Genomic DNA, 54,548 nt, shown 5'->3' on the forward strand with positions numbered 1-54,548 from the left:
AGGTGTAAAGCTGCCGGTGACGCGGGCGGCGAAGGCTTCGGCGCAGCCGGTCGACGCGATAGCGGCGGGCGACGGGTGGCGCGTCATCACCTCGCGCGACCTGTACACGGCGCTCGACGCGGCGGCCCTCCGGCACCCGGAGGCGGAGAAGCTGCACCGCTACGACCGCATCCAGGTGAGCGAGGAGGACGCGCGGGCGCTCGGCATCGCGACGGGCGACCCGGTGCGCGTCAGCGGCAACGGCGCGAGCATCGAGGCGCCGGCGTGGGTGACGGAGCGCGTGCCGCAGGGCCACGTCTACATTTCGAGCCTGCTGCAGGGCGGGGCGGTGACCGGGCTGTTCGGGCGCGACGGCATCGCGACGGTTCGCGTGGAGGCGCGGGTGCCGGCAGCGGCCGGCTGACGCCGCAGGCGGCGATTCTTCCAGGGGGCAACAACCAGCGAACCCGCCGGGCCAAACGGCGGGTTCGCTGCAGGTGGCGCGCAACTGGAGAGGCAGGAGTTTCGACGCCAGGATTCGGGTTGGGGTTGTTGGGCAGGCGCCCGCCCCGGGGAAAGGCGGGCGCCTGTGAGGACGGACCCGCGGGCTGGACCCGCGGGGGGCTTGCCGAGGGAGGAGGCTCGCCGGAACCGTTCACGGACCTTGCGGCCCGTTCGCGGAGAAGGTGGGGGAGAGCGTGCGAACCTCCGTACCCTTCGAGCGATACGGTAGCGGGGCCGTGTCAAACCGGTCCGGGGTGTTCGTAAACGGCCCGCAAAATGTGCGGACGGGCCGGAGAACGTTCAGTTGCGGGTCGGTGGACGCCTGGACGGGTCAGGCATCGAGCGCGCCGAGGAATTCGAGGAGGAGCGCGGTGACCTCTCCGGGGCGCTCCTGCTGGGTCCAGTGGCCGCAGCCTTCGAGGATGGCGAAAACGCGGAGGCCGGGGACGACCTCGCGGAGCCGCTCGATGGCGGGCGGGTTGCGGGCCGGGTCGCGGGAGCCGGTGACGAAAAGGGCGGGCTGGCGAACGACGGCACCGGCCAGGTCAGCGGACCGCTCCCAGTTGCGGTTGACGTTGCGGTACCAGTTGAGCCCGCCGCGAAAACCGCTGGCGGTGAACGCGTCGACGTACACTTGGAGGTCGGCTTCGGTGAGCCAGGACGGCAGGGCGGCGGGCGGCGCGAACGAATCGATGAAACGGCTGCCGCGACGGATGGGACGGAAGCGCTCTTCACGGGGCGCATCGCCGGAGATCGACCAGTAAAAGCCGGCGAGCCCTGCGCGGACGTCGGCCTCGAACTCGGACTCCGCGAGGCCGGGCTGCTGGAAGTAGTCGATGTAGTGGATGTGGTCGGGCCCGGCGGCTGAGCGCATGAGGTCGAGGGGCGGGCGCGGCGCGCGGGCGGCGTGGGGCACGCTGAGGGAGCCGACGGCGCGGACGAGCCCGGGATAGCGGAGCGCGGCGTGCCAGGCGACGGGTGCACCCCAGTCGTGGCCGATGACGACGGCGGGCGGGCCGGCCCAGCGGATGATGGCGGCGACATCCGCGGCGAGGGCCTCGATGTCGTAGTCCTCGATGGCCTGGGGCGCGGAGCTGGCCCCGTAGCCGCGCTGGTTGGGGACGATCACCCGGAAGCCGGCGGCGGCGAGCGGCGCGACCTGGTGGCGCCATGAGTAGGCCAGTTCGGGAAACCCGTGGAGGAGGATGACGGGCGGCCCGGCGCCGGCCTCGAAGAACTCGAGGACGACGCCGGGCGCGGTTTCGAGCGTCCGCCGGGCGGTGCCGGGGATCATGCGGTGGCGATGACCTCCGGGTCGAACGTCGTGGCGATGTGGCCGGCGGCGGCGAGCTTCTCGATCTCCTCGTCGGAGAGGCCGAGAACCTCGCGGTACACGTAGTCGTTGTGTTCGCCGAAGAGGCAGGGCGGCGTGCGGAGGTCGACGTCGGATTTCGAGAAGCGATAGGCGGGCCGGAGCCAGTCGACCTCAGGATAGTCGTCGGTCGCGGGGAGACGCTTCCAGGCGCCTGTGGCAGCGAGGTGGGGGTCCTCAGCGGCCTCCTTGGCGGTGAGGACCGGGCCGGCCGTGACGCCCGCCTGCTGGAGGGCGTGGAAGAGTTCGTCGCGGTCGCGGGTGGCGGTCCACTCGGCGAGGCGCTCTTCGATCATGTCCTGGGCGGCTTCGCGGCCCGCCGCGGTGGCGAGGGCGGGGTCGGCGGCCCAGGCAGGGTTGCCCATGAAGGCGACGAGGGCCTGCCATTCGGCGTCGTCGCGGCAGGCGATGGCGATCCAGCGGTCGGTGCCGGCAGCCGGGAAGACGCCGCTGGGGACGTGGCCTTCGATGGAGCGGTTGCCGACGGTGCGGTGTTCGCGGCCGTTCCAGGCGGCATCGAGGGCGGCCTGGGGGAACATGTGGGCGGAGGATTCGACCTGGGCCATTTCGATGACCTGGCCTTCGCCGGTGCGGCGGCGGTGGCGGAGAGCCGCCATGACGGCGACGGCGCCGTGCATGCCGCCCCAGTAGTCGCCGGCGAAGATACTGACGTTGTCCACCGGGGCGGTATCGCGGTAGCCGCGGAGGATGGTAGCGCCGGAGACGGAGTCGATGTGGGCGCCGTAGCCGCGGCCTTCGACGTACTTCCCGGTGCGGCCGAAAGCGGGCATGTGGAGGATGATGATGTCCGGGCGGATGGCGCGGATGGCGTCGTCGTCGAGGCCGAGCTTTTCGAGGGTGCCGATGGCGAGGTTCTCGGCGAGGATGTCGCTGATGGCGATGAGCTGCTTGACGATGGCGAGCCCCTCCGGCCGGCGGCTGTCGACGGTGAACGACTTCTTGTTGCGCAGGACCTGGATGAAGGCCGGGCTGTTGTTCCAGGGGCGCGGGCCGGGCTCGGGCGGATGGCCGGCGATCCAGGGCGGCATGAGCTGGGCCATCATGGCGTTCATGCGCGGGCTGGCGGCCCGGGTCATCGGGTTCCAGATGAAGGGGTTCTCGACTTTGATGCACTCGGCGCCGAGGTCGGCGAGGTACATGGTGGCGGTTTGGCCGGCCCAAACGGCGGTAAAGTCGCAGATGCGGATGCCCTGGAGGGGGAGCGGGGCGCTCATGCGATGACTCCTTCGGCGGCGAGGGATGCGATGGCGGCGGGTTCGAGGCCGGCTTCCTGGAGCACGGCGCGGGTGTGTTCGCCGAGGCGCGGCGCGGCAGACCGGATGCGCCACGGGGTCTTCTCGAAGATGTAGGGACGGCCGAGCATCGGCAGCTCGCCGAGGTCGGGGTGCTGGATGGTGGTCCAGAGGCCGCGTTCGCGGAAGGTTTCGTCGTTCCAGAGGTCGAGGCCGGTGTAGAGCGGGCCGCACATGACGTGGTGCTCGCGGGCGGCTTCCCAGACTTCGGCCCGGGTGCGTTCGAGCATCCAGGGGAAGACGATGGCGTCGACGGTTTCGCGGGCGCCGGGCTGGAGGGCGGCGAGGGGGCTGTCCCAGGCAGGGTCTTTGAGGGTCTCGTCGCCGATCATTTCGACGAAGCGGCGCCAGTAGGTGCCGGGGAGGGCGGCGATTTCGACGTAGCCGTCGGCGACGGGGTAGATGCCGCCGGCGAGACCGGAGATGTGGGAGGCGGGCCGGTCCTGGACGCGGCCGGAGAAGCGGTAGGCGAGGATGCTCGAGCTGCGGCGGTCGATGTTGCTGATCTGCACGGTGAAGCAGGGGACATCGACGAGCTGGCCGGTGCCGTGAACCTCGTACGCAGTGAGGGCGCCCATAGCGGCGACCGCAGCCATCGCGCCGCACTGGAGCGTCGCCGCGGTGCCGCCGAGTTTGAGCGGTTCGCGGCTGGCGAGGCCGTGGCTGTACATCTCGGCGCCCATGGCGTAGACGACGAGGTCGTCGAGGGAGTAGTCGCGGTAAGGGCCATCATGGCCGAAGTTGGTGATGGCGACGACGGGCAGGTCCTTGTAGCCGGCGAGGGTGGCGTAGTCGATGCCGAGGGCTTCTTCGACGCGCGGCGGCGAGGCGGTGACGACGAGGTCGGCGAGCCCGACGAGGGCGCGGACGACGTCGCGGGAGGCGGGCTGCTTCAAGTCGAGGACGACAGATTCTTTGTTCGTGTTGAGGTACTGGAAGGTGGCGCTGCGGTCGGGGCCGGGTTCGTCGCCGAGGAAGGGCGGCAGAGTGCGGGCCGGGTCGCCGCCGGGGCGTTCGACCTTGATGACGCGGGCGCCGAGGTCGGCGAGGAGTTTGGTGCAGTAGGGGCCTGCGAGGTGACTGGTGAAGTCGAGGACGGTGACGCCCTGCAGTGCGTCCATGGTACTCCCGTTCGTGATGCGTGATGCTGCCGCCGGCATTGTGCCCGATTCGTGTCCGCGCTGTCCCGTGTCCGGTCCATTAGCGGGCGACGGTGCGCACGGCGGCGAGCGTGACCGGGAGATCGTACCCGGAGCGGGCTCCCGGTCGAGCGGGCGGCGGCTCAGCCTTCGCCGAGGTAGGCGCGGCGGACGGAATCGTCGCGGGAGAGTTCGGCGCCGGTGCCGGCGAGGGTGATTTCGCCGGATTCGAGGACGTAGGCGCGGTCGGCGATCTCGAGCGCCATGAGGGCGTTCTGTTCGACGAGGAGGACGGTGGCGCCTTCGCGGCGGATCGCCTGGATGGTTTCGAAGATGGTCTCGACGAGGACGGGTGAGAGGCCCATGGAGGGCTCATCGAGGAGGAGGAGGCGCGGCCGGGCCATGAGGGCGCGGCCGATGGCGAGCATCTGCTGTTCGCCGCCGGAGAGGGTGCCGCCGGGCTGGCGGAGGCGTTCTTTGAGACGGGGAAAGAGGCGGTAGACCCGTTCGAGGTCGTCGTGGAGGGCGTCGCCGCGGGTGTAGGCGCCCATGAGCAGGTTTTCGTAGACGGAGAGGCTGTGGAAGATGCCGCGGCCTTCGGGAACGTGGGAGAGGCCGAGGCGGACGATGGCGTGGGGCTCGAGGCGGTCGATGCGCTGGCCGTCGAAGGTGACCTCGCCGCCGCGGGGCCGGATGACGCCAGAAATGGCGCGGAGGGTGGTCGACTTGCCGGCGCCGTTGGAGCCGATAAGGGTGACGATTTCGCCTTCATCGACGTGGAGGGAGATGCCTTTGACGGCGAGGATGGCGCCGTAGCCGGCGCGGAGGTCGCGGACGTCAAGGAGCGGCATGGCCGCCTCCCTGGATGGCGCGGGTGCCGAGGTAGGCCTCGATGACGGTCGGGTTGCGCTGGATGGCTGCGGGCGGGCCCTCGGCGATTTTTCGGCCGTAATCGAGGACGGTGATGTTCTCGCAGACGCCCATGACGACGCGCATCTGGTGTTCGATGAGGATGATGGTGGTGTCGAATTCGTCGCGGATGCGGCGGATGAGGCCGACCATGGCGGTGGCTTCCTGGGGGTTCATGCCGGCGGTGGGCTCGTCGAGGAGGAGGAGGGAGGGGCTGGTGGCGAGGGCGCGGGCGATTTCGAGCCGGCGCTGGTCGCCGTAGGGGAGGTTGCGGGCGAGGTCGTTCTCGCGGCCGCGGAGGCCGACGGCGGCGAGGAGCTCGCGACCGCGGGCGACGGCAGCGGCCTCGGCGGCGCGCACCTTCGGTGGGCGGGCGATCGCGCCGGCGATTTCGATGACGCCGTTGACGGCTGCGCGGGGGAATCCGCGGAGGATGAGGATGCGTTCGACGGCGGTAGGGTAGACGGGCCGCCGGGTGCTGAGGATGTCCGTGCCGCCGACGGGGATGTGCTGGTGCTGGCCGACGAGGACGTTCTCGAGCACCGTCATGTTCGCGAAGAGGCGGATGTTCTGGAAGGTGCGGGCGATGCCGAGTCCCGTGATGACGTGGGGCGGGAGGCCGTCGATACGCTGGCCGGTGAGGTAGACAGCGCCAGAGGTCGGGCGGTAGAAGCCGGTGAGGCAGTTGAAGAAGGTGGTCTTGCCGGCGCCGTTCGGGCCGATGAGGCCGTGGATTTCGCCGGGGGGCACGCGCAGGGAGACGTCGGCGAGGGCGGTGAGGCCCTCGAACTGCATGCCGAGGCCGTCGACGACGAGTTCGGCGGCGGTCACGGGGCGGCCACCGGGGCGGGCGCGGGGGTATCGTCGTGGGCGAATTCGAGCCGGCGGCGGGAGGAGGGCCAGAGGCCGGAAGGGCGAAGCACCATGACGATGACGAGGAGCGCGCCGAAGATGATGAAGCGGGTGTCGTCGGCGATCTGGGCGCCCCACGTCTCGGCCGGGGGCAGGCGGCCGATGCTGCCCGGGGTGACGGCATCGACGGCGCCGATGAGGCCGTTGAGGCCGTCGCGCAGCCAGCCGAGGTTCGCGAGGAAGTCGCTCGTTTCGCGGAACTGGAGGATGCGTGGCACGCCGATGAGGATGAGCGAGCCGAGGATGACGCCGGGGGTGGAGCCCATGCCGCCGATGATGACGATGGCGAGTACGTCGATGCTCACCTGGAGCGAGAAAGCGGCCGGGCTGATGAAGCCGATGAAGGCGGCGTAGATGACGCCGCCGAGGCCGCCGATGGCGGCGCCGCTGGCGAAGGCGAGGAGCTTGTACTTGGTGGTATTCACGCCCATGGCGGCGGCGACGTCTTCGTCTTCGCGGATGGCTTCCCAGGCGCGGCCGATTCGGGAGTCGCGGAGGCGGCTCGTGCAGAAGCCGACGATGACCGCGGCGGCGACGACGAAGTAGAACCATTCGGTGAAGGAGTCGATGCGGTAGCCGAAGAGGTCGGGCCGGGGGATGGCCGAGAGGCCCTGCGAGCCGCGGGTGAGGTCGTCGCGGTTGATGAGGAAGAGGCGGATGATTTCGCCGAAGCCGAGGGTGACGATGGCGAGGTAGTCGCCGCGAAGGGGAAGCACCGGGAGGCCGAGGAGGAGGCCGACGCCGCTGGCGATGAGGATCCCCATCGGGAGGATGAGCCAGAAGTTGAGGCCGGCATCGATGGGGGAGCCGGGCGAGGTGAGCAGGCCCATGGTGTAGGCGCCGGCGGCGAAGAAGGCGACGTAGCCGAGGTCGAGCAGGCCGGCGAAGCCGACGACGACGTTGAGGCCGAGCCCGAGGACGACGAACAGGGCGACGAAGACGAGCATCTGGACCCAGACGTCGGTGAGGACGAAGGGGAGAAGGCAGGCGAGGGCGATGAAGAGGGGCCAGCGGATGCGGGCGAGCGTTCGGGCCCAGGCAGGCGGAGGGGCGGCGCGGTCAGGCACGGGTGGTGCTCCGCTGGGCGAAGATGCCGGTGGGCCGGAAGATGAGGATGGTGACGAGGAGCGTGAAGGCGATGACGTCGCGCCACTGGTTGCCGAGGTTGACGCCCGGGAGTTCGTTCAGCAGTTCGCGGCCCACCGTCTCGGCGAGGCCGAGAACGTAGCCGCCGGCCATGGCGCCGGGGATGCTGCCGATGCCCCCGAGGACGGCCGCGGTGAAGGCCTTGATGCCCGGGATGAAGCCCATCGACCCGCGGATGGTCTGGAAGAAGAGGCCGTAGAGCACGCCGGCGACCCCCGCCATCGCTGCGCCGAGGATGAAGACGAAGACGATGGTGCGGTTGACGTCAACGCCCATGAGGGAGGCGTTGGTGGGGTTTTCGGCGACGGCGCGGATGGCGCGGCCGAGGCGGGTGCGCTGGATGACGGCGTAGAGGAGCGCCATCATCGCGACCGAGCTGGCGATGAGGAAGAGCTGGATGTAGGTGATTTCGAAGGGGCCGGCGCCGATCGAGCCGCGGGGAAAGATATCGGGGTAGAACTTCGCGCGGGCGGAGGTCTGCTCGAGGACGAGGTACTGGAGGAAGATGGAGACGCCGATCGCGCTGATGAGCGGCGCGAGGCGGGGGGCGCCGCGCAGCGGGCGATAGGCGAGCCGCTCGATGACCACGGAGGCGCTGACGGACGCGCTCATGGCGACGATGACGGCGCCGAGGATGGCGAGGGCGATGACGGGCCCCGAGAGCTCGTTGCCGCCCATGGCGACGAGGGCGCCGTAGCCTGCGAACGAGCCGAGCATGAAGACTTCGCCGTGGGCGAAGTTAATCATCTTGAGGACGCCGTAGACCATCGTGTAGCCGAGGGCGATGAGGGCGTAGAGGCTGCCGGTGGTGAGGCCGTTGACGAACTGGTCGGACCAGAAGCTGACGGAGAGGGTGAGCGCGACGGGCATGCGGGGCTCCACTGCCGGGCGGGTTGGATGACGCGCGGAGAGGCGCCGTGTCCGGCGCCTCTCCGCTGCGATGCGCGAGTATGGGGCGTTCGGCCCCGGGACGCTACTGCTTCAGCTGTTCGAAGGCGCCGTTCTTGACCTGGAAGAGGCTGACGGGCGTCTCACCGCCGACGTTTTCGCCGCGTGCGTCGAACTTGATCTTGCCGGAGGCGCCGTCGAGCTCGGTCTTGCGGATTTCTTCGTTCAGCTTCTTGAGGTCGATGACGAGCTTGCCGTCCTTCTCCTGCGCGACTTTTTCGAGGGCGCGGATGATGACGGTGGCGGCGTCGTAGGCCTCGGCGACGAAGGGGCTGGCATCGCGCTTGATGCCGGTTTCCTTTTCGAAGAGGTCGCCGAAGGTCTTGTAGGCCTCGCCGGTGTAGACCGGGCTGGGCAGCGAGAGGTAGGCGCCCTCGGCATCGGCGCCGGCGCCCTTGATGAACTCGTCGTTCTTGACGCCGTCGCCGCCGAGGAACTTGACGTCCTTCATCTCGGCGCGGAGCTGCTTGATGAAGGGGGTCGCCTCGGAGTAGAAGCCGGCGAAGTAGACGAGGTCGGGCTTGGCGTTCTTGATGTTGGTGACGATGGCCTTGAAGTCGGTCTGCTTCTTTTCGAAGCCTTCGCTGCCGACGACCTTGCCGCCTTCCTTCTCGTACGCCTTCGTGAAGGCGTCGCGCAGGCCGGTGCCGTAGGCGTCGGTGTCGTAGACGACGTAGGCGGTCTTGGCGCCGAGGGTCTGGATGGCGAACTTCGCCTGGGCCGGGCCCTGGATATCGTCGGAGTAGGTGGTGCGGAGGAAGGTCTCGAAGACCTGGCCGCGGTCCGGGTAGGTGGGCTTGTGGGCGGTGGAGGACGGCGAGACGTGCGTGATACCGGCCTGCTCGTACTGGGGCTGGGCGGCGACGACGGCGCCGGAGCAGATGGGGCCCACGACGGCGACGACGCCTTCCTGGAGCAGCTGGGTGGCGGCCGAGGCGCCGCCGTCGGCCGAGCAGAGGTCGTCCTTGGCGACGATCTGGATGCTGTGGCCCTTGATGGTCTTGTCCTTGGCGGCGAGCTCGATGGCCTTCAGGATCGGCTCGCCGATGCCCTTGAGGTCGCCGGAGAGCGGACCGGAGTAGCCGATCTTGATCGGCTGGCCGGCGGCGATTTCGACGGTCTTGAAGCCGGCTTTGCCGTAGGTGACGTCCCCGCCGCTGCCCGAGTCGTCATCGTCGCCGCCGCAGGCTGCGGCGAGGACCATGGCGAACGAGGCGGCGAGGAGGAGCCAGGCGAACCTGCTTCGACCTTTGCGACCGAACATGCTGGATTCCCTCCTCTGTGGCTGACTGCGCTGAGTGGGCCGCACGAAGCGTGAGCGGATTACGGCGCCCGCAGTCGCGGAATCCTAGGCATGGCTTTCGCCGATGGTCAAGGCGTGTTTACCCGCCGGTAAAGGGGAAGCGAGGGCGCTCAGTCGCCGGTGGGGTAGCCGGCTTCGACCCAGGCGAGGGTGCCGCCTTCGACGTTGTAGAGCGGGAGGTCATCGAGGCCGGCGGCGGTGGCGAATTCGGCGGCGAGAGCGCTGCGCTGGCCGCTGCGGCAGATGAAGAGGACTTCTTTGCCGTTGGCGAACTCGCGGATCTGCTTCACTTCGTTGATGACCGTATTGACGGGGATGAGGCGGGCGCCCTTCGCGTGCACTTCGACGTATTCGTGCGGCTCGCGGACGTCGATCATGACGGCTTCGCCGCGGTCGAGCTTTTCTTTCGCCTCCTGCACCGAGATGCGGGTGAAGGGCTCGCGGGGGTCTTTGGTGGCCACGGTCGTCTCCGGTTTCGTGCGCTGGGGTGTGGGAAACAGGGTAGCACGGCACCCCGTCAGTTGCCGGGGAATGGCGCGGGCGTCAGACTCGCGGGAAGTCGAACGGAGGACGCGCGATGGACGAGAGGGTCATCGGGCCGTACCGGGAATGGCGGATGTCGCTGCGGCCGGGTTTGCAGGCGCTGGCGAAGGCGGGCGCGGCGGCCGGCGGCGGGGACGAACGCGCGGCGCGGGCGGCGCTGGCGGAGGCGCTCCGGTACGTGGACGGGCTCCTGCTGCCGGCGTCGGAAGCGGAGGAGTTCACGCTCTTCCCGACCATCGATGGCGTGTTCGGCATGACGGGCGCGTGCGAGGCGCTGAAGCTGCAGCACGAGGCGCTGCGGGAGATGGCCTCGGACCTGCGGAAGGTCGCCGCGGCGGCGGAGAAGGACGGCGACACTTGCGCGTACGGGCGGTACCTGCAGCCGCTGCTGTTCGGGCTGTACGGGCTCGCGCGGGCGCACCTGGAGAGCGAGGATGCGGCGTTCCTGCCGCTGCTGGATGCGCACCTGAGCGAGAGCCAGGTGAACGTGCTGGTAGAGAACAGCGAGCGAATCGCGACGGCGAAGGCGGCGGGGTGAGGGCGTTTCGCGAACGTTGACGTGAGGGTAAGCTTGCGGGCCACACCTGCGTTCGAATTCAGGGGGCACGCACATGGCTGGTCGGCTTGCCGGGAAGACGGCGATCATCACGGGCGCGGGGCGCGGCATCGGGCGGGAGGTGGCGCTGCTGTTCGCACAGGAGGGCTGCAAGGTCCTCGTCAACGACCTCGGCACCTCGGTCGGGGGCGAAGGCGCGGACGCCTCGCCAGCCGCGCAGACGGTGGCCGACATCCAGGCTGCGGGCGGCGAAGCGGTCGCCCACTACGGGGACGTCGCCGACCTCGACGCGGCAGAGGACATGGTGCGGACGGTGCTGGACCGGTGGGGGCAGCTCGACATCCTCGTGAACGTGGCGGGCATCCTCCGGGACCGGATGGTGTTCAACATGACGGAGGAGGAGTGGGACGCGGTAGTTCGTGTGCACATGAAGGGGACGTTCGCAACGACGAAGTTCGCTTCGCTCTACTGGCGGCAATCGCGGAGCGGCGGGCGGCTCATCAACTTCACCTCCGGCTCGGGGCTGTTCGGCGCGCCGGGGCAGCCGAACTACGCGGCGGCGAAGATGGGCATCTGGGGGTTCACGCTGAGCTGCGCGCGGGCGCTGGGGCGGTACGGGGTGACGGCGAATTCGATCGCGCCCGGCGCGGCGACGCGGATGACGGACACGGTGCCGACGGAGCGCTCGGCGCAGGGCGCGAACCGGGTGATTTCGGACGCGGCGAAGGGGACGGAGCGGGACCCGGCGAACATCGCGCCGCCGCTGGTGTACCTCGCGAGCGACGCGGGCGGGTGGATCACGGGGCGCTGCTTCGGGATCGCCGGCTACCGGATCACCCTTTACAACAACATCGCGCCGCAAGTGGTGCTGCAGGGGTCGAAGATGTGGACGGTGGATGAGCTGTTCGACCGGATGGAGCCGACGTTCAAGCAGTTCATCCCGCCCGTCCAGTAGCGCGCGCCGGGGCCGACCGGGGCAGGGTTTTCGCGCCCTGCGGCCGGCGACCGGGCGCGGTGGTGCGGGATGCTGGGCATGCCGCTGCCGCGGCCGGGGGTTCCCATGGAGGCGCCAGCAATCGGGCCGATCGTCGTTGCCATCCGGGGACCGTCGCGCTCGGGGAAGACGGCCATGGTCTGCGCGCTCATCGAACGCCTGGCACCGCCGGGCATCCGCATCGGCTATGCCAAGCGGACGCACCACGGGCTCGACCTGCCGGAGAAGGCCTCTGGCCGGGTGTGGGCCGCGGGTCCGGCGGCGATGGCGATTGCCTGCCCCGACCGGCTGCAGCTGACGTTTCCGCCGGGCGACGACGCGGCGAAGACGCTCATCCGCAGCTTCCCGCCGGAGATCGACCTCGTGCTGCTCGAGACGCACGCGCCGGAGCCGCACCCGGTGGTCCGGTCGGAGCTCATCGAGGCGGCAGAGGGGGAAGCCACGCTCGCGACGTGGTCGCTCGCCGACCTCGACGGGGCGGCGGACCGGGCGGCCGGGGCAATCCGCGAGCTGCTGCCGCGCGACCTGGAGCTGGATCGGGCGCTGCGGCGGGCGCGTGCGGCGCACGGGGAGCACGCCTGCGCCGGCCTCATCCTCGGGACGCGGCTGGCTCGGTACGCCGGGCGGCTGCTGGGCATCGAGCTGCCGGACCATGAGAAGCGGCTCGTCGTGCGGGTGGAGATCGACCGGTGCGCGGCGGACGCGATCCAGGCGGTGACGGGCTGCCGGCCGGGGAAGCGGACGCTGCGATTCATTGATTATGGCAAGCTGGCGGCCACCTTCTGGGACCTGCAGACGGGACGGGCGGTGCGCGTGGCCGCGCGCGGCGACCTGCGGGAGCGGGTGGGCGAAGCGGGCGAGGGACGCCACGCAGCGCAGGCCGCGGCCTACCTGGCGTGGCCGGAGACGGAGTTGTTCACGGTGCGCGAGGCCGCGGAGCCGCTGGGCGAGATGGAACTGCCGGGGCCGCCGCGGCGGCGGGTGACGTGCGGGGCCTGCGGCGAGGAAGTGGCGGACGGGCGGGAGGTGCTGACGGCGGCGGGCCCGCGCTGCCGGCCGTGCGCGGCAGGCCGCTGACCCTGCGGCGGGCAGGCTGCTAGACTCCGCGCACCACGCCGGAGGGGGTGCCGAGTGTCGACGCAGCTGCCGGCGGCGCACGAGGAGGTGCCGCCGCCCACGATTGAAGAAGTGAGCCCGGGCATCTACGCCTACATCCAGCTGGACGGCAGCTGGTTCCTGAACAACGCGGGCTGCATCGTCGGCAGCCGTTCGGCGACGGTCATCGATACGACCGGGACGGAGAAGCGGGCGCGGGCGTTCCATGCGGCGGTCCGGCAGGTGACGGAGCTCCCGGTGAGCGCCCTCATCAATACGCACAGCCACGGCGACCACACGCACGGGAACTTCATGTTCGCGCCGGCCAGCGCCATCATCGCGAGCGAGCGGTGCCGGCAGGAGATCATCGCCGCCGGGAACGCGGCGTATGCACTCTTCCCGATGGTCGACTTCGGCGACTGCCCGGTGACGCCGCCGACGGTGACGTTCGACGACCGGCTGAACGTCTACGTCGACGACTTGCGGGTCGAGCTGCTGTTCATGGGTCCGGCGCACACGACGAACGACATCGTGGCCTGGATCCCGGAGCGGAAGCTGCTGTTCAGCGGCGACCTCGTGTTCAACGGCGGCACGCCGTTCGCGCTCGGCGGCTCCGTAGGCGGCTGGCTGGATGCGCTGGACCGGCTGGAGGCGCTGGGAGCGGAGACGATCGTGCCCGGGCACGGGCCGGTGGCGGGGCCGAAGGTGCTGGCGCAGGTCCGGCGCTACCTCGAATGGCTGGTGCGCGCCGGGCGCGAGGGGTTCGAACGGGGCGTTCCGCCGCTGGAGCTGGCGGGGCAGCTGGACTTCGGCGAGTTCGCCGAGTGGCACGACCGGGAACGCATCGTGCCGAACCTGCACCGGGTGTACAGCGAACTGCGGGGCGAACCGCGCGGCACGCCGCTCGATTTTCGGCAGATGTTCGCCGAGATGCTGGCGTTCAACGGCGGGAAGCCGCTGCGCTGCCTCGCCTGAGGCTCAGCCGAGCGCCTCGCGGACCTTTTCGAGGAGGTCCTGCGGCCGGTAGGGCTTCTGGATGAAGCCGGCGAGTCCCTTCCCGGCGAAGCGGTCGGTGGCATCCTGTTCGTTGTAGCCGGACGTGAGGAGGACGCGGACGCGCGGGTCGATGCGGCGGAGTTCGCGGAAGGTCTCTTCGCCGTCCATGTGCGGCATGGTCATGTCGAGCAGGACGAGATCGATGCCCGGGTGCTCGCGGTAGCAGCGAAGGGCTTCGCTGCCGTCGGCGGCCTGGAGCACGGTGTAGCCGACCTGTTCGAGCATGCGGCGGGTGACGTTGCGGACGGTTTCGTCGTCATCGACGACGAGGATGGTGCCCCCGCGCGGCGGCGCCGCGGCAACCGCAGGCGCTGCGGGGGCGGGCACGGCGGGCGCGCCGGCGGCCGGGAAGAGGATCTTGAAGGTCGTGCCGCGGCCGGGCTCGGTGTAGAGCTTGATGGCGCCGCGGTGGCTGCGGACGATGCCGAGGACGGCGGCAAGGCCGAGCCCGCGGCCCGTGAACTTCGTGGTGAAGAAGGGGTCGAAGATGCGGGCGGCGGTCTCTTCGTCCATGCCGACGCCGGTATCGGCGACTTCGAGGTAGACGTAGTCGCCCTCGGGCAGGTCGTCGTCCATGTAGGCGGTCTTCAGGTAGGCGCGGTCGGCGAAAAGGAGGCCGGTGGAGACGGAGATGACGCCGGAACGCTCGCCGATGGCATCGGACGCGTTGGTGATGAGGTTCATGATGACCTGGCGGATTTGCGTGGCGTCGCCTTCTATGGCGGGGAGGTTGGGCGCGAAGCGGTACTTGAGGACGGCGCGCTTGGAGACCGAGACCTCGAGCAGGTGGGCCATCTCTTCGACGACGCGGGAGAGGTTGAGGCGTTCGATGACGAACTTGCCCTTGCCGGAGTAGGCGAGCATCTGGCGGGTGAGTTCGGCGGCGCGCTGGGCCGCCGTTTCGATGGCGAGGACCGTCTGGCGGGCTGGCGACTCGGGCGGGAGCTCCATGAGGGCGAGGCCGGCGTTGCCGAGGATGGCGACGAGCAGGTTGTTGAAATCGTGGGCGATGCCGCCGGCGAGGACGCCGAGGCTCTCGAGCTTCTGGGTTTGCTGCATCTGGAGGTCGAAGCGCCGGCGCTCCTCCTCGGCGCGGACGAGGTCGGTGGTATCGAGGGCGGAGAGGAGGGTGGCCGGGCGGCCGTCGACCTGGAAGGGCGAGGCGGCGACGCGGAGGTGGCGAACCTGGCCGTCGGCGGCGGTGACCCTGATCGTGAAGCGGGAGACCTGTTCGAGGCCGGCCTGGCGGCGCTGGAAATGCTCGACCATGACCGGGATATCGTCGGGGGCGATGAGCGAGGCGAGAAAGCCGGGCGCCATCAGCTGCTCGCGAGGGTAGCCGGTCAGCCGCTCCATCTCGGCGTTGACGAACAGGGCGTTGACGCCATCGGAGACCCAGACGGCGGCTGAGACGGCATCGAGCAGCTGGCGGAGGCGGGTCTCGCTCTGGCGGAGGGCTTCTTCGGCGAGGACGGCGTCGTGGATGTCGATGACGCAGCCGATCTGGCCGACGAAGGCGCCGCTGTCATCGAAGCGGGGGGTGGCGTATTCGAGCATATAACGGTAGGCACCGGTATGGTGCCGCAGCCGATATCGCATGGAGTATGGAGCGCGGCGCGATATCGACTCCCAGTAGAGGTCAATGACCGCCGGCAAGTCGTCGGGATGAATTACTTCGGCCCAGCCGCTGCCGAGATCTTCATCGCTTCGTCCCGTAAATTCCCGCCAACTCCGGGATAGAAAATCCGTTTGTCCGTCGGCGCCGGCGGTCCAGATCATGATGGGCGCGGCGTCAGCGAGCGTGCGGAAGCGCTGCTCGCTTTCGCGGAGGGCGGCGCGGGCCGCGGCGCGCTCGGTGACATCGCGGGCGACGCTGCCGATGCCGACGATGGCGCCGGAGGCGTCGCGGAGGGGGAAGTAGGAGGTGGCGAGGATGACGGTGCCGCCGTCCTTGCGGCGCCAGGTGCGCTCCATGTCTTCGATGCTCTCGCCGGCGAGGACGCGGCGGCGGATTTCGAGGCGGACGTGCCGGGCTTCGGGCTCGAACAGGAACTCGGTGGTGCGGCCGAGGACCTCGTCGGCGGTGTAGCCGAGGGCGAGTTCGGCGCCGCGATTCCAGGTGGTGATGGCGCCGGAGAGGTCGGTCGTAATCATGGCGTCGCGGGAGAAGGCGACGATCGACGCGAGGCGGGCGTTCTCGAGGGAGGTGCGGTAGAGGTCGGTGAGGTCGCGGGTGAGGGAGAGGACGGATTCGACCTCGCCGCGGTCGTTCCGTTCGGGGATGAGCCACGTCTGGCTGTAGGCGCCGGGGCCGCGAAAGTCGGAGGGGCCTTCCTGGACGAGCGGCTGGCCGGTTTCGAAGACGGCGGCGACGGCGCGCTCCCAGCGCTCGAGGGCGGCATTGCCCGGGAAGAGCTCGCCCGCGCGGCGGCCGGCGACGGCGCGGAGGTCGGCGCGGACACTTTCGAGGGCGGCCGGGTTGGCATAGACGATGCGGAGGTCGTCGTCGAAGCGGACGATGAGGTCGGGGGAGTTCTCAGCGAGCGTGCGGAATTCGCGTTCGCGGCGGAGGAGTTCGGCCTCGGCGGCGCGGCGCTGGCGGATATCGAAGATGGCGCCGCGGATGAGGCGGCGCTCGAACGGGGGCATGCGGATGAGGCGGACTTCGCAGAGAATGCGGCGCCCTGCCGCGTCCTGGTGGACCCATTCGAACTCGAGCGGCTCGCCGGAGAGGGCGCGTTCGAGGTAGGCGGCGGCGAGGACGTCGCTGCGCTCGCCGCCAGGCTGGAATTCGGGGCTGACGGCGACGGGGTCGCGCTCGAGCAGCTCTTCGCGTGACAGGCCGAAAAGGCGGCAGGCGTCGTCGTTGGCTTCGACGAAGCGGCGGAGATCGAGGTCGAGAACGACGATGGCGTGGCCGGCGTAATCGAAGAGGGTGCGGTAGCGCTGCTCGGCATCGCGGGCGCGGGCGAGGGCAGCCTCGACGGGGGTGGATTCGAGGATGAAGGCGACGCGCGCCGGATGGCCGCGAAAGGTGATGTTTTCGCCGGCGATGCGGACCTGGAGCACGCGGCCGTCGCGGGTGCGGTGGCGCCAGTAGCCCTGCGGCGGCTCGACGCGTTCGCCGCGGGCGAGGCGGCGGAGGGCGGGGACATCCTCGGGCGGGCGGATATCGGCGAGGGTGAGGGCGCGGAACTCGTCGGGGGTGTAGCCGTAGAGCTCGCAGGCGGCGCGGTTGGCTTCGAGGATGCGGAGGGTGCCGCGCTCGAAGACCAGGGCGGGCAGCGGGTGCGTCTCGAAGAAGATGCCGGGCGGAATCTCCCCGGCCTCGAAGGCCGGTGGCTCGCCGCTCACGGGGTCCGGTGGCTGAAGCTCGCCCTTGTCGGATGTCACCGATGGCTTCCTTTTGGTTAGGGGAATCCTAAAAGAAAGGTGCGGGCGCTGCCTCAGGGATTTCCCTATTTCGGATGAAGATTCTTCGACTACCTGGACCGCTCAGGCAATGGGCGGCTCGAGGAGAACAGCATATTCCTGCGAGCCGTGGATGCCGCGGACGATGACCTTCTCGATGTCGGCCGTGCGGCTGGGGCCGGTGAGGATGAGGGCGTCGTCGGCGCCGAGGTAGGGTTCGAGGCCGGCCGGGTATTCGACGACCGTCGCGGGGTCGACGCGGAGCGCGACGGCCGGGGCGGCGAGGAGGGCGCGGCGGTCGACGGGCGCACCGGTGAGGAGCACGGACCCGGTCGAGGCGACCGCAGCCGCGGCCGAGAGCTCGAGCGCGCTGGCGGGGGCAGCGGCGGGGAAGCCGACACCGATCTGGCCGGCGCGGAGACGGAAGCGCTCCACGGGCGTCGGCGGGAGCACCTCTTCCGGGGCGATAACGGGTCGCTCCGAGCGGTCCGGGCCGGCGGCTGCGAGGAGGGCGGGATCGTGCGGCTCGGCCGGCTCCGGCAGGAGGCGGGGGTCGGCGCCGCGCGCGGCGAGCGGGCGGACGAGGCGGCCGCCGCCCCGGAGACCGAGACGGGCCATCGCGGCGGCCGCGCGGGCGCCGGTCGGGAGGGAGCAGGCTGCCGCCCAGGCCTTCCAGGCGGCGCGCTCAGCGCGGCCGGCGACGGCGCCGCGCTCGACGGCGTCGGCGCGGAGGTCGAGCAGCATGCGGTGGAGGGGGATGCCGACGGGGCAGGCTTCGGTGCAGGCGCCGCAGAGGGTGCTCGCAAAGGGGAGGTCGGCCTGGCCACCGCGCGGCCAGAGGAGCGGCGACAGCACCGCACCGATCGGCCCCATGTAGGGCGAGCCGTAGGCGAGGCCGCTGACGGCCCGGTAGACGGGGCAGGCGTTCATGCAGGCGCCGCAGCGGATGCAGCGGAGGACATCGCGGTAGCGCGGGTCGGCGAGGATGCGGGAGCGCCCGTTATCGACGACGACGACGTGGCGCTCCTGCCCGGGCGGCGGGCTGCCGAGGATGTGGGTGAAGGCGGTGAGCGGCTGGGCCGTCGCGCTGGGGGCGAGGACCTGGAGGATGGCGAGGGCGCCGGCTTCGTCGGCGACGACCTTCTCGAGGCCGGTCACGATGATGTGCTTGCGCGGGTGGGAGACGCCGAGCGCGACGTTGCCTTCGTTCTCGACGATGGCGAAGCGGCCGCTGCTCGCGATGGCGGTGTTGGCGCCGGTGATGGCGGCGTCGCAGTCCTGGAAGTAGCGGCCGACGACGTCGCGGATGTGCTGCGAAAGGACGACCGGGTCGTCGGTCTCCAGGGGGGCGCCGGCGCGCGCGAGGAGGTCGCGGATGCGGGCGCGGTTGAGGTGGACGGCGGGGGCGGTGACGTGGCTCGGTCCGCGGCCTTCGAGGTCGACGATGTACTCGCCGATGTCGGTCTCGAGGACGTCGATACCGGCCTCGCGGAGCGCGTGGGTGAGGCCGATCTCCTCGGCGACCATGGATTTGGACTTGGCGACGCGGCGGGCATCGCCGAGGAGGCGGCGGACGATGTCGACGGCCTCGGCGGCGGTGGCGGCGCGGTGGTAGCCGACACCGCGGAGGGCGAGCTGTTCGCGGAGGCGGCGCTGCAGCTCTTCGAGCCGGTCGACGGCGTCGGCGCGGGCGGCAGCGGCGCGGTCGCGGGCGTCGGCCGGACCGCGAGCGAGCATCGCGCGGGAATCGGCGACGAGCTTGCGCATGATGGGCAGGAGCGCGGCCGAGCGGTGCTCTTCGGCGATTTCGCGGCGGGCGCGGGTGCGGAAGCCGGTCATGCGAGGGCCCTCGCGAGCAATTCGGGGAGCGTCCAGGCTTCGAGCTGGATGCCGAGGCCGGCGGCGCCGGACTGCAGGTGGGCGAGGCAGGAGTAGTCGGGCGAGACGACGACCCGTGCGCCGGTCGCGCCGAGGGCGGCGAGCTTCGCGCGCATGATTTCGACCGAGGTCTCGGGCTGTTTGACGGCAAAGGTGCCGCCGAAGCCGCAGCACTCCTCGGCGAAGGCGGGTTCGCGGACTTCGAGGCCGTCGATGCGGCTGAGGATGGCGCTGATGGCGGCGGAGGCGTGCAGTTCGCGCCGGGAATGGCAGGACTCGTGGAGGACGACGACGCCCGGGAGGCGGAGGCCGAGGCGGTCGAGGCCCGGGTGACGGGCGACGTACGTCGCGAAGTCGACGAAGCGGGCGGCGATGGATGCCGCCGCAGCATCACGCGGGGGCGGCCACAGGCCGGGGAGGTAGTGGCGGACCATCGCGGTGCAGGAGCCGGAGGTGGTCACGATGGCGCTATGGGCGCGGGCGGCTTTGAGCAGCTGGCGGCCCACGGTGCGGGCCTCGGTGCGGAAGCCGCTGTTGAAGGCAGGCTGGCCGCAGCAGCGGCCGTCGATGAGGGTGACGGTATCGCCAAGGGCCTCGAGGACGCGGCGGGCATCTCCGGCATCGCCGGGGCGGAGCGCCTGGAGGTAGCAGGGATCGAACAGGGCGACCGAGGCCATGGGGGCATTGTACGCCGGGATGTTGCGCTGGCTGTGACGCGTACCGCAGGATCCGGGCCGGGCGCAGCACGCATCGACAGGAGGGTTCGAACCATGGCCGAAACGACCATCACCGTGCGGGACCACGGGCCGTACGTCATCCGCGGGGAGTTCGTGGTCGTCGACGCGGAGGGGAACCAGTTCGAGCGGAAGGAGGCGGTGGCGCTCTGCCGGTGCGGGCATTCGGCGACGAAGCCGTTCTGCGACGGGTCGCACAACCGGGAACGGTTCCAGTCGGCACCCCGGGCGGGCGGGTGATGGCGGCGCGGCGGCGGTCGGCGGCGCGGCCGACGCGGAAGTCGCGTACCCGGCGGGCAGGGACGCCGGCGCGGGTCGAGCTGCCGGGCGGCATCCGGCTGGTGATGAACCGGACCGGCACGGTGACGGTCGGGGATGGTGCGCTGGCGATTCGCGTCGGGGCCAGCGGCCAGCCGACGGTCTCGGTGCGCCTGCCGCAGGAGGGGCGCCGGGCTCAGTCGTCGTAGAGGCGGGCGGCCGCGGCTTCGAGGTCGCGCTCTTCAGCAGGCGAAAGCGGTGAAAACGCCTCCGCGGCGGCCGCGTTGGCGCGGACGCGGTCCGGGTGGCGCGCGCCCGGGATGGCGACCGAGACGGCCGGGTGGGTCCACACGTAGCGGAGGAGGTTCTCGGGCGTGAGGATGCCCGCCCCGCCGCGGGCGAGGCGGCCGCGGATGGCGCTGGTCCGGCCGGACCCGCCGAGCGGCCGCATCACGATGACGGCGACGCCGCGTTCGCCGGCGAGGTCGAGGAGGGGGCGCGATCCGGGGGAGAAGGCCGAGTACTCGAGCATGACGGCATCGAAGGCGCCGGATTCGATGGCGAGGCGGCCGATTTCGAGGCTGTGGGTGGAGATGCCGATGAAGCGGATGGCGCCACGCTCCTGCGCGGCGCGGAGGCCTTCGAGCGCGCCGCCGGGGGCCATTACCTGCGCCCACGCTTCCGGGGTGGAGACATCGTGGAGCTGGTAGAGGCCGATGGTCTCGAGGCCGAGCACCTGCAGGGAACGGTCGATTTCGTACTGGGCGCTGCTGGCCTTGCGGCGGAAGGTTTTGCTGGCGAAGAGGACGCCGGGCGCGCCGTGTTCGCGGACGACGCGGCCGAGGAGGTGTTCGGAACCTTCGTAGTCGCGGGCGGTATCGATGAGCCGGACACCGAGGTCGATGGCGGCGGCGACGGTGGCGAAGGCGTCGGGCGAATGGGGCGTGTCCATAGCGCCGAGGCCGAGGATGGGGAGGTCGAGGCCAGTCGAACCGAAGGGGCGGAGCGGGATGGGCACGAGGAGAGGGTAGCGCGGCGCCAGCAGGGTAGGACAGCAAGACGCCGGCGGTGTACGCTCGGGGGCGGCCGAACGGGGTTCGGCCGCGACACCTGAGACAGCGAGGTCGTTGACGTGCCAATCGATCCTTCGAAGGCGCTTGGGGCGCCGATCCAGGGCGGGACGTTCCGCTGGGACCGGGACCGGGTCATCCTGTACCACCTCGGCGTGGGCGCGGGCGACCCGCCGACGGACCCGAACGAGCTGACGTATACGTACGAACGGAACCTGAAGGTGCTGCCGAGCTTCGGCGTCATCCCGGCGTTCGGGTCGCTGGGCGGCGTCGGGCAGGTGCCGGGGCTGCAGTTCAACCCGGCGCTGCTGCTCCATGGGGAGCAGGACCTCGAAATCCGGAAGCCGATCCCGGTCGAGGGCGAGGTGGAGACGAGCGGCAAGGTGGCCGGGATCTACGACAAGGGGAAGGCCGCGCTCGTCGTGCTGGAGACGGAGACGAAGCTGAAGGGCGAAGCGGAGCCGCTGTTCGTGAACCGGTTCTCGCTCTTCCTGCGGGGCGAGGGCGGCTTCGGCGGCGAAAGCGGGCCGCCAGCTGGCAACGAAGCGCCGAACCGGGCGCCGGACGGCACGGTCGAATCGAAGACGCTGCCGCAGCAGGCGCTGCTCTACCGGCTCTCGGGCGACAAGAACCCGCTGCACGCCGACCCGGACTTCGCGAAGATGGGCGGCTTCGACCGGCCGATCCTCCACGGTCTGTGCTCGTTCGGCGTGGTGTGCAAAGCGGTGGTGGACCATGCGCTCGGCGGCGACACGGCGAAGGTGGCGCGCTACCAGGCGCGGTTCGCCGGTGTGGTCTTCCCGGGCGAGACGATCGTGACCTCGTACTGGCGCGAGGGGAACACGATTCTCGTCGCGGCGCAGACGAAGGAACGGGGCACGCCGGTCATCACGAACGCGGCGATCACGGTGCGCGGCTAGCGCCCCGGAGCGAGCATGCGACGGCGGGGCCGCGGCGGTTGCCGCGGCCTCGTTTTTCGTTCGCTGTCAGGCAGGGGCTGGCTATTCGAAGAGGAAGCGGCGGCGGCGCGGCGCGGCCTTCCGGTAGCGGAGGCCGAACTTGCGGATGCCGACCTCGCGGACGATGGCGGCGGCTTCCTCTGGAGAGTCGGTGAGGACGAGGCGGTCGAGGTCTTCGGGGTCGATGGTGCCCATGGCGACGAGGCGGTTGAGCATGAAGTCCATGAGCGGCTCGTAGAAGTCGACGCCGATGAGGATGCAGGGGTAATCGCGGATTTTGCGGGTCTGGATGAGGGTGGCGATTTCGAAGAGTTCATCGAGGGTGCCGAAGCCGCCGGGCATGGCGATGAAGGCGTAGGAGTACTTGGCCAGCATCACCTTGCGGACGAAGAAGTAGCGGAACTCGACGAAGGTATCGAGGTAGGGGTTCGGCTTTTGCTCGTGGGGGAGTTCGATGTTGCAGCCGACGGAGTAGCCGCCGACGTCCTTGGCGCCGCGGTTGGCGGCCTCCATCAGCCCCGGGCCGCCGCCGGTCATGACGGTGAAGCCTTCGCGGGCGACGGCCTGCCCGACGCGGCGGGCGAGGTCGTAGTAGGGGTGGTCCTCCGTGAAGCGGGCGGAGCCGAAGATGGTGACGCAGGGGCCGACGAAGTGGAGTTTGCGGAAGCCGCGGATGAATTCGCCGCCGATGCGGAGGACGCGGAGGAATTCTGACCCGCGGTCGGCCGGGCCTTCGAGGAAGCGGCGTTCGTCGGCGCCGTCCGGGGCTTTGCCCCACTCGGGGGCGCGGGCTGGCGGCGCGGGGAGGGGAAGCGTGTCGTCCGGCATGGGGCAAGTCTATCGGGTGGCGGGCGTGCAGGCCGCCGGGGGAGGGGAGGAGGGAAAACGGGGCCTTCCCCTACGCAGGCCGGGGCCGTGCTGCCGACTGTTCGATCATGGAAGAGACGCAGGGAACCCGGGCGAGGGAGCTGCACCTCGTGCCAGCGCGCGAGGGGTGGCTGCTCGTCGCAGCAGGGACGGAGCGGCCGGTCGGCGTGTACCGCGAATTGGGGGCGGCGATCGATGCGGCGACGGCAGGGGCGCGGGCGGTGCGGCTGGTCGTGCACGAGCGGCGGGCCTGGTAGCCGCGCGGGCGATTGAAGGGGCGGCCCCGGCGGGGGTATGCTGCCGGCGGCCCGCCGCCCGCGGCGGAGCATTCTTCCCGATTCGGAGGCTGACGATGAGCGACCTGAGGGCGACGCAGGAGCGCCATGCGCAGGATGTGGTGACCGGCAACGTGGCCGGGCTGATGGGCGATTTCACGCCGAACGCGATGGCGAAGGTGATGGCGCTGGCGGCGAACCCGATCACGGCGACCCGCTTCGAAATCAAGGACCTCGGCAACAACGAGGTGGAGATTTCGTACATCGGCGAGAAGACGCGGGTGGTGTGGAGCAAGTGGGTGGAGAACGGCGGGAAGTGGCAGATCGACGACGTGAAGGAAGTCACGGGGTCGTGACGGCGGACCCGGGCGAGGCGCGCGCTGCGGCCGAACGGACGGCGCGCGCGGTGATGACCGGGAACCTCGCCCAGGTAATGGCCGACCTGGCGCCCGAGGCGATGGCGCAGCTGATGCAGCTCGCCTCGGGGGCGCAGGGGCTCTCGCCGGCGCAGCTCCCGGGCATCGACGGGTTCGAGCTTGAGGAGCAGGCCGCCGAGGAGGGCGAAGCGCGGTTCCTCGTGCGGTTCCGTTCGAGCGCGGGGACGGTGGCGGTGGCGACGCGCTGGCGGCCGATGCTGGGGCAGTGGAAGGTGGTGGAGATCGGGCTTGCGGGGTTCGAAGCGCCCGGGCAGCCGGGGCCGGCGGCGGGAGGCTGAGGGGCGATGGACCTGGTGCTCGTTCGGCATGCGATTGCAGCGGAACGGGGCACCGTGGCGAACGATGCGGAGCGGCCGCTGACGCCGGAAGGCGCGGAGCGGATGCGGGAAGCAGCCCGGGGGCTCGCGCGGCTCGTGACGCCGCAGGTCATCGTGAGTTCGCCGTGGCTGCGGGCCGTGCAGACGGCGGAGATCCTGCGGGAAGCGTACGGGCTGGGGAAGGTGCGGATTTCGGAGACGCTCGCGGGCGATGACTACCAGGCCGTGATCGAGATGGCGGCGGAAACGGACGCCTCGCCGGTGGCTCTGGTGGGCCACGAGCCGTGGATGGGCGAGCTGCTGGCCTACCTGTTGACGGGCGACCCGGCCGGGATGGCGGTGACGTTCAAGAAGGGCGGGGCGGCGCTGGTGCGGGCGGCGGGCGAGCCGCGGGCGGGGAACTGCTGGCTGGAATGGTTCATCCCGCCGGGTGCGCTGCGGCGGATGGCGGCAGGCTAGCCGACGAGGGCGGGGCCCCGGGCGAGGAGGCGGCAGCGGAGGACGGTTTCGAACCGGCGGCGCTGGCGTTCGATTTCGTGGAGTTCGGCGTCGAGCGGGGCGTCGGCTTCGAGGTCGAGGGACAGGGCATCGCCTTCGAGGTCGAGGCGGAGGCCGCGGACCGGCGAGGGGGCGCGGCGCCGGACGGCGCGGGCGAGGCCGAGGATGGCGGCGAGGATGGCGGCCTTGCGCGCGTCGTCGCCGTTCGTGATCGCGCGGTAGGGCGAGAGGTCGGGCGTGCCGGAATCGGCCCAGCGGACGAGGGCGGCGAGGAGGATGACCTCGCGGTGGGCGTAGCCGTGGAGGTCGCCGCTGTGGACCAGGTACTCGGCGTGGCGGTCGCGGTTGTAGTAGTCGATGTGGGTGCCGATGCCGGCGAGGCGGGCGGCATCGCTGAGGAGGCCGCGTTCGGTGTCGCCGAGGCCGTGGAGCGGCCGGGTGACCTCGAAAATGCGGTCAGCGGCCTCGACGGTGGGTTCGGCGGAGGCGATATCGACGCCGTTGGCGAGGGCGAGGCCGGCGATGCTGGCGGCGCGGACGTCGGGGAGGACGGGGCTTTCGCCGCGGATCGCCTGCCAGGCGAGGCCTTCGCGGAGGCCCTGGCCGGAGACGACGAGCGACGGCGCGCCGAGGAGCTCCATGACCTCGTCGATGACGATGGCGGCGGCGTGGAGGAGGTCGGCGCGGTTGCTGCCGACACCGGGGATGCGGCGGCGGGCCTCGGTGGGGACGGCGGCGAGTTCGCGCGCGAGGCGGCGGAGCTCTTTCCGGGTGATTTCGAGGCCGTGAAGCCGGCCGAGCGGGTAGCGGCGGCGGATGCGGATGATGCGGGCGAGGTTGCGAACGGCGCCGCCGGTGGCGAAGAGCACGGGCGGGAGATGGCCAGGGACGAAGGAGCGCTGGACGGCCTTGCGGAGGGCCCGGACTTCACGGGGAAGGGGCGGGTCGGCGTGGAGGTACGTCTCGCGGCTGTAGATGGCGCCGAGGGGGACGGACTGGACTTCGCGGAGGGCGCGGCCTTCGACGGTCATGAGCTCGAGCGAGCCGCCGCCGAGGTCGAGGAGGTAGCCGTCGGTGAGGGTGGTGCTGTTGATGACCCCGAGGTAGCCGGCGTGGGCTTCTTCGTAGCCCGAGAGGACGCGGATACGGAGGCCGGTGCGGTCGCGGACGCGTTCGAGGAAGTCGTCCGCGTTGGGGGCGCGGCGGAGGGCCTCGGTGCCGACGGCGATGATCTCGGCGGGGCCGTGGGCCTCGGCGAGCTGGTGCATGATGGCGAGGGCGCGGAGGCCGCGCTCCATGCCTTCGGGCGTGAGGTTGCCGCCGGCCTGGCCGGAGCCGAGGCGGGCATCGTAGCGGGCCTCGTCGATGACTTCGAAGGCGAGGTAGCTGAGGGCGCGGGCGACGAGGAGGCGGATGGAGTTCGAGCCGACGTCGATGACGGCGACGGTCTGCCGGGGAGCGACTGGCATATGCTGATCCCAGCATGCGCCCGGGACGTGAGCGGAACAAGGGGCGATTGCGCGGCGTGTGGTAGACTGCATGCCAGCCGGTTGAGGAGGTGCGCGCGTGCGCCGAACCTTCGCCATTCTGATGGTGCTTCCGTTAACGTTTGCGTTCCTGCCGCTGGCGGCGGTGGTGATGGGCGGGGGCGGCGAGACGCCGCAGGGCACGCTGGTGCTCGAGACGGCTGACGCGCACGGGGCGGGCGCGGCGGCGAACGTGGCCGCCTGGGACGCGCGAGAGTTCGCGCCCAGGGACGACGCGCTGGCCTACCGCTCGGGGGATGCGCCCGGCAAGCCGGGCGACAGCTGCCCGGACGCACCGCAGAGCTGACGGTTCAGCCTGCTTCAGCATGACGCAGCGGCCCGCCCCTGGATGGGGGCGGGCCGCTGTGGTTCGTGCGGGGGCAGGTGGACGCCGGTCAGCCGCGGGGCGGGAGCGCCTCGAGGGCGCGGCCGATGACGAGCCGCTGAATCTGGTTGGTGCCTTCGAAGATCTGGAAGATCTTAGCGTCGCGGACCCACTTTTCGACCGGGTGGTCGCGCATGTAGCCCTGCCCGCCGAGGACCTGGACGGCATCCACGGTGACCTTCATGGCGACGTCGGAGGCGAAGCATTTCGCCATCGAGCCCTCGGCCTGGAGGTAGGGGACGTTGGCGCCGGCCATCCAGGCGGCGCGCCAGACCATGAGGCGGGCGGAATCGACGGCCATCGCCATGTCGGCGAGCATGAAGGAGATCGCCTGGTTCTTGATGATCGGCCGGCCGAACTGGACGCGGGACTTGGCGTAGTCGAGCGCGTATTCGTAGGCGGCGCGGGCGATGCCGACGGCGTAGGCGCCGACGACGGGGCGGGTGCGCTCGAGGGTCATGAGGGCGCCGACGGCGCCCGGCCCGGCGGAGCCGCCGGGTTTCGAGGGGGCGCCGAGCTTGTACTCGGCCGGGATGCGGCAGTCCGTGAAGATGACGTTGGCGGTGTGGGATGCGCGGATGCCCATCTTCTTCCAGACGGTGCCTTCCTGGAGTCCGGGCGTGCCCTTCGGGACGACGAAGGCGCTGATACCGCCCCAGCCTTTCGAGCGGTCTTCGGTCGCGAAGACGACGTGGACGTCGGCGATGCCGCCGTTGGTGATGAACTGCTTTTCGCCGTTGAGGACGTAGAAGTCGCCGTCGCGGGTGGCGGTCGTCTGGATGTTGGCGACATCGGAGCCGGCGTCGGGCTCGGTGAGGCACATCGCGCCGAGGTGGACCTCGTTTTCGTCGGAGGCGATGGCAGCGAGCCACCGTTCGCGCTGCTCGGGCGTGCCGGTGGCGGCGATGGCGGCGGCGGCGAGGCCGGAGCTGTTGATGGCGAGGGCGATGCCGGCGCAGCCCCACGAGAGCTCCTCGGCAATGATGGAGGGGATGAGCGAGGAGCCGGAGCCATCGAGGAGCGAGCCCTGTTTCGAGATGCCGAACCCGATGGCGGCGGCTTTCTTGATCAGGTCGTACGGGACTTCTTCGCGCTCGTCGTAGTAGGCGGCGACGGGGCGGATCTCCTTGCGGGCGAAGTCGCGGGCGACCTGCTGGACCAGCTTTTCTTCGTCGTTGAGTTCGAGTGAGACCATGGGTTCCTCCGGGTTGGCCTTCAGCAAGATTACCAGCCGGTAGGCGAAAGGGGCGCGGGCGGGGATGCACGGATCGCGGGAGGGGGCTAGGCTCGTGGCATGGCGCGGCGCAGGAGGGCAGGGGAGGCAGGACGGGGATACCGTGGCGTGATGACAGGGGCCGCGGCGGGTACCGAGAAATTCACGGAGGGGCGGGCCGAATTCCATGGACACCCGGGGAAGGGGCTGCCTATCATGGCGCCGCCCCTGGACCCCACGACCGCAACGGCATCGAGGTAACGCGACGTGACGAACGAGCGCATCGACCAGTTTTTGAATTTCCTGGCGGTGGAGAAGAACGCGTCCCAGAACACGCTGGCCGCCTACCGGAATGACCTTGCCCAGTTCACGAATTTCATGGCGAGCGAGTACCCGGGGGTGGCGCCGGAGGCGATGACGAAGGACCACCTGGTGCGGTTCGTGGAGCACCTGCGGGAGGAGATGAAGTACAAGGACACGACGGTGGCGCGGAAGGTGGCGTCGCTGAAGTCGTTCTTCAGCTTCCTCGCGGGGGAGGGGGTGATCGGGGCGGACCCGACGGAGCAGGTGAAATCGCCGCAGGTTGGGAAGCAGCTGCCGCGGGCGCTCACGGTGGAGGAGGTCGACGAGCTGCTGGAGCAGCCGGCGCGGCGGAACACGCCGGAGGCGCGGCGCGACAAGGCGATGCTCGAACTGCTCTACGCGACGGGCCTGCGGGTGACGGAGCTGGTCTCGCTGGACGTGAACGACGTGGCGCTGGAGAGCGACCCGGTCACCGTGCGGTGCGTCGGCAAGGGCGACAAGGAGCGGGTGCTGACGCTGCCGCCGACGGCGGTGGACGAGCTGCGGCAGTACATCTTCCATATCCGGCCGAAGCTGGTGCGGAACCGGCGCGAGGCTGCGCTGTTCGTCAACCGGCGGGGCGAACGGCTGACGCGGCAGGGCTTCTGGCTGATTCTGAAGAACTACGCCAAAGAGGCGGGGCTGGACACGGCGATCACGCCGCACACGCTCCGCCACACGTACGCGACGCACATGCTGGCGGGCGGGATGCCGCTGCGGTACGTGCAGGACGCGCTGGGCCACGCGAGCATCTCGACGACGCAGATCTACACGCACCTGACGGACCAGCAGAAGCGGAAGGAGTACGACAAGGCCCACCCGCGGGCCTCGGCGTAGGAGTTCAGGCGCCGGGAGCGCGCAGGAGCTCGAGGAGCGCGGCCCGGGGCACGCCGAGCGAGGCGAAAAACATCGGGCTGCACTCGCCGGATTCGACGAGGGCGATCGCGAGGTCGGCGCACGTGATGGTCATGCTGCCGGCCGCGCGGGCCGCGGCGGCGGCGCGGCTGATCGCCTCGCGGGCGGCAGAGCCGAATATGACGTCGCGGTCGAGCGGGTCTTCGCCGAGCCCCTGGGTGGCGACGAGCGCCTGCTGGACGGCGGCGGGTTCGGGCAGGCCTTCGAGCCCGGCAGCCCGGAGCTGGAGGAGACAGGCGGCGAGCAGGTGTTCCGGCGCGACGATGGCGCAGTTCGTCCGGTAGCAGAGGGCCTGCGCCTCGCGGAGGGCGCGGGCGGCGTCGGCGGCGAGGGTGAGTTCGTCGCTGCTCATGCGCCGCGTTCGAGGGGCCGGGCGATGGCAGAGGGCGCGATATCGAGCACCTCGAGTTCGACGCCCTGCCCGGTGACATCGGGCTGGAGGGAGTAGACGAGGTCGACCTCGGCGTCGAGCTCGGCGCCGGCCTGGCGGAAGGCGATGCCGCGCCAGGTGACCGGGCCGTGGCGGACGGTGAGGCGGAGGTGGTCGCCGGTGGCGCCGACGGGTTTCGCCTGGAGGAGGCTGACGCCGCGGCTGAGGAGGACGGGCTTCCGATTGCCGTGGCCCGTGGGCTCGAAGCGCATGAGGCCCTTCACTTCGAGGCCGTCGAGGGCGCTGAGAGGCGCCTCGGCGTCGATGTCGATGACCCGGCGGGGCGGCTCCCAGCCGAGGCGCGCAGCGGCCGTCGCGGTGAGCCGCTCGCGGAGTTCGTCGAGGTGCTCGTTGCGGACGGTGAAGCCGGCGGCGGCGCGGTGTCCGCCGTGGCGGACGAGCAGGTGCTTCTCGGCGCGGATGGCTGCGACGATGTCGAGGCCGGGGATGCTGCGGGCGCTGGCGCGGGATTCTTCGGGGCCGCGCGAGAGGACGACGGCAGGCCGGTTGCGCCGCTCGGCGAGGCGGGAGGCGACGAGCCCGACGATGCCGGGCGCAATCCGGTCGGTGACGACCCAGAGGAGCGGGACGTCGGCGGGGCCGAGGAGCTCTTCGGCGAGCTGCGTGGCTTCTTCCGTCTGGCGCTGGCGCTCGCGGTTGAGGGCGTGGAGTTCGTTCGCGAGCTCGAGAGCGCGGCGGAAATCCCGCTCGAGGAGCAGCTGGAGGGCGATGTTCGCGTGGGCGAGACGGCCGGCCGCGTTCATCCGCGGGCCGAGCGCGAAGCCGAGCGTCTCGGAGGTGAAGCGCTCGGGGCTGACGCCGGCGACGCGGGAGAGGGCGGCGAGGCCGGGGCGGAGCCCGCCGGTGCGCATGACCTCGAGGCCGCGGGCGACGATGCGACGGTTCTCGTCGACGAGGGGCGCGACATCGGCGACGGTGCCGAGAGCGGCGAGGTCGATGAAGTCGGCATCCTCGAACGGGCGGCCGAGGTGGTCGTAGAGGACTTCGAGGAAGCGGTAGGCGACGCCGCAGGCGGCCAGCTCGTCGAAGGGGTAGGGCGAGTCGATGCGCTTCGGATTGACGGCGGCGAGGGCATCGGGGAGCACGTCGGGCACCGTGTGGTGGTCGAGGATGATGACGTCGAGGCCGAGTTCGTTCGCGTAGGCGACTTCGGCGACCGAGGAGATGCCGCAGTCGGCGGTGACGAGCAGCGTCGCGCCGGCGGCGGCGAGCGAGCGGATGGCGCCGAAGTTGAGGCCGTAGCCTTCGGTGAAGCGGTCGGGGATGTAGGGCAGGGTGCGGGCGCCGAGCGGGGCGAGGCCTTCGCGGAGGATAGCGATGGAGGTGACGCCGTCGACGTCGAAATCGCCGTAGAGCGCGATCAGCTCGCCGTCATCGATGGCGCGGGCGACGCGCTGGACGGCTTCGGCCATGCCGGGCAGGAGGAGCGGGTCGTGGGCGGGCAGCAGGTGAGGCTTGTAGAAGGCATCGGCCTGCTGACGGGTGGTGATGCCGCGGGCAGCGAGGACGGCCGCGACGACGGGCGGGAAGCGGGGGATGCCGTTCTGGTGGGCGTAGGGGTCGCGGAGCCGCCAGCGGGGAGGCAGGGCGCCGACGAGCTGCGTCATGGCGACGGCCGGTAGGTGCGGAAGATGAGGCTGGAGTTGTGGCCGCCGAAGCCGAGCGAGTTGGTCATCACGGCCTCGAGGCGGGCCGGGCGGGCGACGTTGGGCACGTAGTCGAGGTCGCAGTCGGGGTCCGGCACTTCGTAGTTGGCGGTCGGCGGGATGACCTGCTTCTGGAGGGCAAGGACCGAGATGGCGGCTTCGACGGCGCCCGCGGCGCCGAGCAGATGGCCGGTCATCGACTTCGTGGAGCTGATGGGGAGGTCGTAGGCGTATTCGCCGAAGACGCGCTTGAGGGCGAGCGTTTCGAGGCGGTCGTTGATGGGGGTGGAGGTGCCGTGGGCGTTGAGGTAGTCGATTTCGTCGGGCTGGAGGCCGGCCTGCCGGAGCGCGATCTGCATGGCGCGGGCGGCGCCCTCGCCCCGGTCGTCGGGCTGGGTGATGTGGTAGGCGTCGGAGGTCGCGCCGTAGCCGGCGAGCTCGGCGAGGATGGCGGCGCCACGGGCGCGGGCGTGCTCTTCGCTTTCGAGGACGAGGACGGCGGCGCCCTCGGCGAGGACGAAGCCGTCGCGGCGGGCGTCGAAGGGGCGGGAGGCGCGGGCCGGGTCGGCGTTGGCGGTGGTGAGGGCCTTCGCAGAGGCGAAGCCGGCGACGACGATCGGCGTGATGGGCGCTTCGGTGCCGCCGGCGAGGACGACCTCGGCGTCACCGCGGCGGATGATGTTCGCGGCTTCGCCGATACTGTCGGCGCCGCTGGCGCAGGCGCTGACGAGGCAGTAGTTCACGCCGCGCGCGCCGAGGCGGATGCTGAGCTGGCCGCTCGTCATATCGGCGAGCATCATCGGCATGAGGAAGGGCGAGACGCGGCCGGGGCCCTTCGCGCGCATGGTTTCGTACTCGGCGACGAGGGTGGTGATGCCGCCGATGGCGGTGCCGATGATGATGGCGAGTTCGGAGCCGTCGCCGGGCGCGGGGCGGTAGCCGGACTGGGCGAGGGCCTCATCGGCGGCGACGAAGGCGAACTGGGTGGCGCGGTCGGCGCGGCGGGCTTCTTTGCGGTCCATGTAGGCAGCCGGGTCGAAGTCGGGGACTTCACCGGCGACCTGCGAATCGAAGCCTTCAGGGTCGAAGAGGGTGATGCGGCGGGTGCCGGAGCGGGCTTCGACGAGGGCTGCCCACGTATCGCAGGCGTTATGTCCAAGGGGACTGACGATGCCGAGGCCGGTAACGACGACGCGGCGGGCGGGGGAGGGTGCGCTGTTCGTCACGGGTTGCCCTGAGTGTACATCAGGATTGGGTAAGGTCCCGGACGACGCGGGGGAGGCGATCGGCGATGTCGCCGGCGAGGAGGCCGGCGCGGCCGAGTTCCGGCTCGGCGGCCTCGGCGACCGCGGCGTGGAGGTAGACGCCGAGGCGGGCGGCGGTGTAGGGGTCGGCCCCCTGCGCGAGGTAGCCGGCGATGATGCCGGCGAGGACGTCGCCGCTGCCGGCGGTCGCGAGGAGGGGGTTCGCGAACGGGCAGAGCGCGGCCGCGCCGCCCGGGGCCGCGACCACGGTGTGGGCGCCCTTGAGGACGACGACGCAGCCGAAGCGGTCGGCGGCGGCGCGGGCCGCGCCGGGGCGGTCGCGCTGGACGTCCGGGATGGTCGTGCGGAGGAGGCGCGCCATCTCGCCGGGGTGGGGGGTGAGGATGGCGCGGGGGTGGAGCCGCTGCGGAGCGTCGTCCATGGCGGCGAGGGCGTTGAGGGCATCGGCGTCGACCACGACGCCGCCGGGGCAGTCGGCGGTATCGGGGAGGGCGGCCCAGGTGAAGGCGCGGGTCTCATCGGCGAGCGAGAGGCCGGGGCCGATGACGGCTGCGCGGGCCGCGGCCCACTCGGCGCGGAGCGAGAGCGCGGCTTCGGCGGCGAGGGTGCCGCCCGGCGCGGCGGGGAGGGGCAGCCAGGTCGCCTCGGGGAGCGCCGGGGCGAGCCCGGCCGCGAGGTCGTCGGCCGCGGCGATGGTGACGAGCCCGGCGCCGGCCCGGTAGGCGCCGCGGGCGGCCAGCAGGACGGCCCCGCGGTAGCGGCTGGACCCGCCGACGACGAGGACGCGGCCGAACGTACCCTTGTTGGCGTCGGCCGGGCGCGCCGGGAGGTGCTGGCGCACCCAGCGGGAGGTGATCAGTTCGAGCGAGACGGCCTCGAGCGCCTCTTTTGGGATGCCGATATCGATGACCTGAACGCGGCCGACGGCGTCGCTGCCGGGCGCCTGGTACATCCCCACCTTCGGCAGGCCGAAGGTGACCGTCATGTCGGGCACGACGAGGAGGGGGTCGACGGCGCCGGAGTCGCTGTCGAGGCCGGTCGGGAGATCGACGGCGACGACCTTCGGCGGCTGGTAGGAGCTCGCGCGGACGCGGCCGAGCGCGGCGAGGGCGCGGCCGACCGGGCTGGCCGGGTCGAGCGGGAGGCGCTGGCCGATGCCGAGGAGGGCATCGATGACGAGGTCGGCGGCTTCGAGCTGGGCCCGGAGCTGGCCGCCGCCGGGGTCATCGTCACCCATGAGGAGGGGGATTTCGCGGGCGCGGAGTTCTTCGAGGCGGGATTCGTCGCGGTGGCCGGCCGGGAAGTAGACGGCGACCTCGGCGCCCCAGTCGTAGAGGTGGCGGGCAGCGACGAGGCCATCGCCGCCGTTGTTGCCGGGGCCGGCGAGGACGAGGATGCGGCGGCCTTCGAGCGTGCCGAGGAGCATCCACGACTCCTGGGCGACGGCGAGGCCGGCTTCCTCCATCAACTGGGCTTCGCTGGAGCCGGCGGCGATGGCCGCGGCTTCGAGCTGGCGCATTTCGGCAGCGGTGACGAGCTTCATCGGAGGCCTTTCTCCCGGATGAGGCGAAGGGCGTTGTCGCCGCGCCGGGGGGTGTCTTCGGCTTCGGTGAGGGCGCGCTCGCCGACGACGGAGGCCATGGCGAGGTCGGCGAGGTGGGTCATGGAGATTTCGAGGCCGCGGAGTTCGATCTCCTCGGCGCGCTTCGCCCCGCGGCCGTAGAGGAAGACGAGCGGCTTGCCGCGGCGGTTGGGGAGGATTTCGATGTCCTTCCAGCCGACGCCGCGGATGCCGGTGCCGAGGGCCTTCATCACGGCCTCTTTCGCGGCGAAGCGGACAGCGAGTTCGGGGATGCGGCCGCGGCAGTGGGCGATTTCGTCGGGGGTGTAGACGCGGTTGAGGAAGCGGTCGCCGTGGCGGCGGATGACGTCGGCGATGCGGTGGGTTTCGATGACATCGATGCCGTGGGCGAACTTGCGCGGGCGCGGCGGCGTGGCGTCGTCGGGCATGGGAACCAGCCTGTTCGTGCAGGGTGGGTGAACTCGTGCTGCGCGGATCGTACGCGAGGGCGGCCGTTCGCGCGTGGCCGGCGCGGCTTTGGCCCGGAGGGAGGTTCCCGGCTACGCTACGCGCATGCCGGCGAAGCTGATCGATGGGGCGGCGATAGCCGCGGAGATCCGCGCGGAGGTCGCGCGCGAGGCGGCGGAGCTGCGGGCCGCGGGGGTGACCCCGGGGCTGGCGGCCGTCATCGTGGGGGACAACGCCGCGTCCATCAGTTATGTCTCAATGAAGACGAAGGCGTGCGCCGAGGCAGGCATCTTTTCGGAGACGTTCCGGCTGCCGGCATCGGCCACTGAGGCGGAGGTCATCGCGCTCATCCGGGAGTTGAACGCGGACAGGCGCTTCCACGCGATCCTGCCCCAGCTGCCGCTGCCGACGCAGGTGAACGAGCTGCGCGTCATCGACGCGATGGACCCGGCGAAGGACGCCGACGGCCTCCACCCGGTGAACCTCGGCAAGCTCCTGCGGGGCGAGCTCGATGGCGCGATCCCGTGCACGCCCCACGGGGTGGTGGAGCTGCTGCTGCGCACGGGGAACGACCCGGCGGGGAAGCACGTGGTGGTCGTGGGCCGGAGCACGCTCGTGGGACGGCCGCTGGCGGTGCTGCTTTCGAACAAGGCGCGGGGCGGCAACGCGACGGTGACGATCTGCCACACGGCGACGCCCGACCTCGCCGAGCACACGCGGCGGGCCGACATCGTCGTGATGGCCGCGGGCCGCGCGGGGACGCTGACGAAGGAGATGGTGAAGCCGGGCGCGGTGGTCATCGACGTGGGGGTGAACCGGGTCGATGCGCCGGACCGGCCGAGCGGCTACCGGCTCGTCGGCGATGCGGCGCTGGACGTGCGGGAGGTGGCGAGCCAGGTGACGCCGTACACGGGCGGGGTGGGGCCGATGACGGTGGCGATGCTGCTGGTGAACACGGTGCGGGCCGCCCGGCGGGCGCTGGAGGGGCGGGCGTGACACCGCCCGGGCGGGTGGCCGCGGCGCTGCGCGCGCTCGGGCTGCCCGGCGAGGTGCGGGTCTTCGAGGCGAGCACGGCGACGGCGGAGGAGGCCGCGGCGGCGGTCGGCTGCGAGGTCGGGCAGATCGTGAAGACGCTGTTCTTCCTCGCCGAGGGGCGGCCGACGATGGTGCTGGCGGCCGGGGACCGGCAGGTCGACACCGCGGCGCTCGCGCAAATCCTCGGGGTCGGCCGGAAACGGCTGAAGATGGGTTCACCGGACGAAGTGCGGGCGCACACCGGCTACCAGGTGGGGGGCGTCGCGCCGGTCGGCTGGCCGGCCCGGGCGGATGTGGTGGTCGACGATTCGCTGCGGCGGTTCGCGACCGTGTGGGCGGCGGCCGGCGCGCCGAATGCGGTCTTCGAGGCCGACATCGAACGGCTCGTCGAAGCGATCGGCGGGCAGTGGGCGCGCATCAGCAGGGAGCGCGAATGAGCGCGGCCGCACCGGGCGAACGGGCCGGGGGCCTCGTGCCGCCGCTGCTCATGGCGATGCGGCCGTACCAGTGGCCGAAGAACGTCGTGGTGTTCGCCGCGTTCGTGTTCAGCGCGGGAGAGGCGTGGACGCCGGGCGACCCGGAGAGCTGGTGGCCGCTGCTCTGGCGGTCGCTGGTGCTGTTCGGGCTGTGGTGCCTCGCTGCCTCGGCGACGTACCTGCTGAACGACGTGCGCGACCGGGAAGCGGACCGGCTCCACCCGCGGAAGCGGCTGCGGCCGATCGCCAGCGGTCGACTGCGCACGGGGACGGCGCTGGGGGCGGCGGCGGTGCTGGCGGTCGTGAGCATCCCGGCGGCGATCGTGCTCGACCGGGTGGCGGGGCTGGTGCTGGCGGGGTACGTGGTCCTGATGGCGCTGTATTCGCTCCAGCTGAAGCGGGTCGCCATCCTCGACATCCTGCTGCTGGGGGCCGGCGTCGTCGGGCGGGCGGTGAGCGGCGCGGCGGCGATCGAAGTCGACATCAGCCCGTGGCTGTACGTGTGCTCGAGCTTCGCGGCGTTCTTCGTCGCCACGACGAAGCGGTGGGCCGAATTCCGGCAGCTCGGCCCGGAGGCGGCGAAGCACCGGCCGTCGCTGGCGGCGTACAACGCGGAGGTGCTCGAGCTGATGCTGGGCGTGAGCGCGGCGGGGGCGCTCTTGAGCTACTCGCTCTACACGATCGAGTCGGCACGGGTGCCGGCCGACGGCTCGATGGCGCTGACGATCCCGTTCGTCGCGTTCGGGCTGTTCCGGTTCCTGCTGCTGATGAGCGGGCCGCGGCAGGCGGAGGCGCCGGACCGGGTGCTGTTCACGGACCCGCAGGTGCTGCTCGCGGTGGCGGGGTTCACGGCGACGGCGCTCGCGGTGCTGGTGGCGCACCGGTAGGATCAGCGTGACGCCGATGGCCGGGTATTCCGAGCTGGTTCGCGATCACTTCGAGCACCCGCGGAACGCCGGGGTGCTGGAGGACGCTGACGGCGAGGGCGAGCGTTCGAACCCGGTCTGCGGCGACCGGATGCGGGTGATGATCCGGGTGGCCGACGGGCGCATCGCGGCGGTCCGGTGGCAGACGCGGGGCTGCCCGGCGGCGATCGCGACGAGTTCGTTCGCGAGCGAGCTCGTCGCCGGGTGGACGCTGGAGGCAGTTCGGGGGCTGACGCGGGAGGCGATCGCGGAGGCGATGGGCGGGCTGCCGCGGGACAAGGTGCACTGCAGCGTGCTGGCGGCTGACGCGCTCAAGGCGGCCATCGCGGATTACGAGGCGAAGCTGGCGAAGCGGTAGCGCGCGGCATCGGGGAATTCCCGGAAGTCCCGGATCGTTCCGGCGGTTCCACGCGCCGTCCACCGGATGGTTCCCCTTTCCGGCCGAACTTCCAACCGGGCCCACCAGGCATCCGCGGGCCCGGGGGATGACATGGCTGCAGGGGTACGACGGACGACGATGCCGCTCTGGATGGCGCTCGCGGGGGCCGCGCTGGCCGCGCTGGCGCTGACGATGAGCGCGGACCAGCGCGCCGAGGCGCTGACGAACTGCTCGGTGACGCACGACGCGCTCGACAGCGAGGAGCAGCAGTTCCTCGTGCTCATCAACCAGTACCGGGCGCAGAACGGGCTGAACCCGCTCACCATCTCGACGAACCTGAACCGGGCGGCGGCGTGGATGGTGGAGGATATGGCGACGAAGGGGTACTTCTCGCACACGGACAGCTTCGGGCGGTCGCCGTTCCAGCGGGCGATCGACTGCGGCTACCCGACGGGGGCGGGCGAGAACCTCGCTGCCGGCACGACGTGGTCGACGGCGCAGGCGGCGTTCGATGCGTGGCGGGCCTCGCCGGGGCACAACCAGAACATGCTGACGGGGTTCTACCAGCAGATCGGCATCGCGCGGTACTACCGGGCGGGTTCGCCGTACGGCTGGTACTGGGCGACGAACTTCGGGGCGACGAACGACGGGACGGGCGGCGGCGGCAGCAGCGGCCAGCCGACGAACACCGCCACGCCCACCAACACGCCGACCCCGACGGCCACGCCGACGCGGACGCCGACGCCCACGCCGACGCAGAGTGCACAGCCGTCGCCTTCGCCCTCGCCGTCGGCTTCGCCCTCGCCGTCGCCGAGCCCGACGATGCCGCCGACGGCGACGCCGACGCCGACCCAGGCGCAGGGCTCGGGTTCGCCGCCGATGCCGCCGATGCCGCCGGGCCCGCCGACGAATACACCGACGCCGACCCCAACGCGGACGAATACGCCGACGCCGACCCCAACGGCCACGCCGACGCGGACGCCGACGCCCTCAGCGCCGGCAGGCGGAGCCGGGGTGCCCTCGCTGCCGCTTTCGCCGGGCGCGAACCTCGTGGCGTGGCCGGGCGGGAGCGTGCCGCCGGCGCAGGTGTTCGGGCCGAACAGCAACGTCGCGGTGGTGTACGAGTGGGACCCGGCGACGGGCAGCTGGCGGCGGTACCTGCCGGGGATGCCGGCCTACCTGAACACGCTGACGCAGCTGCGAACGGGCGCGGCGTACTGGGTGATCGCACGGGGGCAGGCGCAGATCGCGATCCCCTGAGGGTTCACCGGCCGGAGACGGTCATCTCGCGGATGCGGATGGTGGGGGCAGCGGCAGCGCCGAACCAGGCGAGGTCGCTGCCCACCGCATCGATGTCGGCGAGCATCTGCGCGAGGTTCCCGGAAACGTTGACCTCGGAGACGGGGTAGGCGAGCTGGCCGTCTTCGATCCAGAAGCCGGCCGCGCCGCGGGAGTAGTCGCCGGTGGCCGGGTTGAAGCCGGCGCCCATGAGGGCAGTGACGTAGAGCCCCTGCGGGATGCCGCGGAGGATATCGGCCGGGTCGAGGCTGCCGGGTTCGAGGACGAGGTTGGAGGAGGACGGCGCGGGCGCGGATTCGAGGCCGCGGGCGGCGCTGCCGGTGGTGGCCCGGCCGAGGCGGCGGGCGGTGTAGCAGTCGAAGAGGAAGCCTTCGAAGCGGCCGGCCTGGACGAGCACGTTGCGCCGGGCGGCGACGCCTTCGCCGTCGAACGGGCGGGTGCCGAAACGGCCGGGCAGGAGCGGGTCATCGACGATGGTGACGAGGGGCGAGGCGAGTGCCTGGCCTTCGCGGCCGGCGAGGAAGGTGGCGCCGCGGTAAAGCGCATCGCCGGTGGCGCAGGCGGCCAGGTGGCCGAGGAGCGAGACAGCCATCATCGGCTCGAACACGACCGGGACGCGGGCGGTGGCCGGCTTCCGGGCGCCAAGCTGGTCGACGGCGCGGCGGGCAGCGATGCGGCCGACCTCCGCGGGGTCGCCGAGGCGGGAGAGGGAGCGCTCAGCGGAGAACCAGTAGCCGGGGCGCTTCTTCCCCTCGGCGTCGTCGGCGATCGCCTCGGCGACGAGGGAAATGGAGGTGGCCGGGTAGCTGCCTTCGAAGCCGAGGGAGTTGACGAGCGCGACCTCGCTGACGCGGGTCGAAAGGGTGGCGCCGTCGCTGTTGGTGATGCGGCGGTCGGCGGCGAGGGCCGCGGCCTCGCATTCGCGCGCGAGGCGGATCTTCTCGTCGGGGGAAAGGGCTTCGATGCGTTCGTCGTAGAGGCCGAGGGCCGCGGCATCCCGCGCGCTGCCGAAGAGCGCCGGGTCGGGCAGGCCGGCGTATTCGTCCGGGGCGCTGATGGCGGCCAGCTCGACGGTCTCGGCGGCGAAGCGCTCGAGGGCATCGGGCGCGAGGTCGGACGTCGCGCAGATGGCGGTCCGGCCGCCCTGGATGACGCGGAGGCCGAGGCCAATGGAGCCGGCTTCGATGAGTTTTTCGATCTCGCCGAGGCGGACGGTGACGGTGCTTTCGCTGCCGGCGACGACGATGGCGTCGCACTGCTCGGCGCCGGCGCGGCGGGCGAGCTGGACGGCGCGGCGCGCGATGTCGAGCGCGGAGACGCCCTCGGCGGCGCGGGCGGTCACAGCTTCGTCCCCCCGACGGTGATGCCGGAGACGAGGACGGTGGGCATGCCGACGCCGACGGGGACGGACTGGCCATCCTTGCCGCAGGTCCAGCGGCCGTCGGAGAGGCGGTAGTCGTTGGCGACGCGGGTGACCTTCGAGAGGACGTCGGGGCCGTTGCCGATGAGCATGACGTTCTTGAGGGGTGCGGTGACCCGGCCGTTCTCGATGAGGTAGGCCTCGGTGACGGAGAAGACGAAATCGCCGTTGGAGATGTTGACCTGGCCGCCGGAGTAGGAGACGGCGTAGATGCCGCGGTCGACGGAGCGGATGATGTCCTCCGGGGTGTCCTCGCCGGGGAGCATGAAGGTGTTGGTCATGCGGGGCATGACGTAGTCCTTGAACGACTGGCGGCGGCCGGAGCCGGAGGGCGCGACGCCGAAGTGGCGGGCGGAGATTTCGTCCTGCAGGTAGGCGCGGAGGACGCCGTTTTCGATGAGGACGTTGCGGCCGGAAGGGTTGCCCTCGTCATCGACGTTGATGGAGCCGCGGGAGCTGGCGATGGTGCCGTCATCGACGACGGTGACGAGGGGGCTGGCGACGGGCTGGCCGATGCGGCCGGTGTAGTTGCTCGTGCCTTTGCGGTTGAAATCGGCTTCGAGGCCGTGGCCGACGGCTTCGTGGAGGAGGACGCCGCTGTCGCCGGCAGCGAGGACGACGGGGAGGGTGCCGGCGGGGGCTTCGGCGGCGTCCTGCTGGAGGACGGCCTGGCGGGCGGCTTCGCGGGCGAGCTCTTCCGGGGTGGTCACACGCTCGAAGTATTCGATGCCCATGCGGCCGCCGCCGCCCTGGCGGGCGACCTGCCGGCTTTCGCCGCGCTGGGAGAGGGCGGAGACGTTGAATCGGATGAGCGGCTGGACGTCGCCGACGATTTTGCCGTCGCTGCGGGCGATGAGGATGTACTTCAGCTCGTCCCCGATGGAGGCGTCGAGGCGGGCGATGGAGGGGTCGTAGCTGCGCGCGGCGCGGTCGGCGCGCTCGAGGAGTGCGACCTTGGCGGCGGCCGGCTCGGCGACGAGGGGATGGTCGATGTCGTAGTACGTCGCGCCGGAGAGGAACGGGGTGGCGTCGATGGGCGGGGCGGTCCGTTCGCCGGCGGAGATGCGGGCGGCGGTCTCGGCGGCGCGGCGCATCGCGTCGAACTCGAAGGATTCGGTGTAGGCGTAGCCGATGGCGTCGCCGCGGACGACGCGGATGCCGAGGCCCTGCGAGACCGTGCGGGTCGCGGACTTGACGCGCTGGTCCTCCCACGTGATGGCGCTATTGGTGCGGTGTTCGAAGTAGAGCTCGGCGAAGTCGCCGCCGCGGGAGAGGGCGACGGAGAGGAGGCTCGACGTGACCGAGGGGTCGATGGCGAAGCGGTCGCGGAAGAACTGGAGTGCGGCGAGGGCAGGGTCGGACATAGCGGGTCGGCTCCTGTGACGGTGATCCGATCGTAACAGGCCGGGGGCGGGGGGACGGGACGGGTGGAGCGTTGGCCGGTGATTGTGCAGGATCGAACGACAGGGCGCCCCTGCGCCCGGAGCTTTCGCTTGTCCTCCGGTGCTGTCCCTGCGGCCGAACGGAGCCCCCGGGCGGGGGGGCTGACTGCGCCCGGCCGGCCGCTGGCCTCGCTGCGGCACCGCGATTTCCGGGTCCTGCTGTTTTCGACGATGGCGCTGCAGGTCGGGTCGTGGGTGCAGACCATCGGGCAGGGCTGGCTGGTGGTGAACGACCTCGGCGGCTCGGCGACGAACCTCGCGGTGGTGGCGCTGCTGCGGGGGGCGTTCCTCGTGCTGGTGTCGCCGTTCGGCGGGGTGTTCGCGGCACGCTACGAGCGGCGGAGCCTCCTGATGGTGTACACGGCGGTGAGCGCGGCGATCGCGGTGCTGCTGGCGGTGCTGGTGGGTACGGGGCACATCGAGCTGTGGATGGTGTACCTGCTGGCAGCGCTGGCGGGCATCGTGGAGGCGCTGGCCGGGCCGATCCGGAGCCTGCTGGTGTTCGATACGGTGGGGCCGGAAGAGATGACGAACGCGGTGGCGCTGAACGCGCTGGGCGGCAACGCGATGCGGGTCATCGGGCCGGCGATCGGCGGGGCGCTCATCGGGCTCATCGGCACGCAGGGCACGTTCGAAGTGCAGGCGGGCTGCCTCGTCGTCTCGCTGGTGCTGACGGCCCGGCTGCCGCGGTTCGAGCCGGAGCTCGCCGAGGCGAAGGAGAACGCGTTCGTCAGCGTCGGGCGGGGGCTGGCGTACGTGATGCGCGACCGGCGGATGACGCTCATCGTGGGGATGGCGGTGCTGCCGAGCGTGCTCGTCTACCCGTACGTGAGCTTCCTGCCGGTGTTCGCGAAGGACGTGCTGCACGAGGGCGCGGAGGCGTACGGCTTCCTCGCGGGGGCGGTGGGGCTCGGGTCGCTGGCGGGCGGGGCGATCGTGGCGGCGACTTCGAACCGGCCGCGGCTGGGTCCGGCGATGATGTGGACCTGCCTGTTCTACTGCCTTTCGGTGGCCTCGTTCACGTTCGCGCGGCACCTCTGGCTGGCCGTCGGGGCGCTTGTGGTGGCGGGGGTGTTCCACAGCATCTACGCCGCGTTCAATGCGTCGCTGATGCAGATGAAGGCGGCGCCGGAGTTCCGGTCGCGGGTGGTGGCGCTCCAGACGATGACGTGGGGGATGACGCCGTTCGCGGGACTGCTGATGGGGGCGATGATCGACCGCTGGGGCGCGCCGCACACCGTGCTGGGCTGGATGCTGGCGGCCGCCGGGCTGACGTTCGCGCTGGCGGTCGGGAGCCGGGAGCTGCGGAGGGTGTAGGGTGGTGAGCCGGCTGCACGAAGTGCTCGCGATGGGGCTGCGGCGGCTCGACCCTGAGGGGCGGCCGACCGGCGAGCCGGCCGCGCTGAGCGAGCTCGCGGGGACGGCGGCGCTGTACGTGGTCGACCTCGAGATGTCGGGGCCAAACCCACAGATGCACGAGATCCTTGATATCGCCGGGGTGCGCGCTTCGCTGGCGCCGAGGCTGCCGGAGGAGGAGGCGTGGGGGGCGCGGGTGCGGCCGAAGCGGATCGGGAACGCGGTGCCGGCGGCGCTGAAGGTCGTCGGGTATTCGCCGAAGGCGTGGAAGGCGGCGCTCGACCTCGAGGCGGCGATGGACCGGTTCGCCGCGGTAGGCCGTGACGCCATCGTCACGGGATGGGGGATGGCGCAGGACCTCGCGTTCCTCGCGGAGGCGTTCCGGCAGCTGGGCGAACCGTGGCCGTTCGCACTGGCAGCGGTCGACGTGCAGGCGATTGCCCGCGCGCTGCTGAGGGGGAACGGCGAGGTGGACCGGTTCAACCTCGGGCACGTGGCCGACCGGCTCGGCATCGGCAGGATGGGCGAGCACGGGGCGCTCGCGGACGCCTACGCGACGTACGACGTGCTCGTGAAGCTGGTGGAACGGGTCGCCCGGCTGACGGCCGAGAGGGAACGCTAAGGCCTGCTGGCGTCCGCGAGCCCTGCCGCGAAGTCCGCCTCCTGCTGCCGGAGCTCGGGCGAGGCGTAGCGGATGGTGTATCTGCCGATGCCGTTGTGCTCGTCGTAGCGGATCACCTCGAGCGGGGGCGTCGAGAACGTGGCCTGAGCGATCCCGAGGATGGTCCCGTCCGGAGCGATGTGAACCTGGAGGCGTGCAACCCGGTTCTCGGGGCGGGAGGCCTGCACAGGCCCGCCGGGGACGTCGAACGGGTCGCGCGGTTCGATCCCGAGGATCGCCAGCGTGGTGCCATCCGCCATAGTGGCGAGGAGGTCGAGCCGCGGCACCGGGCCTGCCAGGAGGTACTCGACCGCCCTGCGAGCATCGGCTTCATCAGCCCAGAAGCCGTTCGGCCGCCGGTCGAGCGTCACCTTTCGGATGACGGTGCCGGGGGCCACGCCGAGGCGCGTGCAGTCTGTTTCGCCGCGCACCATGATCGTTTCGCAGGCGACCGACAGGGTGCGAAGGCGGGAGAGCGTCGCTGCCGGGTCGCCGCGGAGGAGCCCATCGAGGGCAGAAGCCGCCGCAGGAGCTTCCTGCTGCAGCCGGGAAAGCGCCCCAACGGGGTCAGCGGGGACTCCGGAGAGAAGGCCGGGCGTAGGCGTCGGGGCTGCAGACACCGGCGGCTGCTCGCTGCTGCCGCTCCTCGCGTTCCAGAGGAGCGCGCCGGCGGCGATGATGACCGCGGCGAGTGCGGCTGCCGTCAGCGCAAGCTGCCGGGGGTGCCTCCACGAGATGTTCGATGAAGCCATGGCGCGGTTCCTTTCGCCGGGCGCCACTGCCCGGCCGCTCAATGTGCTTCGAACGCTGGCGTGTCGGGCGAGCGCCAGCGTAAGGACCAGTTCTGACAGGAGTAGGGAATCCATGACGGGGAATAGCCAACCCCGCCCGACCGGTTGATGGTCGAGCCGACACGATATCCGGGGCACGACGTAGCCGAAGGTCCATGCAGCCCCACTGATTTGCCGCCCATTACCGAACATTCTGAACCGTTCGCCCAGCACGTGTCGTCCGTCTTATCCACGACGGCCACGTACGCTGAGGGCCGCATGGCCATATGAAGGTGGAGCGCGCTCGTCCCACAATACCCCGGATTGGCAACGACGGAAGCAAGCCACTGCCCTGCGGAGCTGACGGCTGATGTGTACCCGGAGCTCACAGAGGCCGTGGAAACGTGAAGGATGTCAATGTCGTGGTCGTAATCGGTGACCCAGGTCCCTGCGACCAGGCGCTGCATGCGGGCCCGCACGCGGCAGTCCTCGGCAAGGAAGTACCAGTACCGGACGGGATACGCCTGCGTGACGGGTGCCATCGCCCGGACGTAGACCGGTGTTGAAAGCGAGAGCGACCCAGAGTAGTCATAGGCTCCGAGGCCCGCGTAGTCGTCGAAATGCAGTCCATAATCAGCAACGGAAGCACCGCCGTTCTGATGGGCTGGCATTACCCAGACCTGCGTCGCAAGTGCCCCAGCGCTCCGTTCTGCCGTGAACGACGCGAGCGTGACTGTCGCACAAGCAACGATGACAGCCACTCGCTTCATGGGCGACCTCCGGTGCATAATTTTCGTCATGCTAGCCACAAATTGGGGGGGGTCAAGGGCTCGGCAACGGTGAGCGAGGGGCGCCGGCAGCGGGCGCTGGCCCCTTGACAACCCTTAGCCCAAGGCGAACGATACAGGTGATGTTCTCGGGGCGGGGTGCAATTCCCCACCGGCGGTGAGAGCCCGCGACCCCCGAGCCGCTGGCGCGGCGAGGGGCTGACCCGGTGGAATCCCGGGGCCGACGGTAACAGTCCGGATGGGAGAGAACAGGGCTGGCGCTGCGCTATGCGCGGCGCCGGTCGGCGGTCGCCGTCGTATGCCCGTCTGCCCCGGGGAGATCGCGACTACGGACCCGGGGGCCAGGCATCGATGGCAGCAGCGCAAGGTGACATCAGCCATCCGGCGGGCGAGGGGCACGGCTGATGTTCACGGGAATCATCGAAGAGGTTGGCGAGGTGGTGGAGGCGGGCGAGGGGACGCTGCGCATCCGCGCACCGCTCATCCTGCAGGACACGAAGCTCGGCGACTCGATTGCCATCAACGGGGTGGACCTGACGGTGGCGGAGATCGCCGGGGACACGTTCTTCGCGAACCTGATGCCGGAGACGTACCGTCGGAGCAACCTCGGTGAGCTGCGGCCCGGGGACCGGGTGAACCTGGAGCGGTCGTGCCGCCCGACAGACCGCCTGAGCGGGCACATCGTGCGGGGGGTGGTCGAGGGCACGGGGACGATCGATTCGTTCACGCCGGAGGGTGATGCGGTCGTGGTCCGGGTGCGGGCGCCGCGGGAGCTGCTGCGGTACATGGTAGTGAAGGGGCCGGTGTGCATCGACGGCATCAGCCTGACCATCATCGCGAAGGACGCGGAGAGCTTCTCGGTTTCGCTGGTGCAGTACACGCAGGAGCACACGAACCTCGTGGGACGGAAGCCAGGCGACCGGGTGAACCTGGAAACGGACATCATGGCGCGCTACATCGACGCGCTGCTCGAGGCGCGCGCGCAGGAGGCAGGGCAATGACGGAGCGCGACCCGGTGATGGCGACGGTGCCGGAGGCGGTCGAGGAGTACCGGCGCGGGAAGTTCGTGATCATCACGGACGACGAGGACCGGGAGAACGAAGGCGACCTCTGCATCGCGGCGCAGTTCGTGACGCCGGACCACATCAACTTCATGGCGAAGTATGGGCGGGGGCTGATTTGCTGTTCGCTGACGGAGGAGCGGTGCGATGAGCTGCAGCTGCCGCTGATGGTGGACCCGCGTTCGAACACGTCGGGGTTCGGGACGCCGTTCACGGTCTCGGTCGAGGCGCGGACGGGGGTGACGACGGGGATCAGCGCGGCGGACCGTGCGCGGACGGTGCAGGTGCTGATCGACCCGGCGACGCGGCCGGAGGACCTCGCGCGGCCGGGACATATGTTTCCGCTGCGGGCGCGGAAGGGCGGCGTGCTGGTGCGGGCCGGGCAGACGGAGGCGAGCGTCGACCTCGCGAAGCTGGCGGGGCTGTACCCGGCGGCCGTCATCTGCGAAATCATGAAGATGGACGGGCAGATGGCCCGGATGCCGGACCTGAAGCGGTTCGCCCGGCGGCACGGGCTGCGCATCGTGACCGTGAACGACATCATCCGGTACCGCCTGCGGACGGAGCGGCTGGTGACGCGGGTGGCGGAGACGCGGCTGCCGACGCCGTACGGGGAGATGATGATCCTCGGCTACCGGGCCGAAGGGCAGCCGGATGAGCACGTCGCACTGGTGAAGGGCGACATCGACCCGGAGAAGCCGACGCTGGTGCGGGTGCACGACCAGTGCGTGACGGGCGACGTGTTCGGGTCGCTGCGGTGCGACTGCGGGGAGCAGAAGGAGAAGGCGCTGAAGATGATCGCGGAGGAGGGCGGCGTCTTCCTCTACATGCGGCAGGAGGGGCGCGGCATCGGGCTCCACAACAAGCTGCGGACGTACGAGCTGCAGGAGCGCGGCCTCGACACGGTGGACGCGAACCTCGCGCTCGGCTTCCCGGCGGACCGGCGCGATTACGGCATCGGGATGCAGATCCTGCGGGACATCGGCGTGAGCAAGATGCGGCTGATCACGAACAACCCGGCGAAGCGTGCGGGCCTCGAAGCGTACGGGCTCGAAGTGGTGGAGCGGGTGCCGATCCTGACGACGCCGAACCCGCACAACATCCGCTACCTGGAGACGAAGCGGCAACGGATGGGCCACCTGCTCGACGGGCTCGAGTCGCTCGTGGTGGAGGGCGGCGCATGAGCCGGGTGCTGGAGGGGGCGCTGGACGGCGCCGGCCTGCGGGTCTGCATCGTCGTGTCGCGCTGGAACGAGTTCGTGACGCGGCGGCTGCTCGAGGGCGCGGAGAAGGTGCTGCGCGACCGCGGGCTGGCGGACGACGCGGTGACGGTCGCGTGGGTGCCGGGCGCGTTCGAACTGCCGACGGCGGCGACCTGGGCAGCCAGCTCGGGCCGGTTCCACGCGGTGATCTGCCTCGGCGCGGTCATCCGCGGCGAAACGGCGCATTTCGAGTACGTCGCCGGCGGCGCGGCCGAAGGCATTCGGCAGGCGGCGCAATCGACGGGCGTGCCGGTGATTTTCGGCGTGCTCACCGTGGATACGGTCGAGCAGGCGCTTTCGCGGACTGGCGGCAAAGACGGGCACAAGGGCGAAGAGGCGGCGCAGGCAGCGATCGAGATGGCGAACCTGCGGAGGCTGCTGACCGGCTGAGCCCGGCCGCCCCTACAGGGGGCAGATGTCGCGGTAGGTGTACTGCGGGTTGGCGTAGCCGTGGTCCATGAGCCGCTGGACGTAGCCCGGGGTATCGATGCCGGCTCCGGTGGTGGCCAGGTAGCGGGTCGCTTCGAGGCAGCCGCCGGTGACGGATTCGCGCTCCTGGTAGCCCTTCCGGAAGGCCTCGGCGGCGTTGAGGAAGACGGGCTCCTTCGCCTCGCGGATGACGCGGTCGATGGCGGGGTTCGCGTCGTCGCCGCTGGCGGCGGCGGCGACGGCGATGCGGAAGAGGGCGTAGCTGACGAGGGCATCGCGCGATGCGCCGCGGCCGTTTTCGAACTTCCAGTCGCGGAGGGTGCGGTCGGCGATGGCGCGTTCGTAGGCGGCGATGGCCTCGCGCCACTGGCCGCGCTCGAAGAGGGCATCGGCATCGGCGATGGCGTGGAAGAGGAACACGGGCGGGTCGAGGTCGGCCTGGAGGGCCGTGAAGCGGCCGCTGGAGAGGGTGTACCGGTAGGTGCCGCCGCGGGCGGGCCCGGCGGCGAGGCTGGAGGCCGGCTGGCTGTGGAGAACGATGGCGGTCGCGGCGCCTGTACCCTCGAACCCGACGCGGTCGATGCCGACGATGCCCTGGTCGGCGGGGCCGATATCGCGCCAGGTGGCGCCGTCCCACGTGTAGACGCGGACGAGGCTCGCGCAGCGGCTGGCCGTGCAGAGGTTTTCGAGGAAGGCGACCTCCGGCCGCGGCCGGCCGTCGCGGTCGGCGACGGAAAAGACGGCGCGGCCGAGGATGGAGGTATCGGCAGCGCCCGGCGGGCTGAGCGCGACGAAGCCGGGGGCCGTCGAGAGGTTGGCGAGGACGACGCCGGGGTAAGGGCCGACGGGGGCCGGCTGGCTGAGCGGGAGGAGGACGACGGTGTCGGAGGCGAGGTCGCCGTCGATGTCGCCCTGGAGGCAGGCGAGCTGCCAGCGCTCGGCGACGGCAGGGCTACAGGCGCCGATGGTGCGCGCCAGGCGGTCGAGCGCGGCGCGGGCCTCGGGGATATCGCGCGGGGGCGGGCCGACGGGGTCCGGCGTGGGGGTTGGTGAGGGCGGCGGGGCGAGCGTCGGCGAGGTGTCCGCGGCCGGGGAGGGGACCGGCGTGGCGAGGGTTTCGCCGGTCGCGCAGGCGCAGCCGGCGGCGAGGACCGGCAGCAGCAGGAACAGCAGCGCCGTCAGGGCGCGGGGGTGAGGTAGTTTTCGACCGCCCATCCTTCACCCAGCGATGTCTGGACTTTCCACCACGTGAAGTTGCCGGCCTGCTGGGGCCCGCCAGTGACACGAACCTCGGCGCCGTCCTGGAGGCAGACGATGGCGTCGTTTTCGGTGCCGGGGCTGGTGCGGACGTTCAGGCAATCGCCGGTGCCGGTGACGAGGAGGCGCTGGCCGGCCGTGAAGCGGCCCGGGCCGACGGAGGCGGTCACGGCGGGGGTCGGCGAGCCCGGGCCGGGGGAAAGCGAGGGCGACGGGGTGGCGAAGGCGGGCGGCGTCGGCGTCGGACCCTGCTGGCCGCCGGCGGCCGCGGTGGGCGACGGGGCGGGGAAGGCGGCGTCGTCACCCGTGATTTGCCCGATGGCCCAGATGAGGCCGAAGGCGACACCGATGGCGAGGAGCACCGCGGCCGGGATGTACCAGTAGCCGAGCCAGCGGTGGCGGTCGTAGATGCGGGGCAGCGGCTTGCGGGGAAGGGGCTCGTCGCGCGGGGGCTGGTAGCGGCGCGGGCCGCTGCCGATGGGCGGGGCGACGTCTTCGGGCAGCTGGCGGCGGACGAACCCGGCGCCGATGACCGGCTCGGGAGCAGCTGCAGCGGGGGGCGGCGCTGCGGCCGGTTGGGATTCTCGCGGGGCCGGCTGGGGGAAGGGGATCGGGCCGCCGACGGGGGGCTGGTGCACGGTGCGGGTGCCTTCGCCCGGGTGGGGCGCCGGTTCGCCCGGGGGCCGCGAGGCGCCGGGGTAGGCCATCGCCTGGGGCGTCGACTGGTGGGGGTCCTGGGTGGCGCAGCCGTTGTTCGCGACCCAGCAGCCGGGATGGTGCAGGACGCCGCAGCCGGTGCAGCGGAGCACCGCCTCGCCGTCGTCGAATGCGCGGTCACACAGGGGGCAGAATCGCTGTTGAACGCTCAAGCTGGGACCCCGGGGCGCCTCCCAGTATCGGTATCGCGATCGCCTTCTTCAAGACGAAACGCCGGCCGGGGGCGAAAGGTTCCGTTCAGGCGGGCAACCGCCGTGTAAATTCTTCGACTTCATCGAACGATGGGAGGGAGGCGGCGGCTCCGGGCTTCGTGCAGGCGAGCGCGGCAGCCCGGCAGGCGTAGGCGGCGGCCTCTTCGAGGGTAGCGCCGGCGGCGAGGCGGACGGCAAGCGCGCCGCAGAAGGCATCGCCGGCGCCCACGGTATCGACGGCCTCGACGCGCGGGGCGGGGACCGGCCGCAGCCCGGCTTCGATGGCGATGAGCGCGCCGCGCTCGCCGAGCGTGATGATGACGTCCTGCGGCCCGAGCGCGCGGAGGGCGGCGGCCTGCGCTTCGACGGGCTCGCCTGCGGCGCCGGAGAGAGCGGCGGCCTCGACTTCGTTGGGGACGAGGAGGTCGGCGAGGGCGAACACCTCGCCCGGGTGGGGCGCGATCGGCGCCGGGTTGAGGATGGTGCGCACGCCGGCTGCGCGGGCGATGCGGAGAGCGGCGAGCGTGGCCTCGGGAGCGACCTCGAACTGGACGAGGAGGACGTCGGCAGCTTCGATGACGGTTCGGGCGGTCTCGACGTCGGCCGGCGCGAGAGCGAGGTTCGCGCGGGGCAGGGCGTAGATGAGGTTCGAACCGTCGTCGAACACGACCGGGACGGCGACACCGGTGCCTTCGCCCTCGAGGCGGCGGACGAAGGCGGTGTCGATGCCATCGGCGGCGAGGCTGGCGAGGATGGCCTCGCCGAAGGGGTCGGCGCCGACGGCCCCGACCATCGCGACCGAGGCGCCGAGGCGGGCCGCGGCGGCGGCCTGGTTGCCGCCTTTGCCGCCGACGAAGGTGGCGAAGGAGCGGCCGATGAGGGATTCGCCGGGGAGCGCCGGCCGCGGGGCGCGGACGACGAGGTCCATCATGAGGGAGCCGACGACGGCGATGCGGGCCACGGGAGGAGTGTAGCGCGGCTCGCGCGGGAGCCCGAGGGCGCGTAGGCTCCGGGGCATGGTTCGGATTCTTGGCATCAACGGGGCGATTCGGCCGGGGAGCACGGCGGACCGCGCGCTGCAGCACGTGCTCGGCCTGCTGACGGCGGACGGCGCGGCGTGCGAGACGTTCGACATCGGGACGCTGCCGCTGCTGGACGGGCGGCCGACGGACCAGCTGCCGCCGAGCGTGGCGGCATGGCGGGAGGCGTGCCGGGCGGCCGACGGCTTCGTCATCGCGACGCCTTCGTACCACGGCGCGATGCCGGGCGGGCTGAAGAACGCGCTGGACTTCATCGACGCGCCGGAGGCGGGCGGGAAGCCGTTTCTCGTCGTGGCGGTGGCCGGCGGCGATGCGGAGCCCGCGGCCACGGACGTGACGCGGGTGATGCGGCACATCGGCGGGGTAGCCGGCGGGCCGAACGTCGTGGTCTCGCGCTCCGGCGAGGCATGGGGCAAAGGCGTCGAGCCGGCGACCCCGGCGGCCGCCGACCTCGCGCGGCGGGCGGCCGCGGCGCTCCTCGCGCTCTGCCGGCTGCGGGCCGAGGGGCGGCTGCCGGGGCCGTGAGCGGCTGGCGCTTCTGCCCGGCCTGCGGCGAACAGCGGCCGGCAGGGCTGGATGACCCGGCGAGCCCGTGCCCGGCCTGCAGCTACCGGGAGGCGCGGTACCCGGGCGTCGGCGTGGCCGTCATCGTCAGGGATACGCAGGGGCGGGTCCTGCTGGGGCGGCGCGCCGGCGGCCGGCGGGCAGGGCTGTGGTGCATCCCCTGCGGACGGCTGGAGTGGGGAGAGGAGGTGCGGGCGGCGGCCATCCGCGAGTTCCGGGAAGAAACGGGCCTCGAGGTCGAGCTATCCGGCGTGTACGAGGTGCACAGCAACTTCCACGACCCGGACCGGCTGACGGTCGGCATCTGGTTTTCGGGCAGGGTGACTGGCGGCGAGCTGCACCCGGCCGACGGCGAGCTGAGCGAGCTGGGGTGGTTCGACCCGGCTCAGCCGCCGGAGCTGGCGTTCCCGACGGACGCGCTGGTGCTGCGCCGCCTCGCGATGGAGGGCCACGGCCAGTAGCGGGCGACGACGCGGCCGTCGATGAGGTAGGGCGGCACCGGGCCGAAGGCGCGGCTGTCGGTGCTGGCGGCGGCGTTGTCGCCGCGGAGGTCGAGGCTGCCGTCGGCATGGACGCGGGCGACGCGCTTCACGAGGAGCCGATCGAAGTCGCGGGGGTCGTGGGCCATGACGACATCGCCGGGGCGCGGCGGGTGGGTGCGGTAGGCGCGGCGGTCGACGATGGCCCAGTCGCCGGGGCGGAGGGCCGGGCGCATGCTCTCGCCCTCGACGGCGATGCGCTGGAAGCGGCGGCTGAGGTACCCGGCGGCGACAGCGATGAGGAGGACACCTGCGAGGAGGCGCATACGGCAATCCCGGTCAGTGGATGAGCGGCGTGCCTTCCGGGGCACCGCTGAGGTCGGGGCGGCCGCTCCAGAGCCACGCGAAGTTCGTCTTCGAGACGCCGACGAGCATGCCGAAGAGGGCCTTCGGGTGGATGAAGAGGTTGGTGCCCGGCGGGCGGCCCTCGGCGGGCGCCCAGGGCAGGTTGAGAGCTTCGAGCCGCGCTTCGAGCATCGGGACGTCGTCAGTTTCGAGGTAGCACATGTAGAGCGAAGGCCCGCGGCGGCGGAAGAATCGGTCCATGGCGCCGCCGCCGAAGGTCTGGGTGATTTCGATGCGGTCGAGCCGGCGGGGCGGGTCGAAGAGGGTGAGGACGCCTTCGTAGCCGTACAGCTCGCTGCGGATGGGGCAGAAGTGCGCCGGTTCGAGGCCGAAGATGCGGGTGTAGTAGTCGGCGGCTTCGCGCCAGTCGGCGACGGGGTTGGTGACTTCGTAGATGGCGCGGATATCGCCGACGGGGTCGCGCGGCGTATCGGGGACGATCACGGTCGGCATGCCGTAGCGGGCTTCGCGGAGGTAGAGGACGCCGTGCTCGGCGGAGAAGGGGACGCCGTTGGCATCGAGGCGGGCGGCCATGGCCTCGATGGAGGGCGTGGCGAAGCCGACGCCGAAGAGGCCCTGTCCCCAGCGGTCGGCGAACTCCTGGACGGGGCCGGGACCGGTGGGGGTGAGGAGCTCGATGAGGGATGCGCCGGCCTGGAGGGTGGTGCGGCGGGCGGCGAGGGTCGCGGTGCCGTCCTCGGCGAGGCGGCGGGCGCCGAAGAGGGCCTGGAAGCGTTCGGCAGCCTCGATGCGGTCGGAGACGACGAGCTGGATGCGGTCGAGACGGGTGAGCATGGCGCACCTCCGGCAGGGCTATTGAAGCACAGGGAGGGGCAGGTGCGGCAGGGGTCAGGCGGGTTCGCGGACGCCTTCGCCGGAGGTGGAGAGGTCGACCGCCTGGCCGCCGCGGGTGAGGAGGAGCGGCCGCGTCTTGTTGATGACGCAATCGGCGTTGACGACGCACTTCTTGATGTCGGTGCGGCCGGGGATCTCGTACATCACGTCCATGAGCGTCTCTTCGAGGACGGTGCGGAGGCCGCGGGCGCCGGTCTTGTGCTTGATGGCGAGGTCGGCGACGGCGCGGAGGGCGTCGTCGGTGAAGACGAGTTCGACGCCGTCCATCGCGAAGTAGCGCTGGTACTGCTTGACGAGCGCGTTCTTCGGCTCGGTCAGGATGCGGACGAGGGCGTCCTCATCGAGCGACTGGAGGCCGACGACCATGGGGAGGCGGCCAACGAATTCGGGGATGAGGCCGAATTCGAGGAGGTCGTCATGGGTGACGTGGGCGAGGAGTTCGTCTTTACGCTTCTGGCCGCGGAAGCCGCCGCGCTGCGCGGCCTGGAAGCCGAGGCGGACGTGGTCGCGGGTGAGGCGCTTTTCGATGTGGTTCTCGAGGCCTTCGAAGGCGCCGCCGCAGATGAAGAGGATGTTGGCGGTGTTGATCTGGAGGAAGTCCTGGTGGGGGTGCTTCCGGCCGCCCTGCGGCGGGACGTTGGCGATGCAGCCTTCGATGATCTTGAGGAGGGCCTGCTGGACGCCTTCGCCGGAGACGTCGCGGGTGATGGAGGGGTTATCGCCTTTGCGGGCGATTTTGTCGATTTCGTCGATGTAGATGATGCCGCGCTCGGCTTTCTGGATATCGAAGTCGGCGGCCTGGATGAGGTGGAGGAGGATGTTCTCGACGTCTTCGCCGACGTAGCCGGCTTCGGTGAGGGCGGTGGCGTCGGCGATGGAGAAGGGGACGTCGAGGAGCTTGGCGAGGGTCTTGGCGAGGTAGGTCTTGCCGACGCCGGTGGGGCCGACGAGGAGGATGTTGGATTTTTCGAGTTCGATGTCGCCGTCGGCGGGCTGGCCGATGCGCTTGTAGTGGTTGTAGACGGCGACGGAGAGGACTTTTTTGGCCTGATCCTGCCCGATGACGTACTCGTTGAGGTGCTCGTAGATCTTGCGCGGGGGCGGGACGTTCTGGAGGGTGACGCTGCCCTGGCGGCTGGCGGAACCGGTCGCGGCCTGGCCGTTCTCCTCATCGATGATTTCGCGGCAGAGGTCGACGCATTCGTCGCAGATGTAGACGGCGCCGGGGCCGGCGATGAGGCGCCGGACCTGGTCCTGGCTCTTGCCGCAGAAGGAGCAGTGGTACTGGACGCGGTTGGTTCGGTTGGTGGCCAAGGCGGTGGTGTCCCCTCTGCGTGTGCTGGCTAGTTGGATTCCGCGACGGGGCGGAGGAGTTCGTCGACGAAGCCGTACTCCTTGGCGCCCTCGGCGTCGAGGTAGAAGTCGCGGTCGAAATCGCGGGTGACGCGTTCGACGGGCTGGCCGGTGTGCTTGGCGATGATGTTCCGGATGA

At 71.2% G+C, this 54,548-nt stretch carries 57 protein-coding genes and 1 riboswitch (2 of these 58 cut by a window edge); of the genes, 26 read left to right on the forward strand and 31 right to left on the reverse strand.

Annotation, left to right across the window (positions count from 1 at the left end):
* Positions 1-403 carry the final stretch of a molybdopterin-dependent oxidoreductase gene (locus N2041_RS00540; protein WP_297674797.1) on the forward strand. The gene continues 2,057 nt to the left of window position 1, outside the view, so only the last 403 of its 2,460 coding nucleotides appear in the window; the start codon falls outside the window, past its left edge; it ends in the stop codon at positions 401-403.
* Between the two features lie 411 nt (positions 404-814).
* Here N2041_RS00540 and N2041_RS00545 read toward each other — a convergent pair whose 3' ends face one another.
* The 9 genes from N2041_RS00545 to N2041_RS00585 all read right to left on the reverse strand — a co-directional run bounded on the left by N2041_RS00545 (position 815) and on the right by N2041_RS00585 (position 9,986).
* Entirely contained in the window at positions 815-1,777 is a 963-nt protein-coding gene (locus N2041_RS00545; protein ID WP_297674798.1) for an alpha/beta fold hydrolase, read from the reverse strand.
* Positions 1,774-3,090, reverse strand: coding sequence for a CoA transferase (locus N2041_RS00550; RefSeq protein WP_297674801.1), 1,317 nt, complete (start codon positions 3,088-3,090; stop codon positions 1,774-1,776). Before N2041_RS00550 ends, N2041_RS00545 begins: the two co-directional genes overlap by 4 nt.
* Positions 3,087-4,289 carry a CoA transferase gene (locus N2041_RS00555; protein ID WP_297674802.1) on the reverse strand — a complete coding sequence of 401 codons (1,203 nt, stop codon included), beginning with the start codon at positions 4,287-4,289 and terminating at the stop codon, positions 3,087-3,089. Before N2041_RS00555 ends, N2041_RS00550 begins: the two co-directional genes overlap by 4 nt.
* A 161-nt stretch (positions 4,290-4,450) precedes the next feature.
* Positions 4,451-5,158: an ABC transporter ATP-binding protein gene (locus N2041_RS00560; protein ID WP_297674804.1), complete on the reverse strand. Its 708-nt coding sequence runs from the start codon at positions 5,156-5,158 to the stop codon at positions 4,451-4,453.
* The gene (locus tag N2041_RS00565; protein WP_367187670.1) at positions 5,145-6,011 is read right to left on the reverse strand and encodes an ABC transporter ATP-binding protein; all 867 of its coding nucleotides are present in this window, start codon (positions 6,009-6,011) and stop codon (positions 5,145-5,147) included. Before N2041_RS00565 ends, N2041_RS00560 begins: the two co-directional genes overlap by 14 nt.
* 32 nt (positions 6,012-6,043) lie before the next feature.
* Entirely contained in the window at positions 6,044-7,195 is a 1,152-nt protein-coding gene (locus tag N2041_RS00570; protein WP_297674807.1) for a branched-chain amino acid ABC transporter permease, read from the reverse strand.
* Positions 7,188-8,144: a branched-chain amino acid ABC transporter permease gene (locus N2041_RS00575; RefSeq protein ID WP_297674808.1), complete on the reverse strand. Its 957-nt coding sequence runs from the start codon at positions 8,142-8,144 to the stop codon at positions 7,188-7,190. The genes N2041_RS00570 and N2041_RS00575 overlap by 8 nt, the downstream gene beginning before the upstream one ends.
* 103 nt (positions 8,145-8,247) lie before the next feature.
* Entirely contained in the window at positions 8,248-9,486 is a 1,239-nt protein-coding gene (locus N2041_RS00580) for a branched-chain amino acid ABC transporter substrate-binding protein (RefSeq protein WP_297674809.1), read from the reverse strand.
* Between the two features lie 149 nt (positions 9,487-9,635).
* Entirely contained in the window at positions 9,636-9,986 is a 351-nt protein-coding gene (locus N2041_RS00585; RefSeq protein ID WP_297674810.1) for a rhodanese-like domain-containing protein, read from the reverse strand.
* 116 nt (positions 9,987-10,102) lie between these two features.
* On the opposite strand from N2041_RS00585, the gene N2041_RS00590 reads away from it, so the two are divergent.
* The 4 genes from N2041_RS00590 to N2041_RS00605 all read left to right on the forward strand — a co-directional run bounded on the left by N2041_RS00590 (position 10,103) and on the right by N2041_RS00605 (position 13,688).
* A complete protein-coding gene (locus N2041_RS00590; RefSeq protein ID WP_297674811.1) occupies positions 10,103-10,606 on the forward strand; it encodes a hemerythrin domain-containing protein in 504 nt (167 codons plus the stop codon).
* A 73-nt stretch (positions 10,607-10,679) separates the two neighbouring features.
* The gene (locus tag N2041_RS00595; protein WP_297674813.1) at positions 10,680-11,579 is read left to right on the forward strand and encodes an SDR family NAD(P)-dependent oxidoreductase; all 900 of its coding nucleotides are present in this window, start codon (positions 10,680-10,682) and stop codon (positions 11,577-11,579) included.
* Positions 11,580-11,684: 105 nt separating this feature from the next.
* Positions 11,685-12,695, forward strand: coding sequence for a molybdopterin-guanine dinucleotide biosynthesis protein MobB (locus tag N2041_RS00600; RefSeq protein ID WP_297674814.1), 1,011 nt, complete (start codon positions 11,685-11,687; stop codon positions 12,693-12,695).
* 54 nt (positions 12,696-12,749) lie between these two features.
* Positions 12,750-13,688: an MBL fold metallo-hydrolase gene (locus N2041_RS00605; RefSeq protein ID WP_297674815.1), complete on the forward strand. Its 939-nt coding sequence runs from the start codon at positions 12,750-12,752 to the stop codon at positions 13,686-13,688.
* 3 nt (positions 13,689-13,691) lie between these two features.
* On the opposite strand, the gene N2041_RS00610 is transcribed toward N2041_RS00605, so the two are convergent.
* The 3 genes from N2041_RS00610 to N2041_RS00620 form a co-directional block, all read right to left on the reverse strand.
* Positions 13,692-17,162 carry a PAS domain S-box protein gene (locus N2041_RS00610; RefSeq protein ID WP_297674817.1) on the reverse strand — a complete coding sequence of 1,157 codons (3,471 nt, stop codon included), beginning with the start codon at positions 17,160-17,162 and terminating at the stop codon, positions 13,692-13,694.
* 102 nt (positions 17,163-17,264) lie between these two features.
* A complete protein-coding gene (locus N2041_RS00615; protein WP_297674819.1) occupies positions 17,265-19,019 on the reverse strand; it encodes an LUD domain-containing protein in 1,755 nt (584 codons plus the stop codon).
* The gene (locus N2041_RS00620) at positions 19,016-19,735 is read right to left on the reverse strand and encodes a (Fe-S)-binding protein (RefSeq protein WP_297674821.1); all 720 of its coding nucleotides are present in this window, start codon (positions 19,733-19,735) and stop codon (positions 19,016-19,018) included. The genes N2041_RS00615 and N2041_RS00620 overlap by 4 nt, the downstream gene beginning before the upstream one ends.
* Positions 19,736-19,828: 93 nt before the next feature.
* Here N2041_RS00620 and N2041_RS00625 point away from each other — a divergent pair, with 93 nt between their 5' ends.
* Both N2041_RS00625 and N2041_RS00630 read left to right on the forward strand, forming a co-directional pair.
* Positions 19,829-20,032 carry a CDGSH iron-sulfur domain-containing protein gene (locus tag N2041_RS00625; RefSeq protein ID WP_297674822.1) on the forward strand — a complete coding sequence of 68 codons (204 nt, stop codon included), beginning with the start codon at positions 19,829-19,831 and terminating at the stop codon, positions 20,030-20,032.
* Positions 20,032-20,259 (forward strand): hypothetical protein, encoded by a 228-nt coding sequence (locus N2041_RS00630; protein WP_297674823.1) that lies wholly within the window; start codon positions 20,032-20,034, stop codon positions 20,257-20,259. The genes N2041_RS00625 and N2041_RS00630 overlap by 1 nt, the downstream gene beginning before the upstream one ends.
* Here the strand turns inward: N2041_RS00630 and N2041_RS00635 are convergent.
* Positions 20,247-21,068, reverse strand: a complete 822-nt coding sequence (locus N2041_RS00635) for an aldo/keto reductase (protein WP_297674824.1) — start codon at positions 21,066-21,068, stop codon at positions 20,247-20,249. The genes N2041_RS00630 and N2041_RS00635 overlap by 13 nt on opposite strands.
* Before the next feature lie 114 nt (positions 21,069-21,182).
* On the opposite strand from N2041_RS00635, the gene N2041_RS00640 reads away from it, so the two are divergent.
* On the forward strand, positions 21,183-22,040 hold the full coding sequence (locus tag N2041_RS00640) for a MaoC/PaaZ C-terminal domain-containing protein (protein WP_297674825.1): 858 nt from the start codon (positions 21,183-21,185) through the stop codon (positions 22,038-22,040).
* An 81-nt stretch (positions 22,041-22,121) separates the two neighbouring features.
* Here N2041_RS00640 and N2041_RS00645 read toward each other — a convergent pair whose 3' ends face one another.
* Positions 22,122-22,907, reverse strand: a complete 786-nt coding sequence (locus N2041_RS00645; RefSeq protein ID WP_297674826.1) for a TIGR00730 family Rossman fold protein — start codon at positions 22,905-22,907, stop codon at positions 22,122-22,124.
* A gap of 107 nt (positions 22,908-23,014) precedes the next feature.
* Here N2041_RS00645 and N2041_RS00650 point away from each other — a divergent pair, with 107 nt between their 5' ends.
* The 4 genes from N2041_RS00650 to N2041_RS00665 all read left to right on the forward strand — a co-directional run bounded on the left by N2041_RS00650 (position 23,015) and on the right by N2041_RS00665 (position 24,434).
* Positions 23,015-23,203, forward strand: a complete 189-nt coding sequence (locus tag N2041_RS00650; protein ID WP_297674827.1) for a hypothetical protein — start codon at positions 23,015-23,017, stop codon at positions 23,201-23,203.
* Positions 23,204-23,298: 95 nt separating this feature from the next.
* Positions 23,299-23,577 (forward strand): hypothetical protein, encoded by a 279-nt coding sequence (locus tag N2041_RS00655; protein WP_297674828.1) that lies wholly within the window; start codon positions 23,299-23,301, stop codon positions 23,575-23,577.
* On the forward strand, positions 23,574-23,936 hold the full coding sequence (locus N2041_RS00660; protein ID WP_297674829.1) for a hypothetical protein: 363 nt from the start codon (positions 23,574-23,576) through the stop codon (positions 23,934-23,936). Before N2041_RS00655 ends, N2041_RS00660 begins: the two co-directional genes overlap by 4 nt.
* A 6-nt stretch (positions 23,937-23,942) precedes the next feature.
* Positions 23,943-24,434 carry a histidine phosphatase family protein gene (locus N2041_RS00665; RefSeq protein ID WP_297674831.1) on the forward strand — a complete coding sequence of 164 codons (492 nt, stop codon included), beginning with the start codon at positions 23,943-23,945 and terminating at the stop codon, positions 24,432-24,434.
* Here the strand turns inward: N2041_RS00665 and N2041_RS00670 are convergent.
* Positions 24,431-25,942: a Ppx/GppA phosphatase family protein gene (locus tag N2041_RS00670; protein ID WP_297674832.1), complete on the reverse strand. Its 1,512-nt coding sequence runs from the start codon at positions 25,940-25,942 to the stop codon at positions 24,431-24,433. The two genes, N2041_RS00665 and N2041_RS00670, sit on opposite strands and share 4 nt — an antisense overlap.
* 121 nt (positions 25,943-26,063) lie before the next feature.
* Here N2041_RS00670 and N2041_RS00675 point away from each other — a divergent pair, with 121 nt between their 5' ends.
* Entirely contained in the window at positions 26,064-26,306 is a 243-nt protein-coding gene (locus tag N2041_RS00675) for a hypothetical protein (protein WP_297674833.1), read from the forward strand.
* A gap of 88 nt (positions 26,307-26,394) precedes the next feature.
* Here N2041_RS00675 and N2041_RS00680 read toward each other — a convergent pair whose 3' ends face one another.
* Positions 26,395-27,579, reverse strand: coding sequence for an acyl-CoA dehydrogenase family protein (locus N2041_RS00680; protein WP_297674834.1), 1,185 nt, complete (start codon positions 27,577-27,579; stop codon positions 26,395-26,397).
* A gap of 285 nt (positions 27,580-27,864) precedes the next feature.
* Between N2041_RS00680 and xerD the strand changes: the two genes are divergently transcribed.
* The gene (gene xerD, locus N2041_RS00685; RefSeq protein WP_297674835.1) at positions 27,865-28,776 is read left to right on the forward strand and encodes a site-specific tyrosine recombinase XerD; all 912 of its coding nucleotides are present in this window, start codon (positions 27,865-27,867) and stop codon (positions 28,774-28,776) included.
* Positions 28,777-28,780: 4 nt separating this feature from the next.
* Here xerD and N2041_RS00690 read toward each other — a convergent pair whose 3' ends face one another.
* Genes N2041_RS00690 through acpS form a run of 5 tightly spaced genes read right to left on the reverse strand, consistent with a single transcriptional unit; the run spans position 28,781 to position 34,226 of the window.
* A complete protein-coding gene (locus tag N2041_RS00690) occupies positions 28,781-29,206 on the reverse strand; it encodes a hypothetical protein (protein ID WP_297674837.1) in 426 nt (141 codons plus the stop codon).
* Entirely contained in the window at positions 29,203-30,912 is a 1,710-nt protein-coding gene (gene recJ / locus N2041_RS00695) for a single-stranded-DNA-specific exonuclease RecJ (protein WP_297674838.1), read from the reverse strand. The genes N2041_RS00690 and recJ overlap by 4 nt, the downstream gene beginning before the upstream one ends.
* Entirely contained in the window at positions 30,909-32,177 is a 1,269-nt protein-coding gene (gene fabF / locus N2041_RS00700; protein ID WP_297674839.1) for a beta-ketoacyl-ACP synthase II, read from the reverse strand. Before fabF ends, recJ begins: the two co-directional genes overlap by 4 nt.
* A gap of 19 nt (positions 32,178-32,196) precedes the next feature.
* Entirely contained in the window at positions 32,197-33,759 is a 1,563-nt protein-coding gene (locus N2041_RS00705) for an NAD(P)H-hydrate dehydratase (protein ID WP_297674840.1), read from the reverse strand.
* On the reverse strand, positions 33,756-34,226 hold the full coding sequence (acpS, locus tag N2041_RS00710) for a holo-ACP synthase (RefSeq protein WP_297674841.1): 471 nt from the start codon (positions 34,224-34,226) through the stop codon (positions 33,756-33,758). The genes N2041_RS00705 and acpS overlap by 4 nt, the downstream gene beginning before the upstream one ends.
* A gap of 124 nt (positions 34,227-34,350) precedes the next feature.
* On the opposite strand from acpS, the gene N2041_RS00715 reads away from it, so the two are divergent.
* The 5 genes from N2041_RS00715 (at position 34,351) to N2041_RS00735 (ending at position 38,321) form a co-directional block, all read left to right on the forward strand.
* Positions 34,351-35,241 carry a bifunctional 5,10-methylenetetrahydrofolate dehydrogenase/5,10-methenyltetrahydrofolate cyclohydrolase gene (locus tag N2041_RS00715; protein WP_297674842.1) on the forward strand — a complete coding sequence of 297 codons (891 nt, stop codon included), beginning with the start codon at positions 34,351-34,353 and terminating at the stop codon, positions 35,239-35,241.
* Positions 35,238-35,717 (forward strand): YbaK/EbsC family protein, encoded by a 480-nt coding sequence (locus N2041_RS00720; RefSeq protein WP_297674843.1) that lies wholly within the window; start codon positions 35,238-35,240, stop codon positions 35,715-35,717. Before N2041_RS00715 ends, N2041_RS00720 begins: the two co-directional genes overlap by 4 nt.
* On the forward strand, positions 35,714-36,643 hold the full coding sequence (locus tag N2041_RS00725) for a UbiA prenyltransferase family protein (RefSeq protein ID WP_297674844.1): 930 nt from the start codon (positions 35,714-35,716) through the stop codon (positions 36,641-36,643). The genes N2041_RS00720 and N2041_RS00725 overlap by 4 nt, the downstream gene beginning before the upstream one ends.
* 16 nt (positions 36,644-36,659) lie before the next feature.
* On the forward strand, positions 36,660-37,040 hold the full coding sequence (locus N2041_RS00730) for an iron-sulfur cluster assembly scaffold protein (protein ID WP_297674845.1): 381 nt from the start codon (positions 36,660-36,662) through the stop codon (positions 37,038-37,040).
* A 132-nt stretch (positions 37,041-37,172) separates the two neighbouring features.
* On the forward strand, positions 37,173-38,321 hold the full coding sequence (locus tag N2041_RS00735; protein ID WP_297674846.1) for a CAP domain-containing protein: 1,149 nt from the start codon (positions 37,173-37,175) through the stop codon (positions 38,319-38,321).
* A gap of 4 nt (positions 38,322-38,325) precedes the next feature.
* On the opposite strand, the gene N2041_RS00740 is transcribed toward N2041_RS00735, so the two are convergent.
* The gene (locus tag N2041_RS00740; RefSeq protein WP_297674847.1) at positions 38,326-39,702 is read right to left on the reverse strand and encodes a TldD/PmbA family protein; all 1,377 of its coding nucleotides are present in this window, start codon (positions 39,700-39,702) and stop codon (positions 38,326-38,328) included.
* Positions 39,699-41,144, reverse strand: coding sequence for a metallopeptidase TldD-related protein (locus N2041_RS00745; protein WP_297674848.1), 1,446 nt, complete (start codon positions 41,142-41,144; stop codon positions 39,699-39,701). The genes N2041_RS00740 and N2041_RS00745 overlap by 4 nt, the downstream gene beginning before the upstream one ends.
* Positions 41,145-41,273: 129 nt before the next feature.
* Between N2041_RS00745 and N2041_RS00750 the strand changes: the two genes are divergently transcribed.
* Complete coding sequence (locus tag N2041_RS00750) at positions 41,274-42,539, forward strand: MFS transporter (protein ID WP_297674849.1); 1,266 nt, start codon at positions 41,274-41,276, stop codon at positions 42,537-42,539.
* A gap of 4 nt (positions 42,540-42,543) precedes the next feature.
* A complete protein-coding gene (locus tag N2041_RS00755; RefSeq protein WP_297674850.1) occupies positions 42,544-43,200 on the forward strand; it encodes a 3'-5' exonuclease in 657 nt (218 codons plus the stop codon).
* Here N2041_RS00755 and N2041_RS00760 read toward each other — a convergent pair.
* Positions 43,197-43,991, reverse strand: a complete 795-nt coding sequence (locus tag N2041_RS00760) for a hypothetical protein (protein WP_133117616.1) — start codon at positions 43,989-43,991, stop codon at positions 43,197-43,199. The two genes, N2041_RS00755 and N2041_RS00760, sit on opposite strands and share 4 nt — an antisense overlap.
* Before the next feature lie 926 nt (positions 43,992-44,917).
* Positions 44,918-45,051: riboswitch (FMN riboswitch) on the forward strand.
* Between the two features lie 150 nt (positions 45,052-45,201).
* Between N2041_RS00760 and N2041_RS00765 the strand changes: the two genes are divergently transcribed.
* From N2041_RS00765 to ribH, 3 genes are read left to right on the forward strand one after another with little or no spacing between them, the layout of a single operon-like run.
* Positions 45,202-45,798 (forward strand): riboflavin synthase, encoded by a 597-nt coding sequence (locus N2041_RS00765; RefSeq protein ID WP_288020547.1) that lies wholly within the window; start codon positions 45,202-45,204, stop codon positions 45,796-45,798.
* On the forward strand, positions 45,795-47,042 hold the full coding sequence (locus N2041_RS00770) for a bifunctional 3,4-dihydroxy-2-butanone-4-phosphate synthase/GTP cyclohydrolase II (protein ID WP_297674851.1): 1,248 nt from the start codon (positions 45,795-45,797) through the stop codon (positions 47,040-47,042). The genes N2041_RS00765 and N2041_RS00770 overlap by 4 nt, the downstream gene beginning before the upstream one ends.
* Positions 47,039-47,509, forward strand: a complete 471-nt coding sequence (gene ribH, locus N2041_RS00775; protein WP_297674853.1) for a 6,7-dimethyl-8-ribityllumazine synthase — start codon at positions 47,039-47,041, stop codon at positions 47,507-47,509. The genes N2041_RS00770 and ribH overlap by 4 nt, the downstream gene beginning before the upstream one ends.
* 12 nt (positions 47,510-47,521) lie before the next feature.
* Here ribH and N2041_RS00780 read toward each other — a convergent pair whose 3' ends face one another.
* The 3 genes from N2041_RS00780 to N2041_RS00790 all read right to left on the reverse strand — a co-directional run bounded on the left by N2041_RS00780 (position 47,522) and on the right by N2041_RS00790 (position 50,674).
* On the reverse strand, positions 47,522-48,763 hold the full coding sequence (locus N2041_RS00780; RefSeq protein WP_297674854.1) for a tetratricopeptide repeat protein: 1,242 nt from the start codon (positions 48,761-48,763) through the stop codon (positions 47,522-47,524).
* Entirely contained in the window at positions 48,727-49,674 is a 948-nt protein-coding gene (locus tag N2041_RS00785) for an RING finger protein (protein ID WP_297674855.1), read from the reverse strand. Before N2041_RS00785 ends, N2041_RS00780 begins: the two co-directional genes overlap by 37 nt.
* Before the next feature lie 85 nt (positions 49,675-49,759).
* Complete coding sequence (locus tag N2041_RS00790; protein ID WP_297674857.1) at positions 49,760-50,674, reverse strand: ribokinase; 915 nt, start codon at positions 50,672-50,674, stop codon at positions 49,760-49,762.
* A gap of 55 nt (positions 50,675-50,729) precedes the next feature.
* Between N2041_RS00790 and N2041_RS00795 the strand changes: the two genes are divergently transcribed.
* Positions 50,730-51,278 (forward strand): NADPH-dependent FMN reductase, encoded by a 549-nt coding sequence (locus N2041_RS00795; RefSeq protein ID WP_297674859.1) that lies wholly within the window; start codon positions 50,730-50,732, stop codon positions 51,276-51,278.
* Complete coding sequence (locus tag N2041_RS00800; RefSeq protein WP_297674860.1) at positions 51,275-51,778, forward strand: NUDIX hydrolase; 504 nt, start codon at positions 51,275-51,277, stop codon at positions 51,776-51,778. The genes N2041_RS00795 and N2041_RS00800 overlap by 4 nt, the downstream gene beginning before the upstream one ends.
* Here the strand turns inward: N2041_RS00800 and sodX are convergent.
* The 4 genes in view from sodX to N2041_RS00820 are tightly spaced (at most 54 nt apart) and all read right to left on the reverse strand, a layout consistent with a single transcriptional unit that may run on beyond the window.
* Positions 51,703-52,122 carry a nickel-type superoxide dismutase maturation protease gene (gene sodX / locus N2041_RS00805; RefSeq protein ID WP_297674862.1) on the reverse strand — a complete coding sequence of 140 codons (420 nt, stop codon included), beginning with the start codon at positions 52,120-52,122 and terminating at the stop codon, positions 51,703-51,705. The genes N2041_RS00800 and sodX overlap by 76 nt on opposite strands.
* Positions 52,123-52,135: 13 nt before the next feature.
* Positions 52,136-52,996 carry a VOC family protein gene (locus tag N2041_RS00810; RefSeq protein ID WP_297674863.1) on the reverse strand — a complete coding sequence of 287 codons (861 nt, stop codon included), beginning with the start codon at positions 52,994-52,996 and terminating at the stop codon, positions 52,136-52,138.
* Between the two features lie 54 nt (positions 52,997-53,050).
* Complete coding sequence (clpX, locus tag N2041_RS00815; protein ID WP_297674864.1) at positions 53,051-54,370, reverse strand: ATP-dependent Clp protease ATP-binding subunit ClpX; 1,320 nt, start codon at positions 54,368-54,370, stop codon at positions 53,051-53,053.
* Between the two features lie 29 nt (positions 54,371-54,399).
* Positions 54,400-54,548 carry the 3' portion of an ATP-dependent Clp protease proteolytic subunit gene (locus N2041_RS00820; RefSeq protein WP_297674865.1) on the reverse strand. It continues 484 nt past the right edge of the window, so 149 of the gene's 633 nt are visible here — the last part of the coding sequence; the start codon falls outside the window, past its right edge — the gene reads right to left on this strand; the stop codon is at positions 54,400-54,402.

It is taken from the genome of Tepidiforma sp. (genome assembly GCF_026419595.1).
Lineage (GTDB): Bacteria > Chloroflexota > Dehalococcoidia > Tepidiformales > Tepidiformaceae > Tepidiforma.

Bases quoted from the DNA above. Each gene is read 5' to 3' on its own strand.
- N2041_RS00705 (WP_297674840.1), bottom strand. From the start codon at position 33,759: ATGAAGCTCGTCACCGCTGCCGAAATGCGCCAGCTCGAAGCCGCGGCC.
- N2041_RS00655 (WP_297674828.1), top strand. From the start codon at position 23,299: ATGAGCGACCTGAGGGCGACGCAGGAGCGCCATGCGCAGGATGTGGTG.
- N2041_RS00545 (WP_297674798.1), bottom strand. From the start codon at position 1,777: ATGATCCCCGGCACCGCCCGGCGGACGCTCGAAACCGCGCCCGGCGTC.
- N2041_RS00555 (WP_297674802.1), bottom strand. From the start codon at position 4,289: ATGGACGCACTGCAGGGCGTCACCGTCCTCGACTTCACCAGTCACCTC.
- N2041_RS00780 (WP_297674854.1), bottom strand. From the start codon at position 48,763: ATGGGCGGTCGAAAACTACCTCACCCCCGCGCCCTGACGGCGCTGCTG.
- N2041_RS00645 (WP_297674826.1), bottom strand. From the start codon at position 22,907: ATGCCGGACGACACGCTTCCCCTCCCCGCGCCGCCAGCCCGCGCCCCC.
- N2041_RS00600 (WP_297674814.1), top strand. From the start codon at position 11,685: ATGGAGGCGCCAGCAATCGGGCCGATCGTCGTTGCCATCCGGGGACCG.
- N2041_RS00690 (WP_297674837.1), bottom strand. From the start codon at position 29,206: ATGAGCAGCGACGAACTCACCCTCGCCGCCGACGCCGCCCGCGCCCTC.
- acpS (WP_297674841.1), bottom strand. From the start codon at position 34,226: ATGCCCGACGACGCCACGCCGCCGCGCCCGCGCAAGTTCGCCCACGGC.
- N2041_RS00730 (WP_297674845.1), top strand. From the start codon at position 36,660: ATGGCCGGGTATTCCGAGCTGGTTCGCGATCACTTCGAGCACCCGCGG.
- N2041_RS00630 (WP_297674823.1), top strand. From the start codon at position 20,032: ATGGCGGCGCGGCGGCGGTCGGCGGCGCGGCCGACGCGGAAGTCGCGT.
- N2041_RS00590 (WP_297674811.1), top strand. From the start codon at position 10,103: ATGGACGAGAGGGTCATCGGGCCGTACCGGGAATGGCGGATGTCGCTG.
- N2041_RS00725 (WP_297674844.1), top strand. From the start codon at position 35,714: ATGAGCGCGGCCGCACCGGGCGAACGGGCCGGGGGCCTCGTGCCGCCG.
- N2041_RS00615 (WP_297674819.1), bottom strand. From the start codon at position 19,019: ATGACCGGCTTCCGCACCCGCGCCCGCCGCGAAATCGCCGAAGAGCAC.
- N2041_RS00595 (WP_297674813.1), top strand. From the start codon at position 10,680: ATGGCTGGTCGGCTTGCCGGGAAGACGGCGATCATCACGGGCGCGGGG.
- N2041_RS00580 (WP_297674809.1), bottom strand. From the start codon at position 9,486: ATGTTCGGTCGCAAAGGTCGAAGCAGGTTCGCCTGGCTCCTCCTCGCC.
- N2041_RS00550 (WP_297674801.1), bottom strand. From the start codon at position 3,090: ATGAGCGCCCCGCTCCCCCTCCAGGGCATCCGCATCTGCGACTTTACC.
- N2041_RS00620 (WP_297674821.1), bottom strand. From the start codon at position 19,735: ATGGCCTCGGTCGCCCTGTTCGATCCCTGCTACCTCCAGGCGCTCCGC.
- N2041_RS00735 (WP_297674846.1), top strand. From the start codon at position 37,173: ATGGCTGCAGGGGTACGACGGACGACGATGCCGCTCTGGATGGCGCTC.
- N2041_RS00680 (WP_297674834.1), bottom strand. From the start codon at position 27,579: ATGGTCTCACTCGAACTCAACGACGAAGAAAAGCTGGTCCAGCAGGTC.
- N2041_RS00665 (WP_297674831.1), top strand. From the start codon at position 23,943: ATGGACCTGGTGCTCGTTCGGCATGCGATTGCAGCGGAACGGGGCACC.
- N2041_RS00670 (WP_297674832.1), bottom strand. From the start codon at position 25,942: ATGCCAGTCGCTCCCCGGCAGACCGTCGCCGTCATCGACGTCGGCTCG.
- N2041_RS00795 (WP_297674859.1), top strand. From the start codon at position 50,730: ATGGTTCGGATTCTTGGCATCAACGGGGCGATTCGGCCGGGGAGCACG.
- N2041_RS00765 (WP_288020547.1), top strand. From the start codon at position 45,202: ATGTTCACGGGAATCATCGAAGAGGTTGGCGAGGTGGTGGAGGCGGGC.
- N2041_RS00675 (WP_297674833.1), top strand. From the start codon at position 26,064: ATGGTGCTTCCGTTAACGTTTGCGTTCCTGCCGCTGGCGGCGGTGGTG.
- N2041_RS00575 (WP_297674808.1), bottom strand. From the start codon at position 8,144: ATGCCCGTCGCGCTCACCCTCTCCGTCAGCTTCTGGTCCGACCAGTTC.
- N2041_RS00760 (WP_133117616.1), bottom strand. From the start codon at position 43,991: ATGGCTTCATCGAACATCTCGTGGAGGCACCCCCGGCAGCTTGCGCTG.
- N2041_RS00650 (WP_297674827.1), top strand. From the start codon at position 23,015: ATGGAAGAGACGCAGGGAACCCGGGCGAGGGAGCTGCACCTCGTGCCA.
- N2041_RS00560 (WP_297674804.1), bottom strand. From the start codon at position 5,158: ATGCCGCTCCTTGACGTCCGCGACCTCCGCGCCGGCTACGGCGCCATC.
- sodX (WP_297674862.1), bottom strand. From the start codon at position 52,122: ATGCGCCTCCTCGCAGGTGTCCTCCTCATCGCTGTCGCCGCCGGGTAC.
- ribH (WP_297674853.1), top strand. From the start codon at position 47,039: ATGAGCCGGGTGCTGGAGGGGGCGCTGGACGGCGCCGGCCTGCGGGTC.
- recJ (WP_297674838.1), bottom strand. From the start codon at position 30,912: ATGACGCAGCTCGTCGGCGCCCTGCCTCCCCGCTGGCGGCTCCGCGAC.
- N2041_RS00770 (WP_297674851.1), top strand. From the start codon at position 45,795: ATGACGGAGCGCGACCCGGTGATGGCGACGGTGCCGGAGGCGGTCGAG.
- N2041_RS00565 (WP_367187670.1), bottom strand. From the start codon at position 6,011: ATGCAGTTCGAGGGCCTCACCGCCCTCGCCGACGTCTCCCTGCGCGTG.
- N2041_RS00810 (WP_297674863.1), bottom strand. From the start codon at position 52,996: ATGCTCACCCGTCTCGACCGCATCCAGCTCGTCGTCTCCGACCGCATC.
- N2041_RS00625 (WP_297674822.1), top strand. From the start codon at position 19,829: ATGGCCGAAACGACCATCACCGTGCGGGACCACGGGCCGTACGTCATC.
- N2041_RS00715 (WP_297674842.1), top strand. From the start codon at position 34,351: ATGCCGGCGAAGCTGATCGATGGGGCGGCGATAGCCGCGGAGATCCGC.
- N2041_RS00745 (WP_297674848.1), bottom strand. From the start codon at position 41,144: ATGTCCGACCCTGCCCTCGCCGCACTCCAGTTCTTCCGCGACCGCTTC.